61 protein-coding genes, 1 tRNA gene and 4 pseudogenes (1 of these 66 running past the window's edge) are annotated in these 54,146 nt (G+C 65.6%); 35 read left to right on the plus strand and 31 right to left on the minus strand.

Annotated elements, in window-relative coordinates; translation table 11 throughout:
- Positions 1-129: 129 nt before the first annotated feature.
- Positions 130-255, minus strand: a pseudogene (locus EA472_RS22845) (universal stress protein); the annotation flags it as partial.
- 283 nt (positions 256-538) lie between these two features.
- Between EA472_RS22845 and EA472_RS00010 the strand changes: the two are divergent.
- The 5 genes and pseudogenes from EA472_RS00010 to EA472_RS00030 all read left to right on the plus strand — a co-directional run.
- Positions 539-916, plus strand: a pseudogene (locus tag EA472_RS00010) (DUF7522 family protein); the annotation flags it as partial.
- A gap of 37 nt (positions 917-953) precedes the next feature.
- Positions 954-1,682, plus strand: coding sequence for an SDR family NAD(P)-dependent oxidoreductase (locus EA472_RS00015; RefSeq protein WP_124189471.1), 729 nt, complete (start codon positions 954-956; stop codon positions 1,680-1,682).
- 272 nt (positions 1,683-1,954) lie between these two features.
- Positions 1,955-2,809: an ABC transporter ATP-binding protein gene (locus EA472_RS00020; RefSeq protein ID WP_124189472.1), complete on the plus strand. Its 855-nt coding sequence runs from the start codon at positions 1,955-1,957 to the stop codon at positions 2,807-2,809.
- Between the two features lie 8 nt (positions 2,810-2,817).
- On the plus strand, positions 2,818-3,600 hold the full coding sequence (locus EA472_RS00025; RefSeq protein WP_124189473.1) for an ABC transporter permease subunit: 783 nt from the start codon (positions 2,818-2,820) through the stop codon (positions 3,598-3,600).
- A 2-nt stretch (positions 3,601-3,602) separates the two neighbouring features.
- Positions 3,603-4,409, plus strand: coding sequence for an ABC transporter permease subunit (locus EA472_RS00030; protein ID WP_124189474.1), 807 nt, complete (start codon positions 3,603-3,605; stop codon positions 4,407-4,409).
- A 71-nt stretch (positions 4,410-4,480) separates the two neighbouring features.
- On the opposite strand, the pseudogene EA472_RS00035 reads toward EA472_RS00030, so the two are convergent.
- The 5 genes and pseudogenes from EA472_RS00035 to EA472_RS22265 all read right to left on the minus strand — a co-directional run.
- Positions 4,481-4,693: pseudogene (locus EA472_RS00035) on the minus strand (universal stress protein); the annotation flags it as partial.
- Between the two features lie 406 nt (positions 4,694-5,099).
- Positions 5,100-6,437, minus strand: coding sequence for a tyrosine-type recombinase/integrase (locus tag EA472_RS00040; RefSeq protein WP_124189476.1), 1,338 nt, complete (start codon positions 6,435-6,437; stop codon positions 5,100-5,102).
- Positions 6,438-6,633: 196 nt separating this feature from the next.
- The gene (locus tag EA472_RS00045; protein WP_124189477.1) at positions 6,634-6,831 is read right to left on the minus strand and encodes a hypothetical protein; all 198 of its coding nucleotides are present in this window, start codon (positions 6,829-6,831) and stop codon (positions 6,634-6,636) included.
- A gap of 314 nt (positions 6,832-7,145) precedes the next feature.
- Positions 7,146-8,174, minus strand: coding sequence for a YeiH family protein (locus EA472_RS00050; protein WP_124189478.1), 1,029 nt, complete (start codon positions 8,172-8,174; stop codon positions 7,146-7,148).
- Between the two features lie 3 nt (positions 8,175-8,177).
- Positions 8,178-8,318, minus strand: coding sequence for a hypothetical protein (locus EA472_RS22265; RefSeq protein ID WP_165874777.1), 141 nt, complete (start codon positions 8,316-8,318; stop codon positions 8,178-8,180).
- A 448-nt stretch (positions 8,319-8,766) separates the two neighbouring features.
- On the opposite strand from EA472_RS22265, the gene EA472_RS00055 reads away from it, so the two are divergent.
- A complete protein-coding gene (locus tag EA472_RS00055) occupies positions 8,767-9,231 on the plus strand; it encodes an SPW repeat protein (RefSeq protein ID WP_124189479.1) in 465 nt (154 codons plus the stop codon).
- A 100-nt stretch (positions 9,232-9,331) separates the two neighbouring features.
- On the opposite strand, the gene EA472_RS00060 is transcribed toward EA472_RS00055, so the two are convergent.
- Positions 9,332-10,051 carry a hypothetical protein gene (locus tag EA472_RS00060; protein ID WP_124189480.1) on the minus strand — a complete coding sequence of 240 codons (720 nt, stop codon included), beginning with the start codon at positions 10,049-10,051 and terminating at the stop codon, positions 9,332-9,334.
- A 186-nt stretch (positions 10,052-10,237) separates the two neighbouring features.
- Here EA472_RS00060 and leuS point away from each other — a divergent pair, with 186 nt between their 5' ends.
- From leuS to EA472_RS00090, 6 genes are all read left to right on the plus strand, one after another.
- On the plus strand, positions 10,238-12,961 hold the full coding sequence (gene leuS, locus EA472_RS00065; protein ID WP_124189481.1) for a leucine--tRNA ligase: 2,724 nt from the start codon (positions 10,238-10,240) through the stop codon (positions 12,959-12,961).
- A gap of 95 nt (positions 12,962-13,056) precedes the next feature.
- Entirely contained in the window at positions 13,057-13,359 is a 303-nt protein-coding gene (locus EA472_RS00070) for a HalOD1 output domain-containing protein (RefSeq protein WP_124189482.1), read from the plus strand.
- Between the two features lie 113 nt (positions 13,360-13,472).
- On the plus strand, positions 13,473-14,069 hold the full coding sequence (locus EA472_RS00075) for a DUF420 domain-containing protein (protein ID WP_124189483.1): 597 nt from the start codon (positions 13,473-13,475) through the stop codon (positions 14,067-14,069).
- A 131-nt stretch (positions 14,070-14,200) separates the two neighbouring features.
- Positions 14,201-14,578, plus strand: a complete 378-nt coding sequence (locus EA472_RS00080) for a cupin domain-containing protein (protein ID WP_124189484.1) — start codon at positions 14,201-14,203, stop codon at positions 14,576-14,578.
- A gap of 93 nt (positions 14,579-14,671) precedes the next feature.
- Positions 14,672-15,136 (plus strand): hypothetical protein, encoded by a 465-nt coding sequence (locus EA472_RS00085; protein ID WP_124189485.1) that lies wholly within the window; start codon positions 14,672-14,674, stop codon positions 15,134-15,136.
- 198 nt (positions 15,137-15,334) lie between these two features.
- Positions 15,335-16,432 carry an AI-2E family transporter gene (locus EA472_RS00090; protein WP_124189486.1) on the plus strand — a complete coding sequence of 366 codons (1,098 nt, stop codon included), beginning with the start codon at positions 15,335-15,337 and terminating at the stop codon, positions 16,430-16,432.
- A gap of 71 nt (positions 16,433-16,503) precedes the next feature.
- Here the strand turns inward: EA472_RS00090 and EA472_RS00095 are convergent, their stop codons facing one another.
- A complete protein-coding gene (locus EA472_RS00095) occupies positions 16,504-16,761 on the minus strand; it encodes a hypothetical protein (protein WP_124189487.1) in 258 nt (85 codons plus the stop codon).
- A gap of 149 nt (positions 16,762-16,910) precedes the next feature.
- Entirely contained in the window at positions 16,911-18,248 is a 1,338-nt protein-coding gene (gene nreA, locus EA472_RS00100; protein ID WP_124189488.1) for a DNA repair protein NreA, read from the minus strand.
- Between the two features lie 509 nt (positions 18,249-18,757).
- Here nreA and EA472_RS00105 point away from each other — a divergent pair.
- Both EA472_RS00105 and EA472_RS00110 read left to right on the plus strand, forming a co-directional pair.
- Positions 18,758-18,937 carry an HVO_2753 family zinc finger protein gene (locus EA472_RS00105; RefSeq protein ID WP_124189489.1) on the plus strand — a complete coding sequence of 60 codons (180 nt, stop codon included), beginning with the start codon at positions 18,758-18,760 and terminating at the stop codon, positions 18,935-18,937.
- 8 nt (positions 18,938-18,945) lie between these two features.
- Positions 18,946-19,212 (plus strand): elongation factor 1-beta, encoded by a 267-nt coding sequence (locus tag EA472_RS00110; protein WP_124189490.1) that lies wholly within the window; start codon positions 18,946-18,948, stop codon positions 19,210-19,212.
- A 163-nt stretch (positions 19,213-19,375) separates the two neighbouring features.
- On the opposite strand, the gene EA472_RS00115 is transcribed toward EA472_RS00110, so the two are convergent.
- Positions 19,376-20,050, minus strand: coding sequence for an RNA ligase partner protein (locus tag EA472_RS00115; RefSeq protein WP_124189491.1), 675 nt, complete (start codon positions 20,048-20,050; stop codon positions 19,376-19,378).
- Positions 20,051-20,125: 75 nt separating this feature from the next.
- Positions 20,126-20,560, minus strand: coding sequence for a hypothetical protein (locus EA472_RS00120; protein WP_124189492.1), 435 nt, complete (start codon positions 20,558-20,560; stop codon positions 20,126-20,128).
- 212 nt (positions 20,561-20,772) lie between these two features.
- Here EA472_RS00120 and EA472_RS00125 point away from each other — a divergent pair, with 212 nt between their 5' ends.
- Positions 20,773-21,888: an RNA ligase gene (locus EA472_RS00125; RefSeq protein WP_124189493.1), complete on the plus strand. Its 1,116-nt coding sequence runs from the start codon at positions 20,773-20,775 to the stop codon at positions 21,886-21,888.
- Positions 21,889-22,027: 139 nt separating this feature from the next.
- On the opposite strand, the gene EA472_RS00130 is transcribed toward EA472_RS00125, so the two are convergent.
- Positions 22,028-23,203 (minus strand): cystathionine gamma-synthase, encoded by a 1,176-nt coding sequence (locus EA472_RS00130; protein ID WP_124189494.1) that lies wholly within the window; start codon positions 23,201-23,203, stop codon positions 22,028-22,030.
- A gap of 132 nt (positions 23,204-23,335) precedes the next feature.
- Here EA472_RS00130 and EA472_RS00135 point away from each other — a divergent pair, with 132 nt between their 5' ends.
- The 7 genes from EA472_RS00135 (at position 23,336) to EA472_RS00165 (ending at position 28,207) form a co-directional block, all read left to right on the plus strand.
- Positions 23,336-23,644 carry a 50S ribosomal protein L21e gene (locus EA472_RS00135; protein ID WP_124189495.1) on the plus strand — a complete coding sequence of 103 codons (309 nt, stop codon included), beginning with the start codon at positions 23,336-23,338 and terminating at the stop codon, positions 23,642-23,644.
- 13 nt (positions 23,645-23,657) lie between these two features.
- On the plus strand, positions 23,658-24,014 hold the full coding sequence (locus EA472_RS00140; protein WP_124189496.1) for an RNA polymerase Rpb4 family protein: 357 nt from the start codon (positions 23,658-23,660) through the stop codon (positions 24,012-24,014).
- A gap of 45 nt (positions 24,015-24,059) precedes the next feature.
- Positions 24,060-24,659 carry a DUF655 domain-containing protein gene (locus tag EA472_RS00145; protein WP_124189497.1) on the plus strand — a complete coding sequence of 200 codons (600 nt, stop codon included), beginning with the start codon at positions 24,060-24,062 and terminating at the stop codon, positions 24,657-24,659.
- A gap of 96 nt (positions 24,660-24,755) precedes the next feature.
- Positions 24,756-25,166, plus strand: coding sequence for a GNAT family N-acetyltransferase (locus EA472_RS00150; RefSeq protein WP_124189498.1), 411 nt, complete (start codon positions 24,756-24,758; stop codon positions 25,164-25,166).
- A gap of 197 nt (positions 25,167-25,363) precedes the next feature.
- Entirely contained in the window at positions 25,364-26,260 is an 897-nt protein-coding gene (locus EA472_RS00155; RefSeq protein WP_124189499.1) for a 16S ribosomal RNA methyltransferase A, read from the plus strand.
- Positions 26,261-26,415: 155 nt separating this feature from the next.
- The gene (locus EA472_RS00160; protein WP_124189500.1) at positions 26,416-27,579 is read left to right on the plus strand and encodes a mechanosensitive ion channel family protein; all 1,164 of its coding nucleotides are present in this window, start codon (positions 26,416-26,418) and stop codon (positions 27,577-27,579) included.
- On the plus strand, positions 27,572-28,207 hold the full coding sequence (locus EA472_RS00165) for a HemK2/MTQ2 family protein methyltransferase (protein ID WP_124189501.1): 636 nt from the start codon (positions 27,572-27,574) through the stop codon (positions 28,205-28,207). The genes EA472_RS00160 and EA472_RS00165 overlap by 8 nt, the downstream gene beginning before the upstream one ends.
- Positions 28,208-28,277: 70 nt before the next feature.
- On the opposite strand, the gene EA472_RS00170 is transcribed toward EA472_RS00165, so the two are convergent.
- Together EA472_RS00170 and EA472_RS22270 are read right to left on the minus strand one after the other, a co-directional pair.
- Entirely contained in the window at positions 28,278-29,345 is a 1,068-nt protein-coding gene (locus EA472_RS00170; protein ID WP_124189502.1) for a M42 family metallopeptidase, read from the minus strand.
- 57 nt (positions 29,346-29,402) lie between these two features.
- Entirely contained in the window at positions 29,403-29,540 is a 138-nt protein-coding gene (locus EA472_RS22270) for a hypothetical protein (protein ID WP_165874778.1), read from the minus strand.
- Between the two features lie 107 nt (positions 29,541-29,647).
- Here EA472_RS22270 and EA472_RS00175 point away from each other — a divergent pair, with 107 nt between their 5' ends.
- Together EA472_RS00175 and EA472_RS00180 are read left to right on the plus strand one after the other, a co-directional pair.
- On the plus strand, positions 29,648-30,202 hold the full coding sequence (locus EA472_RS00175) for a GMP synthase subunit A (protein WP_124189503.1): 555 nt from the start codon (positions 29,648-29,650) through the stop codon (positions 30,200-30,202).
- A gap of 386 nt (positions 30,203-30,588) precedes the next feature.
- Entirely contained in the window at positions 30,589-31,491 is a 903-nt protein-coding gene (locus EA472_RS00180; RefSeq protein ID WP_124189504.1) for an NmrA/HSCARG family protein, read from the plus strand.
- 166 nt (positions 31,492-31,657) lie between these two features.
- Here EA472_RS00180 and EA472_RS00185 read toward each other — a convergent pair whose 3' ends face one another.
- Both EA472_RS00185 and EA472_RS00190 read right to left on the minus strand, forming a co-directional pair.
- Positions 31,658-32,194 carry a hypothetical protein gene (locus EA472_RS00185; protein WP_124189505.1) on the minus strand — a complete coding sequence of 179 codons (537 nt, stop codon included), beginning with the start codon at positions 32,192-32,194 and terminating at the stop codon, positions 31,658-31,660.
- 117 nt (positions 32,195-32,311) lie between these two features.
- Positions 32,312-32,884, minus strand: coding sequence for a SprT family zinc-dependent metalloprotease (locus EA472_RS00190; RefSeq protein WP_124189506.1), 573 nt, complete (start codon positions 32,882-32,884; stop codon positions 32,312-32,314).
- Between the two features lie 60 nt (positions 32,885-32,944).
- Between EA472_RS00190 and EA472_RS00195 the strand changes: the two genes are divergently transcribed.
- On the plus strand, positions 32,945-33,988 hold the full coding sequence (locus tag EA472_RS00195; RefSeq protein ID WP_124189507.1) for a phosphorylase family protein: 1,044 nt from the start codon (positions 32,945-32,947) through the stop codon (positions 33,986-33,988).
- 125 nt (positions 33,989-34,113) lie between these two features.
- On the opposite strand, the gene EA472_RS00200 is transcribed toward EA472_RS00195, so the two are convergent.
- The 4 genes from EA472_RS00200 to trpC form a co-directional block, all read right to left on the minus strand.
- Positions 34,114-34,911 (minus strand): 2-amino-3,7-dideoxy-D-threo-hept-6-ulosonate synthase, encoded by a 798-nt coding sequence (locus tag EA472_RS00200; RefSeq protein ID WP_124189508.1) that lies wholly within the window; start codon positions 34,909-34,911, stop codon positions 34,114-34,116.
- A gap of 25 nt (positions 34,912-34,936) precedes the next feature.
- Positions 34,937-35,818, minus strand: coding sequence for a tryptophan synthase subunit alpha (trpA, locus tag EA472_RS00205; protein WP_394341333.1), 882 nt, complete (start codon positions 35,816-35,818; stop codon positions 34,937-34,939).
- Between the two features lie 308 nt (positions 35,819-36,126).
- Positions 36,127-37,398: a tryptophan synthase subunit beta gene (gene trpB, locus EA472_RS00210; RefSeq protein ID WP_124189510.1), complete on the minus strand. Its 1,272-nt coding sequence runs from the start codon at positions 37,396-37,398 to the stop codon at positions 36,127-36,129.
- Positions 37,395-38,225: an indole-3-glycerol phosphate synthase gene (trpC, locus tag EA472_RS00215; protein ID WP_124189511.1), complete on the minus strand. Its 831-nt coding sequence runs from the start codon at positions 38,223-38,225 to the stop codon at positions 37,395-37,397. Before trpC ends, trpB begins: the two co-directional genes overlap by 4 nt.
- Positions 38,226-38,329: 104 nt before the next feature.
- Here trpC and EA472_RS00220 point away from each other — a divergent pair, with 104 nt between their 5' ends.
- Positions 38,330-38,800, plus strand: a complete 471-nt coding sequence (locus tag EA472_RS00220) for an MGMT family protein (RefSeq protein WP_124189512.1) — start codon at positions 38,330-38,332, stop codon at positions 38,798-38,800.
- Between the two features lie 110 nt (positions 38,801-38,910).
- Here the strand turns inward: EA472_RS00220 and EA472_RS00225 are convergent.
- The 7 genes from EA472_RS00225 to EA472_RS00255 form a co-directional block, all read right to left on the minus strand.
- Positions 38,911-38,984: transfer RNA gene (locus tag EA472_RS00225), tRNA-Thr, on the minus strand.
- A 12-nt stretch (positions 38,985-38,996) separates the two neighbouring features.
- The gene (locus EA472_RS00230; protein WP_124189513.1) at positions 38,997-39,503 is read right to left on the minus strand and encodes a GNAT family N-acetyltransferase; all 507 of its coding nucleotides are present in this window, start codon (positions 39,501-39,503) and stop codon (positions 38,997-38,999) included.
- Between the two features lie 57 nt (positions 39,504-39,560).
- Positions 39,561-40,175: a CBS domain-containing protein gene (locus tag EA472_RS00235; protein ID WP_124189514.1), complete on the minus strand. Its 615-nt coding sequence runs from the start codon at positions 40,173-40,175 to the stop codon at positions 39,561-39,563.
- 85 nt (positions 40,176-40,260) lie between these two features.
- A complete protein-coding gene (locus tag EA472_RS00240; protein WP_124189515.1) occupies positions 40,261-41,022 on the minus strand; it encodes a GTP cyclohydrolase III in 762 nt (253 codons plus the stop codon).
- 180 nt (positions 41,023-41,202) lie between these two features.
- Positions 41,203-41,526 (minus strand): DUF5785 family protein, encoded by a 324-nt coding sequence (locus tag EA472_RS00245; protein WP_124189516.1) that lies wholly within the window; start codon positions 41,524-41,526, stop codon positions 41,203-41,205.
- A gap of 75 nt (positions 41,527-41,601) precedes the next feature.
- Positions 41,602-41,811 carry a helix-turn-helix transcriptional regulator gene (locus EA472_RS00250; protein ID WP_124189517.1) on the minus strand — a complete coding sequence of 70 codons (210 nt, stop codon included), beginning with the start codon at positions 41,809-41,811 and terminating at the stop codon, positions 41,602-41,604.
- Positions 41,808-42,248 (minus strand): hypothetical protein, encoded by a 441-nt coding sequence (locus EA472_RS00255; RefSeq protein ID WP_124189518.1) that lies wholly within the window; start codon positions 42,246-42,248, stop codon positions 41,808-41,810. The genes EA472_RS00250 and EA472_RS00255 overlap by 4 nt, the downstream gene beginning before the upstream one ends.
- 565 nt (positions 42,249-42,813) lie before the next feature.
- Between EA472_RS00255 and EA472_RS22275 the strand changes: the two genes are divergently transcribed.
- Positions 42,814-42,969, plus strand: a complete 156-nt coding sequence (locus tag EA472_RS22275; RefSeq protein ID WP_165874779.1) for a hypothetical protein — start codon at positions 42,814-42,816, stop codon at positions 42,967-42,969.
- A gap of 758 nt (positions 42,970-43,727) precedes the next feature.
- A pseudogene (locus tag EA472_RS22280) lies at positions 43,728-44,099 on the plus strand (ester cyclase); the annotation flags it as partial.
- A 94-nt stretch (positions 44,100-44,193) separates the two neighbouring features.
- Here the strand turns inward: EA472_RS22280 and EA472_RS00265 are convergent.
- The 3 genes from EA472_RS00265 to mct form a co-directional block, all read right to left on the minus strand.
- Positions 44,194-44,394 (minus strand): hypothetical protein, encoded by a 201-nt coding sequence (locus tag EA472_RS00265; protein ID WP_124189520.1) that lies wholly within the window; start codon positions 44,392-44,394, stop codon positions 44,194-44,196.
- A gap of 946 nt (positions 44,395-45,340) precedes the next feature.
- Positions 45,341-45,538, minus strand: a complete 198-nt coding sequence (locus EA472_RS00270; RefSeq protein ID WP_124189521.1) for a DUF7534 family protein — start codon at positions 45,536-45,538, stop codon at positions 45,341-45,343.
- Positions 45,539-45,897: 359 nt separating this feature from the next.
- Positions 45,898-47,070 (minus strand): succinyl-CoA:mesaconate CoA-transferase, encoded by a 1,173-nt coding sequence (gene mct / locus EA472_RS00275; RefSeq protein WP_124189522.1) that lies wholly within the window; start codon positions 47,068-47,070, stop codon positions 45,898-45,900.
- 151 nt (positions 47,071-47,221) lie between these two features.
- On the opposite strand from mct, the gene glmS reads away from it, so the two are divergent.
- The 6 genes from glmS (at position 47,222) to EA472_RS00305 (ending at position 53,301) form a co-directional block, all read left to right on the plus strand.
- Positions 47,222-47,662, plus strand: a complete 441-nt coding sequence (glmS, locus tag EA472_RS00280) for a methylaspartate mutase subunit S (protein ID WP_124189523.1) — start codon at positions 47,222-47,224, stop codon at positions 47,660-47,662.
- Complete coding sequence (locus EA472_RS00285) at positions 47,663-49,102, plus strand: methylaspartate mutase subunit E (protein ID WP_124189524.1); 1,440 nt, start codon at positions 47,663-47,665, stop codon at positions 49,100-49,102.
- Positions 49,103-50,386 carry a methylaspartate ammonia-lyase gene (locus EA472_RS00290; RefSeq protein WP_124189525.1) on the plus strand — a complete coding sequence of 428 codons (1,284 nt, stop codon included), beginning with the start codon at positions 49,103-49,105 and terminating at the stop codon, positions 50,384-50,386.
- Positions 50,379-51,587, plus strand: a complete 1,209-nt coding sequence (gene mch / locus EA472_RS00295) for a 2-methylfumaryl-CoA hydratase (RefSeq protein ID WP_124189526.1) — start codon at positions 50,379-50,381, stop codon at positions 51,585-51,587. The genes EA472_RS00290 and mch overlap by 8 nt, the downstream gene beginning before the upstream one ends.
- Positions 51,584-52,633 (plus strand): L-malyl-CoA/beta-methylmalyl-CoA lyase, encoded by a 1,050-nt coding sequence (citE, locus tag EA472_RS00300; protein ID WP_124189527.1) that lies wholly within the window; start codon positions 51,584-51,586, stop codon positions 52,631-52,633. The genes mch and citE overlap by 4 nt, the downstream gene beginning before the upstream one ends.
- Positions 52,634-52,716: 83 nt before the next feature.
- Positions 52,717-53,301 carry a GNAT family N-acetyltransferase gene (locus EA472_RS00305; RefSeq protein ID WP_124189528.1) on the plus strand — a complete coding sequence of 195 codons (585 nt, stop codon included), beginning with the start codon at positions 52,717-52,719 and terminating at the stop codon, positions 53,299-53,301.
- Between the two features lie 229 nt (positions 53,302-53,530).
- On the opposite strand, the gene EA472_RS00310 is transcribed toward EA472_RS00305, so the two are convergent.
- Positions 53,531-53,686 (minus strand): rubrerythrin-like domain-containing protein, encoded by a 156-nt coding sequence (locus EA472_RS00310; RefSeq protein WP_124189529.1) that lies wholly within the window; start codon positions 53,684-53,686, stop codon positions 53,531-53,533.
- Between the two features lie 344 nt (positions 53,687-54,030).
- Here EA472_RS00310 and EA472_RS00315 point away from each other — a divergent pair, with 344 nt between their 5' ends.
- Positions 54,031-54,146: the 5' portion of an SRPBCC domain-containing protein gene (locus EA472_RS00315; protein ID WP_124189530.1), read on the plus strand. It continues 331 nt past the right edge of the window; 116 of the gene's 447 nt are visible here — the first part of the coding sequence; the start codon lies at positions 54,031-54,033; its stop codon lies off the right edge, out of view.

The following is a 54,146-nucleotide window of genomic DNA, read 5'->3' on the forward strand; positions in this document are numbered from 1 at the left end:
TCGCCGCCACCGCTGCTCGACCGGTTGATCGACGACGCACAGAAGATCCACCAGCAACGGCCAGTGTTACAAGAGACGCTCGCTACCGCTACGCAACCGAGGTGTGAGTCTTAGCTAAAGACGAATATCGTCATGACTAGGGTCGACGACGTACAGCGCGGTGACGGAAGCGTCCGGGAACGACGCGAGACTGTACTCGAGGCCGGCGGTGGAGTGTTCGGTCCCGTCGGTCGGAACGAGAACGTGTGATGGCATTGTCTAATCCTCCGTTGTGGTGCGGGAACGCCGACCCCGACGTCCGGTTGCGGGAGCGGCGGCCGCGACGTCCGATACTGCGTTCTACGATGAAGGCAATAAAACGGAACCCCGCCGTACCGGTCACGTTCAGGCACGGGTCGTCTCGAACGGGGTCCAAACGGTCCTCGCTCAGCACGTAACTCGAGTCAACGGCCGAATTTCCGACTCCGCGGGGGTTCTGTCGTGCTCGGTGCCGATTTCGGGAACGCCCTATATGTGCCTTTTCGTCGTACGTCCACGCATGTCGATGCCCGATAACACCGATGAACTCGCATCGGAACTGGTCAGCGTCTGTCGAACCGCTATCGGCGACGAACTGCGCAGTATCACGTACTTCACCGCTGACGACTACGAGCAGCTGTACCTCCGGGACGATCTGGAACAGGACGCCGACCTCGATCGGTTCGTCGCGAACGAGCGACTCGGGTTCACTTCCCAGCAGACCTACGGTGGCTCCGAACTCGGCGAGTACGAGTTCACGATTCGCGTCTTCGAGTGGGGATACGTCACCCGGCTCATCGCGGACGAACGTGGGGTGTTCGTGACGACTGATCCGCTCAACATGAACGGATTCCACGAAGTGGCGACGGCCGTCAAAGCAGTCCTTGAGGAGAGAGACACCATGAATTATAGGCGCAATCGCCGTTCCTCACGGTATGCTAGACGGGAAGATCGCGATTATCACGGGTGGTTCGGCAGGCATTGGGAAGGCAATTGCAGCTGAGTACGTCGAGAAAGGAGCCGAGGTAGTAATCGCTAGCCGAGGTGAAGAGCGAGGGGTAGAAGTTGCCGAGGAGATCGGCTGCGAGTTCCGACAGTGTGACGTTTCAGAGTACGACCAGGTCGAGACGCTCGTCGAGGGCGTCGTCGACGAGTACGGTGGACTCGATATCGTGGTGAACAGTGCCGGTATCGGTAGCGAGGCGGCACTCGGAGAGATGTCCCTCGAAGAGTGGCGCAAAGTCATCGACGTCAACCTCGACGGCGTGATGCACACCTCGAAAGCAGCGTTGCCTCACCTCCTCGAATCCGAGGGGTGTATAATCAATATCGAATCGATTTACGGACTCCGGGGCGGGAAGGGCGCAGCCGCGTACTCCGCATCGAAAGGCGGTATCGTCAATTTCACACAGCAGGTCGCCGTCGATTACGCCACGGAGGGCGTCCGAGTCAACGGCATCTGTCCCGGGTTCGTCCGAACGCCGATGACCGAGGACCTGCTCGAAGACGAGCGGTTCTACGAATTCGTCCGGACGAGGACGCCAATGGATCGGGCCGCCGAACCGGAGGAGATCGCCCCGCTCGCGGCGTTTCTCGCCTCCGACGGAGCCTCGTACATCACCGGAGCGAACATTCCGGTCGACGGCGGGTGGACCGCTTTCTGAGTTCGTCACTCTTCAGTCGCGTCGATTAGCGCGAAGAGGGAGTCGTAGTCCTCCGGGAGCGCATTGCGAACCTTTCTACGGGGTATCGCCCACGGGTAATCCCGAGGCGGACCTGAAGTCCCACGTACACTTATTAGTCGGCCACCGTTCTATGAGCGCGAGGCGACTGTAGCGGCTCCCAAGGCGGTCTCCAGTGTCGAAGTATGTGTGCGCAAATCGAAGAACCCGCGATTTAATCGGACCAAGAACCGGCGGTTCTCAAGCTCGAGGACCTGACCAAACGGTACGGGGAGACCGTCGCGAACGACGACGTCAGCTTCGCGGTCGAGACCGGCGAGATTTTCGGCTACCTCGGCCCTAACGGGGCGGGAAAGACGACGACCATTCGACTGTTGCTCGGACTCATCAAGCCGACGTCGGGAACGGCGGAAGTACTCGGTGCTGACATCCGCGACCGGAGAGCGCTCACCGAAGTGAAGGCCGATATCGGATACCTTCCGGACACGCTCGGATTCGACGACCGACTAACCGGGAACGAGGCGCTCGATCACTTCGCCCGAATGCGCGGCGACGAGCGCCGGGAGGAGCTGCTGGAGCTGTTTCATCCGCCCCTCGAGAAGCCGATCGAGACCTACTCCTCCGGGAACAGACGGATGCTGGGAATCGTCCAGGCGTTCATGCACGATCCGGACCTCGTGATCATGGACGAGCCGACGTCGGGTCTGGACCCGCTCAAGCAGGACCGACTCCACAAGTTCCTCGAGGAGGAACGCGACGCGGGAACGACCGTGTTCTTCTCGTCGCACGTCCTCAGCGAAGTCCAGCGCGTCTGTGACCGCGTCGGCATCATACGGGACGGAGAACTCGTCGCCCTGGAGGATATCGAGTCGCTGCTCGAACGTAGCGGCAAGCAGGTGTGGGTCCACCTCGCGGAGCCTGTCGACGAAGCGGAGTTCCTCACCGACCAGATGATCGACGTCGAGGTCGTCGACAATTCGGTCCAGTTCACCTACACCGGCGACTACAACGCGCTGCTTGAACACCTCGTCCGGTACGACGTCCAGAACCTCGACATCGCCAACCCGCAACTGGACGACGTCTTCAAGCACTACTACGGCGAGGGCTGATCCGATCGATGACGGCCATCCTCCGACTCGAGTCGGCGAAGCACCTTCGCGGCGCGGTTGCCCTCACCGGCGCGTTCGCGCTGCTCGCCGCCTTCCTCCTCTCCGTGTTTCCCTCTCTGGCGGACGAGGCCGAGCTGCTCGAGGAGGCGTATCCGGAACTGATGGTGGTGATGTTCGGCTTCGAGGCGATCCACACGCTCGAGGGATTCCTGGCCTCGTACGTTTACGCCGTCCTGTGGGAGGTGTTCGTCGGAATCTACTTCGCGTACCTCGGGGCGGGAACGATCGCGAGAGACGTTCGCGAGCGCCGGATGGACCTCACGCTCTCGAACCCCGTCTCGCGGGAGTCAGTCGTCCTCCAGAAGATCGCCGCGCTCTGGGTCCCCCTCGTCGTCTTGAGCGTCGGGCTCTTCGCCGTCCTGTATGCCGGTTCGGTCGTTCTCGACGAGACGATTGACCCCCTCGTCCTGACGATGGCCCACGTGCTCTCGACCCCCTACCTGCTCGTCTGTGCCGGTATCGGGGTCGTGCTGTCGGTAGCGCTCGATCGACCCGAGAGCGCACAGACCGGCGCGATCGGCGCCGTCTTCCTCCTCTGGCTGGTGGACGGGCTCGCCGAGATGAACGAGGACCTCGAGTGGGTCGGCGCGCTGACCCCGAGTCGATACTTCGATCCGACGGCGATCTTCGTCCACGAGGAGTATACGCTCGTGGACGCGACGATCCTCCTGGTCACGTTCCTCGCCCTTCTCGCCGTCGCGACGATCGCGTTCGTTCGCAGGGGCATCTAACCATGATCGGAACAAACGACACCTCGAAGACGGCCATCCTGCGACTGGAGTCTCGAAAACTGGTCCGGAGCTCCCTCGTCCTGACGGGGGCGTTCGCCCTGCTGTCGGCATTTTACTACTCGATCTTCCCCGGATTCGCCGAGGACGCGGAGGAACTCGTGGAGGCGTTCCCGGAGTACATGTTCGAGTTCTTCGGGCTCGACGAACTGCACACGATCGAGGGGTTCATCGCCGCCGAAATCTACGCCTTCTTCTGGGTCGTCCTCCTTGGCGTCTACTTCGCGTACCTCGGGGCTGGAACGATCGCGAAGGACGTTCGCGAGCGCCGGATGGACCTCACACTTTCCAACCCGATCTCGCGCGAATCGGTGTTGCTCCAGAAGGTCGCCGCACTCTGGGTCCCCCTCGTCGTGCTGAACGTCGCCATTCCGGTGATCGTCTTCGTCGGTTCGGTTGCGATCGACGAGACGATGAATCCCGTCGCGATCACGATGGTACACGTCCTCTCGATCCCGTACTTGCTGGTCTGTGCCGGCATCGGGCTACTGTGTTCCGTCCTGCTCGATCGCGCACGGACCGCCAGACTCCTCGCGCTGGGCGCGGTCATCTTCCTCTGGCTGGTCGACAGTTTTTCCAGACTGGACGAGGATGTCGAGTGGATCGGCGCGCTGACTCCGAGTCGGTACTTCGACGAGACGGCGATCCTCGTCCATGAGGAGTACGCGTTCCTCGACGCCGGGGTTCTGCTGGCGGCCTTTATCGCTCTGGTGGCCGTCGCCACCGTCGTCTTCGTCCGCAGAGATATCTGAACGCCCGTCGCGGAATTAGACGGTCTGAACGGAGGCCGGCGGTTTTCGGGTCGGGACCCCCGGAAACCCAGTTATCGGACGATCGTCACCGAGACGGGCGACCGACGGGTCACCGTCTCCGCGACGCTTCCGAGAAGCACCCGACTCGCCCCGGACCGGCCGTGACTGTCCATCACGATGTGGTCGACGTCGAGGTCCTCGGCGTACACGACGATCGAGTTGGCGACCTGCCCGATGGTAACGTCCGTGTCGATCTCGACTCCCTGCTCCCCGGCCGCCTCCCGGGGCCGGGGGTGCGCTCTCGAAACAATCGAGGTTAACGACCATGCTTATGATTATACGCACATACCTTTATTCTTGGAATTAGTTGATTAGTATATGTCAGAACCAGCCACACTCCGGTTACACGATCGTCGAGCGTTCCGCCGCGCTCTCACTCGATTAGAGTTAGAACATGACGAACTTTGGGAAGCCCGTATGACCGATATCCATACGGCTATTATCCGGGTTGCGATTGAGAACCCGAATCTATTGCTCCAGAAGGTCGAGGAAGTGCAGCGGGAACAAGTTACTAGCTAACCACGGCGGGCACAGGATCTCTCTATTTGCCGTGCTCTCATCTGCGCCATCGTGGAGCACCCGGAGTTGCTGGTCAACGCGTACACGACACTGAGATCAGGTTATATAGAGTTACTTGTACATGGGTAGGACGACGTCTGTTGCCCATTCCTCGTCGGTTAATCCCCGCGCAATGTCGGTCTCTAATCTGATTGAGTCTTCATACATCGCGTTTTCTATCTCTTCTCGAACGGATTCCGGTAGCATGTCATAGTCGTCGTATATCAGGTGCGGTTGTTCTCGCAGATGGTGGATGATTGGGTCATCCGGCCCGAGTATTTCGATGCTGTATTCTAACCAGTGGGGTTCCCTGTAGAATTTTAGTTGGGCTTGACACCGGGGGCATTGCGACCATTGGAGCCAGTCGTCGATGGTGTAGTTGCACCGGGGACAGTTGTCTAACATTGGTTCGCGGAGTTCGGTATCCTCGACGTCGAGTCCCATTTTCTTCGCCATCTCCGCGTGCCGGTCTTCGTCGTCAGTGTGGTCGTAGATATCAAACTGCTCGCTGTTCGGCCCCCAGTTCATATGGTCTGCGATCTGCCGGTCGGAGTAGCCTTCGAGGCGCATCTGCGTGACGCGCGAGTGTCTGAAGTTGTGTGGGTTTGCTTTCTCCTCCGGGATGTTGCTGTCCGCGACGAGGCGTTTCAATCGGCGTCGGAAGAACGAAGGGATGAGGGAATTGTCGCCTCCCGCTTGGTAGTGGTCTCGCGTCACGCAGAAGAATGGTGCGTCGGGGTTTTCGGGGTCGGGATGCTCCCGGTTGATGTAATTCTCCAGAAACACCTCTGAGGGTTTGACGATGACTTCGTGATCGTGCGCACCTTTCAGCCCTTTCGCTTCTTCGTTGAATTTGATGAGTGTTGAACCGCCCGGCCCCTCACCGAATCGGACGTCTTTCACACGGAGTGATAGCACCGCACTGAGTCGGGCACCCGTCTCGTACAACAGGTATATCATCGCGCGGTCACGGTCCATCCGTGCGCATTCGGTGAGCAGTTCCTTGATTTCCTCGGCACTCAGGGTATCTTCCTTTTTGATTTTCTTCTGGTCCACTTTGGTGAATTCGATTTCGTCCGCGTCATTGTTGCGTCCGGAATGTCTGTAGAACTGCCGGACCGATTTCTCGTAATTTCGCTGGGTCCCATCGGACCATCCACGTTCATTTGAGATGTCGATAATGAGTTCGTCCATCTCGATTCCGTTATGTTCGAGGAGTGATTTCTCGGCGTGTTCCGATAGTATCCGGAGGCAGGATATGTGGTTGATGAGCGTGGAGGTTTGCTTGTTCTTCACCCGCTTAATGTAGTCTTCTATCGCGTCTATGTCGTCATTGCAGTCGAGTTCCTTCACCTTTTTACGCTGATTCCGGAGTTGGGCCTTGAAGTTCTGAGGGTCGTCGATTGGCATTTTCGTTGTCTGAAGTCCGCTCTAAAGTTTGGCGACTTACAATAGCGCCTTCACATATTCAGGATTCGATACCACTCACGTCAAATGGGATTCGATACTTGTGATATCTCATCCGCCCGGGACTATTCTGCGACGAACAGCTCCGTGAGTGCGAAATATGTTCTGCGGCGAACAGCTCCGTGAGTCCCAAATATCGTCACGGATCGACCTCTCTCCTCTCTGGAAGCTCCTCGAGTCGGCGGTGGTATTCCGCTCTCATCACCTGGACGGTGAGTAGTGCCGGGAAAAGCAGTAGCGGCCACGTCCAGGCGGGCATCGCGTACACGAGCAGCGTACACTGAACGGCAAAGAGCATGAGGAGAACGTCCTTGTCTCTCTCAGAACTCGCGGACATATTGCTGCCTTTTCACACGTACGCTATATAATTGTAGTATCTGAGTCAATACAGTACGGAAGGTACACACATTGCCGGACCCTCCGGCCGTGTGGGTCTGGTCGCCGGGAGGGGCAGTGTCGAACGCGACTCGCTGGACCGCACCAGTTCGACCGGGGGCAGTCGAAACTCGAGGGAGCGGACGCTGGATGACGGCTCGGTCGCGCGACATCCGCAATCGTCCCGTATTTCCCACTCGAGCACATCCGGAAAGGAGACAATATTGCCGAATCCTCGGACGTGGTTCGATAGTCGACGGGACGACGGGTCGCCGGTCACGACGATCCGAAGGCGACGAGAAGGACCGCGAGCGACAGCGAGCTAACCACGAGCAACGCGACCAACACGACGAGAGCGGGCGTGACGCCGGTTCGTCGCAGCTGGCCGAGTCGAATTTCGGTCCCGAGACCGACGAACGCGATTAGAAACAGCCAGTCGTAAGCGCTCTCGATCGAGGCCTGCTGCGCCGTCGAAAACGCGCCGAGACTCGACAGTCCGGCGAGCGCGAGGAAGCCGAGAACGAACTTCGGAAACTCGTTCCACAGCGTTCGAACGGTCGCACGCGCGCCGTCGACGGACGGGGCGTTCCGTCCGCCGTCTCCGCGATTCGCGTCGCGGGCGTAGTAGCCCGCGTACGCGAGGACGACGGCGCCGATCAGCGCGTTGCGCGCGAGTTTCGTGACCGTCGCCCACTGGCCCGCCGCGTCGGAGTGGGCGAAGCCGACTGCGACGACGGGTCCCGTCGAAAACATGCTGATTCCGGCCCAGATGCCGAACACCCGTCCCGGGAGACCGAGCAGTTCGCCGATTATCGGGTAGACGACGATCGTCAGCGCGTCGAACAGCAACACCGTCGCCGCGGCGTAGGCGACCTGTTCCTCTCGGGCGCGAATCGCGCCGGCGACGGCGACGACGGCCGAGACGCCGCAGATGCTACTTCCCGCCGCGAGCAACGAGCCGAGTCGATCGGCCAATCCGAAGACGAATCGCGAGAGGAGTTCGACCAGGAGCGCCGTCGTTCCGACCGCGACGAGGATCGCGAGTAGAACGACCGCGCCAGCCTCGCGGATCGCCTCGAGCGAGATCGACGCGCCCATGAGGACGATTCCGGCACCGAGCCAGAGGCCGTACGTCGAAACACCCGGCTCGAGTCGCGCCGGAACGCCGATCCCGTTGGCCAGAACGAACCCGAGGGCGATCGCCAGGAGCAGGTGGTTGAAACCGACGACCGGAGCGACGGCCCGTGCGAAAAACGCACCGAGACACAGCAGAGCGAGCCCCGGAAGCATCCGACGGACGACCATTCGTCACCAGGGAATCTGCAGTTCGAGCGCCCCGGTCGTGGCGACGATCGCCGTGGCGACGACCACGCTCTGCCAGTCGCGCTCGAGCCCCGCCCAGCGGGCTCGAACAGCGGCGACGCCTGACTTCCACCGATCGAGCGACATTCGTTCGGTGTCACCGGATCGGCGGACTTAACGCTTGGCAATCTCGTCGTCGATTCCGGTTACTATTGCGGCTTCCTGTGACGCGAGCGTGTCGGATGGGACGATTCGTGCCGATACCGGTTCGTTCGGAAGCCGTTTCCGCGCTTCGACCGCAAGATGGTCGAGACGAGTAAGCGCCGCGTCACGCTCACGCTCGCCCCGTTCTGGCTCGAGCGACGCGCCGAACCGGTGGGTCGAATCGCGGTCGCTGGAGTAATAGAGTCTTAACTCCGGCGCGACGGGGCCGAAAGCGATGGATTAGCGGTTCGTAAATGCCCTCTTGGTCGATGCAAATCTCGAGTCGGTGGACGGGCGTTCGCGTCGGTAGGTGGTCGTTTTCGACGCGACGGCTGGAACGGTCACGGCGCTTTTTGACCGGTCTCGGCGGACGCTCGAGTGGCGATCATCTATGAGCGAATCAACGACGACCGATCCGGAACGGACCGGAGACGCACAGACGCAAGGCCAGGGCGAACCGGGGGGACAGAAGTGGCTCAGCGGAATCGTCTCCCTGATCGGCCTGTGGATCGCCGTCTCTCCGTTCGTCTACGAGGCGGCGGCCGAACTGACCTGGAACAACGTGGTCGTCGGCGGGGCGATCTTCCTGCTCGCAGGGTACAACTACTATCGCATCGTGACGGCTCACCCGACCAGCACCGGCGTGATGTCGCTCGTCGCACTGCTCGCGCTGTGGACGCTCGTCGCTCCCTTCGCACTCGAGGGCCAGTTCGCGATGGAGGGACTCGAGATCGCCGCACAAGGGTTGATCTGGAGTAACGTCGTCACGGGAATCGTCGCCGCGTTGTTGGCCGCCTACATCGCCTACGCCGCCGGACGCGGCGTCCGAACTGGAACCCCGGCAGGGGCCCGGTGAGCCCGGCGTCGGACTCGACCACGACGCTCGACGGCGTCGGTCCGGGCTCCCAACGGTTGCGGTCCCGAGTACTCGCACTCGAGTCGCGCTCGAGAGCCGATCAGCCGCCGAACGGGCCGGCGTCGTCGGGGGGACCCTCCCCGGGGAGGTCGACGTCGTCTGGCGGACCGACGTCGTCTGGCGGACCGACGTCGATCGGCGGACCGTTCGATTCGGCTTCGTCCAGCGGTCCGTCCGTTTGCCCGAAGACGGAATCGTCGAACGTCCACGTGTCTCCGTCGGGGTCGGCCGCTTCATCGCCGGAACCGGCGTCGTCGGTCTGGACGGTGTCGTCCTCTGCGGTCGAGTCGGTTTCGCCGGAGGACGCGTCAGCACCGTCGGCCGGGTCGTCGCTCGGTGGATCGATTTCGTCGGCGAGCTCGTCGCTCGACTGGTCGGACTCCTCGTCCGAGGTGTCGGCTCCGTCTCCGGCTACGCCGTCGGGTTCGGCGTCTTCGTCGCCGCCGTCGTCGACGGGCTGGCTTTCCGCGTCGGTCTCGGCGGGATCGTCCTCCGTTGCGCCGATCGCGTCGTCGGTCGAGACGACGGACTCCGAGTCGTCGTCGGACACGGTCCCGTCGACTCCCTGGGACGATCCGTCGTCCGTCGTCCGTTCGCGATCGGCGGCCGGATCGTCGTCTTCGTCGACCGCCGTCGCGCCGTTCGACGCGACGTCGGGACCGACCGCGACGGCCACCGCGCCGAATGCGAGCAGAACGACCAGCGTCAACACGAGGATCATCCCGATCGAATCGGTCGGCTCCTCGAGGTGTGTGGACATCGAGTTCGACCACTCGATCCGTCGCCTTTGTTAATCTCGGCCCACAGCGGGATCGGGACCGCGTCTGATCGCGACTGGCGACCCGGATCGACGACTGGGCGCGTTTCGATTCAGCGGTCTCGCGACTCCGGAAGCGGCCGAACAATGATATAGCCGGCACGCCCAGTGGTGGACAACGGAGTCCCAATGTCGAGTCATTACGATCACGCGCAGGTGCAGGAGTTCTGGCAGTATGTCTGGGAACGCGACGACGTTTACGAACTGTCCGCGGACGCGTCGAACCCGACGTACGTCCTCGGAATGTTTCCGTACACCTCCGGGACGCTTCACATGGGACACGTCCGTAACTACGCGATCTCCGACGCGTACGCCCGCTACAGACGGATGCAAGGCGACGACGTCCTCCACCCGATGGGGTGGGACGCGTTCGGCCTCCCCGCGGAGAACGCCGCCCACGAGCGCGCGAGCGATCCGGAGTCCTGGACGCAGGCGTGCATCCGGCGCATGCGCGAGGAGCTCGAGACGATGGGGTTCGGCTACGACTGGTCGCGCGAGATCACGACCTGCGAGCCCGACTACTACCGCTGGAACCAGTGGCTGTTCAAGCGCCTCTACGAGGCCGGACTCGTCGAGTACGAGGCGGCGACCGTCAACTGGTGTCCCGACTGTGAGACGGTGCTCGCGGACGCGCAGGTCGAAGAACGCGAGGACTCCGAGTCCTCTGACCAGGTGGCCGGCGAAGCCGGGAGCCGCGACGGCGACCGCGTCTGCTGGCGCTGCGAGACGCCCGTCGGGCGACGAGAGCTCGACCAGTGGTTCTTCACGATCACTGACTACGCCGAGGAGCTGTACGACGGGCTCGACGACCTCGAGGGGTGGCCCGACGGCGTCCGGGAGATACAGCGCAACTGGATCGGCCGTCAGGAGGGTGCGCGAATCGAGTTCACGGTGTCGCTTCCGGAGACGGGTTCGGATCGATCCGACGGCGAGACGTCCGTGGCTGTCTTCAGCACCCGTCCCGAGACGATCTACGGGGCGACGTACCTCGCGGTTTCGCCGGGTCACGACCTGGCCCGATCGCTCGCCGACGCGGACGACGACGTGGCGGCCTACGTCGAGCGGGTCCGCGATCGAGGACCCGACGAGGTCGGCTTCTCGGGCGTCGAAACCGACGCGACGGCGACCCACCCGCTCACGGGTGAGGAGCTCCCGGTGTACGTCGCCGGCTACGTACTCGAGGACGTGGGAACGGGGGCGGTGATGGGCGTCCCGGCGCACAACGAGCGCGATCACGGCTTCGCCCTCGAGCACGATCTGCCGATCGAGGGCGTCGTCGCGCCGAAAGACGAGCCGGTCGACGTCGATCTCGAGGAAACGCCCTACACGAGTGGGGGAATCCTCGAGAGAAGCGGCGAATACGACGGCCTCGAGAGCGAGACGGCCCGACGGCGGCTGCTCGAAGAGAGCACAGCCATCGAGGAGGACGTCACCTACCGCCTCCGGGACTGGCTCATCTCCCGACAGCGCTACTGGGGGACGCCGATCCCCGTCGTCCACTGCGACGACTGCGGCCACGTCCTCGTCCCCGACGAGGAGCTCCCGGTGGAGCTGCCGGAGTTCGTCCGGACCACGGGGAACCCGCTCGAGGAGCACGACTCGTTTCGCCACACCGACTGTCCGGAGTGCGGTCGGCCGGCCAGACGCGAGACCGACACGATGGACACGTTCGTCGACTCGTCGTGGTATTTCCTGCGGTTTCTCTCGCCCGACCTCGCGGACGCTCCGTTCGACCGCGAGCGGGCGAACGAGTGGTTGCCGATCGACGTCTACGTCGGCGGCGACGAACACGCCATCCTACACCTGCTGTACATCAGGTTCATGACGCGGGCGCTTGCGGATCTCGGGTTGCTCGATCACCGCGAGCCGGTCGAGGAACTCGTCAGCCAGGGGACGGTGCTCTACGACGGCGAGAAGATGTCGACCTCCAAGGGCAACGTCGTCTCGCCGGACGAATACGGCGCTGAGACGACCAGACTGTTCGTCCTCTCTGCGGCACACCCCGAACAGGACTTCGAGTGGACGGCGAACAACGTCCGCGGTGCCTACGACCTCCAGCAGACGCTCTATCGGATGGCGACCGACTTCGTCGACGAGACGAACACCCGCGTCGAGGTCCGCAGTCACGACGAGTACCTGACGCGCGAGATCGATCGGACGATCGCCGTCGTCACCGAGGAGTACGACCGGTTCCGGTTCCACCGCGCCGCGACCGAGATCCGAGAGCTGGCGCGTCTCCTCCGACGGTACCGCGAGTACGACGCACCCCACGGCGAGATCTATCGTCGCGGGCTCCTGTCACTCGCGGCCATGATCTCGCCGATGGCACCCCACCTCGGCGAGGAACTGTGGAACAAGCTTCGGGGGGAGGGGCTGGTCGTCGAAGCCGACTGGCCCGTCCCCGAAACTGACGTCTCCGGGCGCGCCTTCGAGCGGAGACTCGTCGAGACGACGCTCGAGGACGTTCGCGACATCGTCGACGTCGCGGCGATCGACGAACCCGACCGGATCAAACTCGTCGTCGCCAGCGAGTGGAAGTACCGCCTGCGCGAGGTTCTCGACGAGTCGGGTGCCGACGGAGTATCCGCTGCGGTCGATCGGCTACTCGAGGCGTCCGTCGAGACGCCGGATCGGGAGACGGTGACGGCGTTCGCCGGCGAACTGCTCGAACGGAGCCGGCGAAACGGCATCGATCGCGCACTCACGGTCGACGAGGAGTACGCGCTGCTCGAGCGCGCACGGTGGCTCGTCGTCGACGAGTTCGACACCGACGTCGTCGTCCGGCGCGCATCCAGGGACGGAGCGCTTGCGACGAAAGCGCGGCCCGGAAAGCCGGCGATACGAATCGAGTAGACCTTCGATACCGAAGGTTTCGGCGGACGTCGCCGCTGAGGCGTCGGTTCGGAAGGACAGCTTTATTCGACCCGGTCCGAAACTGGAGAGATACGATGGAGGGTGGCGGCAATAGCGTTGACGAGACGGTCCAGAGATCACCGAGCAGAGCGGTCGTCGAGAGCGTCGCTCGCGCCGAAGGAGTACCGCCCGAGGAGTTGCGACCTCCCGAATACGAGCCGTTGCACGCGGTCGTCGATCCGGACGCGCTCGACTCGCTGTTCGGGACGCGCCCCGACGGGCGTCGACGATCCGGCGGCTCCGTCTCGTTTATCTACTGCGGATACGACGTCACGATCGAGGCGAACGGGTCGGTGACGCTCGAGTCCGACGGCGGTGTCGATCCGCTCGACGGGTAACCGTTCGAATCGCTCGACGAGTCGGGTGCGAATCGCTCGACTGCGGAGACCTGACGGTCGAGCGCTCGAGTCGAACAGCAAGACAGATACGGCCCCCGTTCGAACGTTCGCCAATGGCAACAGCGGGCGCGAGGCGGCGGCTTCGGGATCGACCGATCGGCGTGACGATCCTGCTGACGATCGTCGGCTACGCGCTGGTAATCGGGACGTTCGTCCTCGAGTTACCGATCTATCCGGATCTCACGAACGCCCAGATCAACGCGTTGACCCACGCTATCGCGGTGATTAACTCGGCGACCCTGGTACTGCTCGTTCTCGGCTGGCGCTGGATTCGGGCCGGCGAAATCGAGAAACACCGGCTCGCGATGACGGGTGCGTTCGCGCTGATCCTCCTGTTTCTGGTCGTCTATCTCGTCAGGGTCGGCGGCGGCGGCGAGAAACTGTTCGACGGCCCGGATCCGGTGTACTACGCGTACCTCGTCATGCTCGCGATCCACATCGTGCTCTCGATCGTCGCCGTCCCCGTCGTCCTCTACGCGCTGATCCTCGGGCTAACCCACACGCCGACCGAACTTCAGCACACTTCACACGCACGCGTCGGCCGAATCGCCGCCGGTTCGTGGATCCTCAGTCTCGTCCTCGGCATCGTCACCTACCTGCTGCTCAATCACGTCTACGACTACGAGTTCGCCGCGGCGCTCGCGTTCTGACACGGGTTGTTGTACGTCGTTACCGTGCAATCGCGATCGCCCTGTGGTTGTCCCGACGAATCGTTACAACGAACAGTACGAGGATGTCCCGGAACGCGTAGTTTTACTGTTATCCGAGCGAAGGGACGGGTATGACCTACCGGAAGGTGAACTACGAAGACGTCGACCAGGTCTCGAGCGCGATGCACTTTCTGAGCGATCCGCTCGAGACCGAACAGGTCGGCGTGACGGTGGCCCGGTGCGATCCGGGCTGGAAGAGCCGCCCGCACGACCACAGCGACAACGACCACGAGGAGGTGTACGTTCTCATCGAGGGCAGCGCGACCGTCGTCGTCGACGACGATCCCGTCGAGATGGAGACCGGCGACGCCCTCTGGATTCCGCCGGAGTCGACCCGACAGATCCGCAACGGGAACGACGAGAGCGCGTTCGTCCTCGTCAGCGCGCCGAGTATCGGCGACGACGACAGCGACAACGGCGAGTGGCTGTTGACCGGCTTCGCCGGGTGAGCGAGTTCGCCGTCCGCCGCGCTTCGATCCTCGAGCGGGCGTCGGCGGGACGGTTTTGTGCCTGGCACCTGTCCGTGAACGCAGAACCGTCAGATGCACTCGAAACACCACGCGCTCGTTTCGCTCGTCGTCGCCGCCGCGCTCGTCGTCGTTCTTCCGGCGGCGTCCGTCGCCGGTCGATCCGCTCCGGCCGCGGCCGTCGTCGCCTACGGGATCGCGCTGGGCGTCTTCGTCGACCTCGATCACTTCGTCATCGCGCGGTACAGAACGGGGAGCTGGGACGCGGTTCGATTCTGTCTCTCGAACCCGACCGCCGCCGTCGTCGATCAGACGCGCATCTTCGAGACGGGCGACGTCGGCGTGCTGTCGCGGCTGTTGAGCCACCTCGCGATACTCGGCGTCCTCGTTCCCCTCGTCGCAGTCGTCGACGTCACGCTCGCGATCGTAACCGGCGTCGTCCTCTACGCGCACGTCGTCAGCGACGTCGCCTGGGACATCCGTCGCCTTCCGCGCGACGTCGAGGGTGCGACCGACGACGTCCTCCGGGCGATCCGATAGGTGCGAGACGAGTCCGACGCTCACCGTTCACCGCCTCGAGCGACGGTCCGTCGCGACGGGGAGCGATTCGGCGCGCGCACTCGGCACCTTTCGGCACTCGAGGGCACTCGGGTGCGATTCAACGGGAGGGACGTTCGTACCCTCGTTTCGACGATCCGAAAGGTCAACGTTTACGTATCGACCGACGCATCGGATCGTATGGACGTTCGAACGGCGTTTTTCGTGCTACTGCTCGTCGTTCTCGGCGCGGTCGCGTCCCTGCTGATCGCGCCGCTCTTGCAGTACCTGATGGCCGCCGCGTTTCTCGCGTTCGTCCTCTACCCGGCGTACGAACGCCTCGAACCGCGACTCGGGTCGCAGCTCGCGGCGCTTTCGCTCACAGCGCTCGCGATCGTCGGCGTCGTCGTTCCGCTCTTGCTCGTCTCGCTGGTGGTTTTCCAGACCGTCGCCTCCTTTCTCGCGGCCGTCGACGGCGCGAGCCTCGTCGATCGGCTCCGGGAGATCGCGCGGACGGATCTCGGGCTCGCCGACGAACAGATCCGATCGATCGAAACCGCTCTCCTCACGGAGATCGACTCGGCGCTCTCGAACGCCCTCGAGCTCGCCGTGCTCGAGCTGGCCGGACTCGTCAACAGCAGCATCGAGATGGGGCTCGGATTGATCGTCTTCGTCTTCGTGCTGTACTACCTGCTCGCCGACGGGGAGACGTTTCTCGCGTGGCTTCGCGAGGTCGTTCCGCTCGAGGACGACGTCCGGACGGAACTGTTCGCGGAGATCGACGCCGTCACGTGGGCCGTGATCAAGAGCCACGTGCTCGTCGCCGTGATCGAGGGCGTGCTCGGCGGAATCGGCCTCTACCTCCTCGGCGTACCGAACGTCGCGTTCTGGACCGTCGTCATGATCGTCGTCGCCTTTCTCCCGGCGGTCGGCGTCTGGATCGTCTGGGCGCCCTCGGTCGGCTATCTCGTCCTCGAAAGCGGCCCGTTGCCCGCCGTCGCGTTGTTCCTGTACGGTATCACCGTCCTCTCGCTGGTGGACAACTACCTGCGGGCGTACTTCGTCGACCGGGACTCCGGCCTTCACCCGGCGGTCGTCATCGTGGGCGTCATCGGTGGCATCTACCTGCTGGGGATTATGGGACTGTTTCTCGGGCCCGTCCTCCTGGCGATGTTCAAAGCCGGTCTGAACGTCTTCACCAGGACGACGACCGTCACCGGCCCCGAGCACGGGGTGACGACCGCCGCGTCGGCGTCGCCGGAGCCGCCGCTCGAGGAGCTGCCGCCGGACGAGGCCTGAATTACCCGCCGCGAAAATCGTCGGCGTGCACTCACGCCAAGTCCGCATACGCGACTCGCATCGACGGCGCGCTACCGCTCGTCCGTCTCCGCCTCGAGGATCTCTCCGTCTTCGGCCTCGAGGGCCTCCCCGTCTTCGGCCTGGAGGACCTCCCCGTCTTCGGCCTGGAGGACCTCCCCGTCTTCGGCCTCGAGTTCCTCGAGGTAGCGCTCGGCGTCGTGTCGAACGTAGCCGGTGTAGAGGAAGATGATCGAAAACAGGATCAACGGGACGCCGAACAGCATGAACAGCGCGGCGAGCAGGGTGACGACGTCGCCGGGGAGTGCCATACGCCCGTTCGGGCGCGCGCGTACAAAAGCGATTCCCCCGCGATTTCGACCGCGCGTCACCGATCACGTCAGTCGATCGCCGAAGGATCAACGGCGGGGTGGGACGATCTGCGGTCGCACCGGTACACGGCGACGGCGGCCCGTCCGAATCACGACCGTCGCGAGCCGGCGAATGCGTCCAGGCTCGACTGCAATCCGGCGGCGAGTTCGGATTTGCGTTTGAGGCGCTCGAGCGAGACGGGGAGCCGGGTCGCGACCGTCGCCACAGCCTCGTGGAACGTCTCGGCCGCGCCGTACTCGCCGACCATCCCCTCCCCGCCGCCGGGCGGCGCGTCGAAGGCGTTGCGAACGCTCTCGCGGACCTGCCAGACGCCGACCGGAGCCCAGTAGTCGTCGGAGACCTCCCGGAGGACGAGACACTTCGCCTGGCGGCCGATCGACTCGAGGTACTCGAGGACGCCCAACCTGGCGGCGTAGTACGCGCCCGCGGTCTCCTCGACGTACCCCGAGCGGCCCTCGTAGCCCTCCGAGGCGCTCGCCATCCAGACGTCGTCGTGGGGGTCCGGATTCCAGATGCTGCCCGGCGCTTTCATCTCGACGAGTTCGAACTCCCAGCGGCCGGGCGCGAGGACGACCCAGTACCGGTTGCCGACGTACTCGTTCGACCACACCTGCACCTCGTCGACGCTCGGCGCGTTCCGGATGCGCCCGCGCAGGTACTGGCCGACGGTGTCGTCGACCGCGGTGATCGACCAGCGGGTCGGCACGAGCCGGCGCTGTTTCGCCTCCCCCAGCGCGCCGGCCGAGAGGATCGAGTTGATGTCGTAGACGTCGAACCCGCGCCGGTAGAGGTAGGTCATCGCGCCCTGGGCCTGCCAGTCGTCGTCCTCGAGGGTCTTTTTCACCGGTCGCGGAACGTACGGGTTCTCCCGGAGTTCCGCGCTGCGAGCGGTCGCGCGCGGGCCCCGCGGGGTTGCGACGTCGGTTCCGGCCTCCAGGCCGAGATCCGGCGTCCCGTCGAGACCGATCTCGAGGTCGACCGGCCTGCCGGCGATGGCGACTTCGCGCTGGACGCCGACGAAGCCGTCCCACGCGTCGTGGACCGAGGGTGCCAGTCTGCTCGCGACGCTCGGCGAGTCGACGTTCGCGCGCTTGCTCGAGTTCAACAGCCCGGTCCGCCGCTGTAACACGTCGTCGATGGCGTACCCCTGGCGGTACCAGTCGCCATCGGTGACGTACTCCGCTGCCGCGTCCTCGTCTCCGACGGGCGAGAGCACCCCGATCGGAATGTCGGGGTAGTTCGAGCGCCCGACGAAGATCGACGGCGAAGTCGAGCCGACGAGGGTGTCGCCCGAGAGCGCGTCGTCGAACCGACGCTCGAACTCCTCGATGTGGTCGGTGATCGCGTAGGACTTTTCCTTCGCGAGGCGACGTCGCTCGGCCTCCTCGTCGGGCTCGAGTTCCTCGATGTACTCGTCGAGGCGCATTCACCGGAGGTAGGGACGGGATCCGTTTGAATGTTGAGTTCCGCGCGCTCGAGTCGGCCATCACGACCGACGCTCGACGATCCGAGAGAACGAAGCCGTCGCCGTAACCCCGTTCGAGCGCGACGACGGAATCCCCCGCCGCGCGAGCGCAGGTCGTGACGGAGCCCGGCACTCGCCGGCGTGGAGGGACTGAAGTGTCAGAGGCACGGCCCTACCGGCGATCGAGTAGTGTTTCGATGCGGAAGGCCGCAATCGGTTCTTTCGCTGCAGTACGTATATAGTGTGAAGAGCGTTTTCTGACCCAGAAAACACCCTCGATCGGTGGTCTCGACGACCCTCGAGAACGCGTTCCGCCGACGGTCGGTCGGGGACGCGCGAGGTCGCGGACACGAGTCGACCGCGTCGGCCGCCGTGAGCCCGAATCGGCCGCCGGATCGGCGTCGCGTTCCGATCCAGCACCGAGCCGTCGAAAGACAACCGTTAAAAACGGCGGGCGGGAAAGAAGGGGTATGAGTACGACGGACGAACGTCGAACGCGGTCCTGCGTCTCCTGTGGGATCAACATTGCGGGAACGAACGCCGCCGCGTTCAAGTGTCCCGACTGCGGAGCCCAGATCTACCGCTGTGCCAAGTGTCGCAAACAGAGCAACCTCTATGAGTGTCCCGACTGCGGGTTCACCGGCCCCTGATTACTGCCATGGGAAAAGTCGCCGCCAAAATCAAAGTGATGCCGAACAGCCCCGAAATCGACCTCGACGCGCTCCAGGAGCGCCTCGAGAGCTCCCTCCCCGAGGGCGCGAAGATCAACGGCGTCGAGCGCGAGGAAGTCGCGTTCGGCCTCGTCGCGCTGTACCCGACCGTGATCGTTCCTGACGGCTCGGGCGGGACGGAGACCGTCGAGGAGAACTTCACCGAGGTCGACGGCGTCGAGAGCGTCGGCGTCGAGAACGTCGGTCGCATCTAGCGCGAAGCCGTTTTTCAACCGGTTCGACGTCGAATTCGTGAGCGACGGCGCTCGGTCGCCCTCGATTTCGTCGTCGCCGACCTCGTACGGCCCCGCGTAACGATTTACCGGTGCAACCGCGACCGTCCTGCGGTTGACCGATATTGACGGACAACCGTCCGTCTCACTCCACCGTCCGCTTCGAGTTCGGATCCACCGCCGTCAGGTACTGCTCGAGCAGGTCCGGAAACTCCCGACCGCGAATGTAGCGCAGGCCGAAGTCCTCCGTCCAGTCGATGATCCCGCCGTCTTCGGTGACGACGCCCGCCTCGAGTTCGCGCGCGAGGATCAGCAGGTCGAAGTCCTCGCGCGAGTCGAGGACGCCCCGTCGCATCGCGTCGCGGTACTTCTCGCGGAGGTCGGAGATCACCGCGTCCGTCTGGGTCATGTGCTCGTGGTCCTCGAGCGGTTCGCCGGCGGCGGCTTCGGCCCGACGGACGGCCTTCTCCGAGACGCGCAGTCCGCGGTCGACCCGACCGCTCATCTCGTCGACGAAGCTGTAAACGACGTTCGCGGGAATCGCCACCCCGTAGCGGTCGGGGTGTTTGCGGATCACCCACGTGTTCAGCTTCGAGTAGACCTCGTCGTCGACCTCCCTCGCCTCGAGCATCGTCGTCAGCTCGTCGTGAATCGTCGGCGGCACGTAACACGAGATCCCCAGGTTGAGCCTTGCGTTGGCGATCGACTCGAGCAGCCGGAGGATCGCGTCCTCGAGCGACTCGTCGTCGCGGCGGATCTCCTCGGTGAGAAACACCGACGTGTCGAGGACGAACCGCTGTTTGAACGCCTCGCTTGACATACGTCGCCTTGGTTCCGAACGACCAAATATGCTGGCGGAGCCTCGACGAACCCGCCCGCTCTCCCCGGCGGCGGTCTAGGGCTGTCGATCGCGATTCGCACCGAGGTTCGCCTGCGAGACGATCCGTGCACCGGGATCGGACAGCTCGACGGTGACGTCCTCGTGGACCGCCTTGCTGATCTCGTCGACGTTGCCCGCGAGCACCGTCAGGATGTCGTCGGGACTCGCGTACAGCAGCATGTTTCCGTCCTGGCCCTCGGCGACGAGTTGCGTGTCGTTGAGGACGATCTGGTCGTTCTGAATCGTGGCCGCCACGACCGGCAGCGCTTCGGGCTTGCCCGGTTCGTCGTCGCGAACCTTTCGGATGTGGACCGCATCGAGGTCGAGGACGTCCTTGTACTCCTCGATCCGTTCCGCGCAGTTGACCATATCTCGGAGGAGCGCCGTCTTCTCGTGGCCCGCGTGGTCGCCGTCGAGACAGTGTTGACAGACGCGGAGTTCGATTCGCATGGGACGACGGTTGTCGCTCGAGACCGATGAGAATTCCGCTTCGGGCGTCGGGTCCGAACGACGTGCGCCCCGAGACGACGGTGGCGACGTCGGGGACGAACGTCGGTACTTCGGACGCGAACGATCGCGGACGACGCCGGGTGCGAGTGACGGACGGACGACGTCGGACCGCGGGTACGCCTTCTTGCCGCTCGTCCCCGTAGCGTCCCTTCATGGGTGACACCGAGTACCACAGACTGCTCGGCATCGGCCGATCCGCGTTCCAGGGTCTCGAGGACCACCTCGAGCGCCGCGACTACGACGGGCTCGAGTACCGGCACGTGTCGGAGTACCGTCGCGGCGTCGAGCGCGGGACCGCCCTGATCGACGGGGACGTGGTTCGCGGCTTCCCGAAGGTCCCCCGAACGCTCGTCCTCGAGTCGGGGATTCCGACGGCGTTCGACGACGAGTTCGTCGTCGAGGAGAAGGTAAACGGCTACAATATCCGCGCCGTCCGGGTCGGCGGCGAGATCCTCGCGCTCTCGCGAAGCGGGATGATCTGTCCGTTCACGACGCGGATGCTCGAGCGGCTGGTCGACCTCGAGGCGCTGTTCGAGCGCCACCCGAGCGCGATGGTCTGCGGGGAGGTAATCGGTCCGGAGAACCCCTACACGGCCCACGACTATCCGGACGTCGACTCGCTCGCGTTTCGGGCGTTCGACTGGCGAGACCGACGATCCGGCGATCCCCTCGCCGTCCGCGAACGCCGATCCCGCTACGAGCGGTTCGACGTCCCGCAAACGCCGTCGTTCGGATTCTACGGGATCGACGAGGCGGACGCGGTTCGGACGATCGTCGACAGACTGGACGCCGACGGTCGCGAGGGGATCGTGATGCAGTCGTCCGACGGGACGATGCAACTGAAGTACACCACGGCCGCTTCCAACCGGGACGATCTCGCGTACGCCTTCTCGCTCCCGTTCGACTACGGTCAGCCGTTCATGTTCCGCCGCCTTATCCGCGAGGCGTTTCAGTCGGTCGAGTGGGCGGAGTCCGAGTCGGTCGCACGCGAGCGCGCTCACGACCTGGGTGAGGCCATCCTGTTGTCGATGCGGGAGTCTATTCTGACCGTCGAGGCGGGAGAGACGGTCGGCGAGCGACACACCGTCCGGGCGAGTCCCGAGGCGGTCGACGTCCTGTTCGAACACCTCCGCGGACAGGGTCTCCACCTCGAGATCGAAACGGACCGACGCGAGGACGACGACCGGGTCGTCACCTTCTGCAAGCAAACGCAGGCGACGAACGACAGGATCGGGAACTATCTCGCGGGACGGGTCGTCGAGGAGTGAGCCGGCCTGCCGTCCGCCGGTCCCGGTGGATCCGCCGGGCGGTCGCGATCGCCCCGATACGTCGGTTCGACAGGCGGTCCGAGCCGTCTTTCGGAAGGGGTCGGGAGGAGAACGCGCCTCGAGGAACCGGAGATCGCGATCAGGAAAGCGCCGCGTCGATCGCCCGCTCGAGGTCGCCGGTGAGGTCGTCGACGTGCTCGATGCCGACGGAGACGCGAATCAGGCCGTCGGTGAGGCCGGCCTCGAGGCGTTCATCGCGGGGGATCGCGGCGTGGGTCATCGGCGCCGGCTGTTCGATCAGACTCTCGACGCCGCCGAGGCTCTCCGCGAGGGTGAACACCTCCGTGTTCGAGACGACGGCGCTCGCCTCCTCGAGCGTGGCGTCGAGTTCGAAACTCAGCATGCCGCCGAAGTCGTCCATCTGCCGGCGCGCGATCTCGTGGCCGGGGTGGGACTCGAGTCCGGGGTAGTAGACGCGGTCGACGTCCGGGTGATCCTGCAGCCACGACGCGAGCGCGCGGGCGTTCTCACAGTGGCGGTCCATTCGGACGGGGAGGGTCTTGGTACCCCGGAGGACGAGAAAGCACTCGAAGGGGCCGGGCGTCGCGCCGACGGCGTTCTGGTGGAAGCCGAAGCGCTCGTCGAGCGTCTCGTCGTTGGTCACCAGCGCGCCCCCGACGACGTCGGAGTGGCCGCCGAGGTACTTCGTCAGCGAGTGGGAGACGACGTCCGCGCCGTGATCGAGCGGGCGCTGGAGGTACGGCGTCGCGAACGTGTTGTCGATCGCACAGAGCGCGTCGTTCGCGTGCGCGATTTCGGCCGCCCCCTCCACGTCGACGATGGACATGAGCGGGTTCGTCGGCGTCTCGAGCCACAGCAGCTCCGTTTCCGAACGAAACGCCGCCTCGATCGCCTCGGGATCTGTCATATCGACGAACGAGAACTCGAGGTCGTACTCCTCGTACACCTGCGTGAAGAGGCGGTGGGTGCCGCCGTAGACGTCGTTGCCCGTCACGACGTGGTCGCCGGCCGAGAGCAGATTCAAGACGGTGTTGATCGAGGCCATCCCGCTCGAGAACGCCCGTCCGTACTCGGCGTTTTCGAGGCTCGCGAGGTTCGCCTCGAGGTCGGTTCGAGTCGGGTTGCCGGTCCGGGAGTACTCGTAGCCGCGGTGCTCGCCCGGCGCGTCCTGTTCGTAGGTCGAGTTGGCGTGAATGGGCGTCATCAGCGCGCCGGTCTCCTCGTCGGGGTCCTGTCCGGCGTGAATCGAGCGCGTCTCGAACCGATACCCGTCGTCGTCGTCCGGGTCGTCCATACGCCGACGACGGCACCGACGCACGTTACGTTTGTCCCTCCGGCCGTCCGGTGATAGCAATCGGCCGGCCGATTCCGGCGAACCCGGAACGTGCGTTTTATAACCGTCACCAAGTAAGAGGGTCGTACGACTATGCCCAACTCCAGTGGACCTCGTCAGGGAACCCGGAAGAAGCTGTCGAACGATCCGCGAGATCGGGGATCCTCCCCGCCCCAGCGCGCGATCCAGCAGTACGAGAACGGCGAAAAAGTACACCTGAAGATCGACCCCAGCGTTCACAAGGGTCGGTTCCATCCCCGATTCGACGGTCGAACCGGCGAAGTCGTCGGGAAACAGGGGAAGGCGTTCAAAGTACAGATCAAAGACGGCGGCAAGGAGAAGACGCTGATCGTGACGGCCGCCCACCTGCGCGCACAGGACCGCTCCGAAGACCGCGTCTGAGACGGAGACTGGTATGACGATCTTCAAAGAGATCGTCGACGAGGAGTTTCTGACGGTTTCGGAAACCAAGGAACTCCTCGCCGACATCGAAGCCGAGCGCGCACTGGACGAGGATCGCGAGTTGCCGTACGAACTCGCGCGGGCGATCGAGCACGTCAACCGCTTTACGACCCTCGAGCCCGAGGAAGCACAGAGCCTCGTCGACGACCTTCGAGAACTCGAGAAGGTCGACGAGGCGACCGCGTACAAGATCGCGAACCTCATTCCCCGAAACCGGGACGAGCTCCGATCGGTGTACGCACAGCAGCGGTACTCGCTGTCCGGAGACGAACTCGACGAGATACTCAACGTCGTCGCACAGTACGCCTGAAAGCGGGCCGACTCTTTAAGTAGGCCGTCGCCGTATCGAGTGACAATGAGCGAAGCCGACAGCGACGGGACGGACGTTCGCCGCGCGGTCGTGTTGGATTACCTCGCACACGGGTTGTCGGACGACGGACGACCGCAGTACGAAAAGTCCCCCGCAGGGTACGCACTCGAGATCGACGACTTCCAGCTCTACCAGGTCGCCTTCGACGAAGACGAACGGCTCACGATCGGCAGCGAAGTCGTCGTCGAGCCGGCCGACGAGCGCGACGTCGTCACCGAGTGCAGCCGCGTCGAGTACGAGGACCTCTCTTCGGGTGCGAAATCGGAACTCGAGTACGTCGTCGCCGACGTCGTCGAGGAGAACGAAGAGCGGTTCGTCGACTTCTACAACGACGCCCAGCCGATCACCCTGCGTCTACATCAGCTGAATCTCCTGCCGGGAATCGGGAAGAAGCTCCGAAACGGCATCCTCGACGAGCGAAAGCGAAAGCCGTTCGAGAGCTTCGAGGAGCTGTCGGAGCGCGTCTCCGGGCTGCACGATCCCGACGACATTCTCGTCGAACGCATCCTGGAGGAACTGCGCGACGACGACCTGAAGTACCAGACGTTCGTCGGCCGCCACGAAGAGCAGGGTCGAACGCAGTGAAGTAGCCGACCGGAGTCGAGTTCTCCGACCGAGCCATCCGGTAGCACATTCCGTAGCGGTGTAATCTATTTCCGCCGTCGGTCTCCACGTCGTGGTATGGACGTTCGACTGCTTTCGACCGACGCCGACCGGGAGGCGGCGGTCCCGATCATGCAACAGCTCTGGAGCGACGCCGACGCCGAGGAGATCCTCGAGTGGACGGGCGAGGACGACTACCGGCTGTTCGGCCGGTTCGACGACGGCGAGCTCGTCGGCGTCGCGGGCGTTCTCGTCCGAGACGTGCTCCACCACGCTCGCCACGCCTGGCTCTACGACCTCGTCGTCGCCGAGTCCCGTCGGGGCGAGGGCCACGGGAGCGCACTCGTCTCGTTCGTCGAGAGCTGGGCCGACGAACACGACTGCGAACACGTCGCGCTCGCGTCGCCGCTCGAGAAGACCGACGTACACCGCTACTACGAGGATCGAGGCTACGAGCGGTGGGGGTACGTGATCGAGAAATCGCTGTAAGCGATGCGAGAGCGACGGTGACCGGGCATCGGTGCAGCGACGGTCGAGCGGACGCGAGCGCGGAGCCGACGTCGAACGGGCGTGAGAGCGGGGCCGACGTCGAACGAGAAACGGCGTGATCGACCGTCGAACGGACGGATCGCCGCGGTCGTCCGCGAGACGGTGCGTTTACACGCGGCGCACTCGAACCACCGACGATGAACCCGAGAGATCCCGACGCGCTGATCGCCCGTGCCGGCGTTCGCGGCGATCCGGATCGCGACCAGCACTTTCTCGTCGACGATCGGGTGCTGGACCGGCTCCCGACCTACCTCGAGGAGATCGACGCCGACGCCTCGCACGTCCTCGAGATCGGCGGCGGGACGGGGGCGCTGACCGATCGGCTGCTCTCGATGGGACGCGACGCAGGTACCGACGCCGGCGACGGCGCAGCTGCCGAGACGAACGGCGGCCACGTGACCGTCGTCGAGCGCGATCGCGAGCTGGCCGCGTTCCTTCGCGAGGAGTTCGCACGCGAGATCGAGGCCGATCGCTTGTCGGTGATAGAGGGGGACGCACTCTCCGTCGACCTGCCGGCGTTTACCGCCTCCGTCTCGAACCTCCCCTACGGCGTCTCGAGCGAGATCGCGTTCCGGTTGCTCCCCGAGGGGCGGCCGCTCGTGTTGATGTTCCAACGGGAGTTCGCCGAACGGATGGTCGCCGGGCCGGGAACGTCCGAGTACGGCAGGCTCTCGGTGTCCACCCAGCACTACGCGGACGTGGAGATCGTCGAATCGGTGCCGAAAGAAGCGTTCTCGCCGCCGCCGGCGGTCCAGAGCGCGGTGATTCGCGCGGTTCCCCGCGAGCCCGACTACGAAGTCGACGACGAGGAGTTCTTCCTGCGATTCGTCAAGGCGCTGTTCACCCAGCGACGAAAGACGATCCGCAACGCGATCAGAAACACGGCTCACATCTCCGGGCTGTCGGAGCCCGACGCGGTCGTCGACGCCGCCGACGCCGACGTCCTGCGAAAGCGAGCCGACGCGATGTCGCCCGCGGCGTTCGCGGAACTCGCACAGCTCGCACTCGAGGTCGGCGCGCCGGACCGCGAGTGACCGGTCGTCGCTCGGTGTCGACGGGACGTCCGTGAGATCCCGGTGAGCGACCGACTCGAGGTGCGAACGCGACCCTCGCGGCGGTCGACCGGGGATCGACGCCGACCGACGAATACTCAAAGCTGCGCGGACGAGGGGCCGAGAGACGAAGCGATATGTCCGAACTCCTGGCGGGACTCGACTGGCTTGCGGAGTCCGTCCAGCGGACGGAACTCCGGATCGCGGTGACGGTGGCCGCGGCCGGATTGTTGATCGCCGTGCTCCTCTCGTATCGGTCGGTTCAGGCGCGGGTGGGCGAGCGCACCAAGCCGCTGTACGGGGACGTCCTCTCCACGGTGCTTCTCACCGGGACGTTCGTGTTCACGCTCGCCGTCGTCGTCGGCGTCTGGGAACAGACCGACACGATCCGGCAGGGGTACGACGAACTCGACGTCGGCGGCGAGATCGTCGCCCGTGCGATCGTCACGTTCGTCCTCGTCGTGGGGACGCTGATCTTCCGACGGTTCGTCAAGCGGCTGCTCGACGAACTGCTGGGCTCGTCGTCGGCCGTGACGGATCACCAGCGCGAAATCACACACCGCGTGACGCAGGTCGTCATCTGGTCGGTCGCGCTCGTCGTCGTTCTGGGCGTCTGGATCGACGATCTCAGCGGACTGCTCGTCGGGGCCGGCTTCCTCGGCATCGTCGTCGGCATGGCCGCCAGACAGACGCTCGGAACGGTGCTGGCGGGATTCGTCCTGATGTTCGATCGGCCGTTCGAGATCGGCGACTGGATCGAAGTCGAAGGCGAGGAGGGGATCGTCACCGACATCTCGATCGTCAACACGCGGATCCGGTCGTTCGACGGCGAGTACGTCATGGTGCCGAACGACCTCGTCTCGGCGAGCATGGTGACCAACCGATCGAAACGCGGCCGGCTCCGCATCGAGATCGAGGTCGGCGTCGACTACGACAGCGACGTCGAACGGGCAGCCGAGCTCGCGGCCGAGACGGTCTCCGACCTCGAGCACTCGCTGTCGGCACCCGGCGCCCAGGTCGTCACCAAGCGCTTCGACGATTCGGCCGTCGTCCTCGGCGTCCGCTTCTGGATCGACAGACCGAGTTCGAAGCGCCGGTGGGAGGCTCGAACCGCCGCGATCAACGCGATCAAACGGCGGTTCCGGGACGAGGGGATCGCCATCCCGTTCCCGCAGCGACAGCTCTCGAGTCGCGCTGGAACGGACGTTCGACTCGAAAGCGGCGTCGACGCCGACGGTCCCGACGAGGACGAACCGACCGGCCGCGAGTACCGGATGACCCAGCCGGAGGACAATGACTGATCTCGCGACGCGACGCGGCCTCGAAACCGACGTCTACCAGCCGGCGGAGGATTCGGAACTGCTCGCACGGGTCGCCTGCGAGCGGCTGTCCCACCGAGACGGAGAGAGGGACGAACTCGAAGACGACCGCGGACGCGGTCCCGCTGCGGACGACGGACCGACCGTTCTCGAGGTCGGTACCGGCTCCGGCTACGTCGCCGCCCGCGTCGCAGACGGGACGGACGCGCGCGTGATCGCGTCCGATCTCAACCCCCACGCGGTTCGACAGGCGAGCGCGAAGGGGCTCGAGGCGGTGCGGGCGGACCTCGTGTCGCCGTTCGTCGACGGCGCGTTCGACGCCGTCCTGTTCAATCCGCCGTACCTGCCGACCGACCCCGACGCGGAGTGGGACGACTGGATGGAGCGGGCGCTGTCGGGCGGCGAGGACGGCCGGGCCGTCATCGACCCGTTTCTCGAGACCGTCGGTCGGGTGCTCGCGCCGGGCGGCGTCGTCTACCTACTCGTCAGCAGCCTCACCGGCGTCGAAAGCGTGGTCGAACGCGCCGGCCGGGAGGGATTTAGCGCCGCCGCGGTCGCCGACGAGTCGTTCCCCTTCGAGACGCTGACGGTGCTCGAGTTGTTCCGGTGACCGGTCGCTCGTTCGGTGACGGACGCCGTCCCCCCGTCCGGAACGCTCCGACGTTCGCGCCGGGAGGCTGTCAGAGGGTGTAGTCGTGATCGCCGGTTTCGGTCTCCAGAACCGCCTCGAGTAAGTCGATCGTCGCCGCCACGTCGTCGACGTGGGCGGTTTCGGTCACGGTGTGGAGATAGCGCGTCGGTACCGAGATCGCGCCGACCGGTTTCGCGCCCGCGGCGTGCTGGAAGCCGGCCGTATCGGTGCCGCCGGCGGGCAACACCTCGAGCTGGTAGTCGATGCCTTCCTCCTCGGCGACGGCTTTCATTCGGCGGTGGACCTTCGGGTTCGTGATGACGCTCGAGTCCTTGAGCTTGATCGCCGTCCCCTCGCCGAGGTCGGTGACGTGCTCGCCGCTTTTGAAGCCGGGAACGTCGTTGGCGACGGTGACGTCGAGGGCGATCGCGAGGTCGGGGTCGACGTCGACGCCGAGTGCCCGAGCGCCCCGCAGACCGACTTCCTCCTGGACCGTCGCACAGAAGTGGATCGTCACCGCGGGATCGTCGATCCGACGGGCCGCCTCGAGCATCGCGAACAGGCAGATCCGATCGTCGAGGGCCTTGCCGGTGATCGTCTCGCCGACGCGCTCGGTCGTCTGGTCCATCGTGACGAGGTCACCCGGCGAAACGCGCTCTTCGAGTTCCGCGTAGGGGAGGCCGGGGTCGACGAAGACGTCCTCGACGTCGGGTGTCTTCTCGCGCTCGTCTTCGTCCAGGGTGTGTGGCGGCGGCGAGCCGATGACGCCGGGGACGTCGCCGTCTTCGGCGTGGATCGTCACGCGCTGGGCTTTCAGGACGCGGGCGTCCCACCCGCCCAGCGCGTCGAGTTCGACGAAGCCGAAGCCGTCCTCGTCGCCGCGGACGTGACGAACCATGAAACCGATCTCGTCCATGTGGGCCGCGACGGCGACCGAGTAGTCGGAGTCGCCTTCGATCGTCCCCACGACGTTTCCCATCGCGTCGGTTCGAACGTCGTCGACGGTTCCCTCGAACTCCCGGACGACGATCTCGCGGATGCGATCCTCGTAGCCGGGGACGCCGCTCGTCTCCGTCAGCTCCCCGAGAAGGTCGAAGTCGATGGCGGACGCTGTCATGTACGAACGTCTCACGGCCTCGAGCAAAGATTGTGTCGGTGGACCCGAGAACGGCCCCTACAGCGTCGCGAAGACGAGCCAGGGGACGATAAACAGCGCGACCGTCAGCAGCGCGAGGATCAGGAGGTAGCCGACGATCGTCCCCGCTGCGGTGGTCCACGACGGATGCTCGAACGTAGCGAGATCGACTGCCATACGTGGTCGTTCGTCAGCGACCGCATAAACGTACCGGAGCCGGCGACCCGGTTTGCCGTCACCGCCGATCGGGCGGTTTTTACCGGATCGATGGCTAGAGGCCGCCAATGACGAAGATCGTCGTGGTCGACAACCACGGGCAGTTCACGCATCTCGAGCGGCGAGCGCTCCGGGATCTCGGCGTCGAGACGGAGTTGATCGACAACGAGACGCCGCCGTCGGAGGTCGACGCCGACGGCGTCGTTCTCTCGGGCGGCCCCGACATGGACCGGATCGGCAACTCCCCAGATTACCTCGAGGCCGACGTCCCCGTCCTCGGCATCTGTCTCGGGATGCAACTGATCGCGCGCGAACTCGGCGGCAGCGTCGGGGGCGGCGAGTACGGCGGCTACGCCGACGTCACCGTCGACGTCGTCGACGAGGACGACCCCCTCACCGGATCGCTTCACCCACAGACCAGGGTCTGGGCGAGCCACGCCGACGAGGTCAAGACGCTCCCGGACGGATTCGAGTTGACCGCGAAAAGCGACGTCTGCGACGTCGAGGCCATGAGCGACACCGATCGGGACATCTACGGCGTCCAGTGGCACCCCGAGGTCGCCCACACGGAGGAGGGTGACGAGATCTTCGAGAACTTCCTCGCGATCTGCGAGTCGCGCTGAGTCGCCGACGCTCGATCGCTCTCCCGCTCGAGCCGGTCGATTTGTTTCGTCGTTTATGAACCTGCCCGCCGAGAGACGGGACGGTCCGTTCGATTCTGCAATTTTCGCGACCGGCTTTGTGCGCCGACGTGTCCACGTCGAAAGCGTCTCCACGCGACGGATTCTCGCGGCCGGCACCTGCAAACGGCACACTCACTGCAACCGGTCCGCGACGACCGGTAACACCGACGTTAGGTGGTGTCGTCGCCGTCGCCGAGCGACTTTATAGTTCGATAACGAACCAGGTAACGTAATGAAACCAGCTGACGACGCCAGTCCGATCGACGCCAGCTCGCGCGACGACTCGTCCCCGAACACCGCCCCGTCCGTCGAGGGGGTGAACTGACGTGACGACGAGCGTCCTCGTCACCGGCGCGACCGGCAACCAGGGCGGTAGCGTCGTCGATCACCTGCTCGCGGCGGAGACCGAGTTCGACGTCTACGGTCTCACGCGCGACGCCTCGAGCGAGGCGGCCGAATCACTCGCCGACCGCGGGGTGACGATGGTCGAGGGCGACCTGAACGACAGGGATTCGCTCTCGCCGCACGTCGCCGACGTCGACGCCGTCTTCGCGGTCACCAACTTCTGGACGCATGGGTACGACGCGCAGGTAGAACAGGGCAAAACCATCGCGGCGGTCGCGAGCGAGGAGGGCGTCGAGCAGTTCGTCTTCAGCGGCGTCGGCAGCCACGAGCGCGACACCGGCGTCCCGCACTTCGACTCCGCGTGGGAGATCGACCGGTACGCCCAGGAGCTCGATCTGCCGCTGACCGTCCTCCAGCCCGTCTTCTTCTTCCAGAACTTCGAGGCGTTCGCCGAGGACGTCGTCGAGGAGGGCACGCTCGCGCTGCCCCTCGAGGAGGGCGTTCCCCTGCAGATGATCGACACGGACGACCTCGGGCGGGCCGCGGCCGTCGCCTTCGAACGGCCCGAGGAGTTCGTCGGCGAGCGGATCGAACTCGCCGGCGACGAGAAGACGCTCGCGGAGACGGCGGACGTCCTCTCGGACGTGACCGGCGTCGACGTCGATCCCGTCCACGTCCCGATCGAGGACGCCTACGACTCCTTCGGCGAGGAGTTCACCGTCATGTGCGAGTGGTTCAACGACGTCGGCTACAGCGCCGACGTCGACGCACTCGAGGCGCAGTTCGGCTTCGAGTGTACTGATCTCGAGGCGTACCTCCGCGGGCACGGCTGGGAGGACAAAGAGGGAATGGCGTCCGTTCCGGGGTGGGTCAAAGCGCTCTGAGAGGATTTGGGCTACAACAGTAATGGAACGTAAGCGAACATATATGTTCGATAATCACTATGATCGCACGGAACAAATAATTGACACCAGAACGATTTAATCCCGAGAGAATACCGGATGGCTCGTGCAAGCGCCGGTATCCGGCCGCTCCCGATCGAGAATTGCACTACGATTCGGACTCGAGGAGATCGGTGTGAACCACGGCGCGGTACTGGTCGTCCGACACCTCGTCGAGTCGGGCGAGCAGGGCGGCCGCGTCCGGAAACGACTCCGGCAGCTCGAACGGATCGTCGGTGTCCTCGTCGCGTCGCTTGCAGCGTTTGACGAACGCGAGTAGCGACGGATACGTGCCCGGACGGGCGTAGACGACGCCGAGGTCTCCCGAGAGCCGTTCGTCCCAGTGTTGGATCACGGGTTCGGTCTCGAGGCGCGGCTTTCGTCCGCGTTCGGCGAGCTCCTCGGCGTCGACCGCGTCGTCGTCGAGGACGGTGTCGAGCGCGTCCTGGAGTTCGTCGACGTTCTCCTCGAACGACGGCGCGTCGGCTTCGGCCTCGAGCAACCGGACGAACGCGTCGATCTCCTCGCGTCTGACCGCGACGGGGTAGACGAAGTCGTGGGTCTCCTTCGGCAGCGTGTACGACCGTCCCTCGACGCCCTGCTCGCCGGGTCCCGACTTCCCTAGCATCAGCTCGAGTATCCCCATGGGTAACACAGGTCGGCTGAGCGGAATAAGTGTTCCGCGGAGCCGGTCGGCCTGAGAACCCGATCGCGTCTCCGGATCGATCCGTCGGTCGAGGACGGAGACCCGAGCGGCAGTCGGTCACCAGCGCTCTCCGAGCGCCGACTTCGCGCCGCCGTAGCCGCTTGCGGTCGTCCACGTCCGGCCGCTTTCGGCGTGTTCGACCTCGTAGCGGTCGCCACAGGAGCCACACCGGTACCGCTCCGGCGACTTCACCGGCCTCGAGGCGCGGTGGCGCGTTGCGCTCCAGTCGCAGCCGTCCGCGAGACACCGGAGCACGTACCGCGGTTCGGAGAACCGCCGACAGTGTCGCGGCGCGTCGAGTTCGGCCGCCCGTTCGAGAAACCTCCTCCCGTGCCCGGAGGTTCCGAACTGCTGGTACTCCCAGGCGTGGACGAGCTCGTGTCTGACGACGCTCGCGAACTCCGGCCACCTGTAGCGTTCGTACGCCTTTCGCGCGAGGACGATGGTCGCCACTTCACGGCGCGCGTTCCACCGACAGACCCCCGCCCGCCGCCTGGCGCGGGCCGACGTCTCCCACTCGAGCGCGCCCAGGTCGACCGGGAGGTCGTACTCGTCGACGACCTCGCGGGCGTGGATCCGCGCCCGGGCGACGATCTCGTCGTCGATCGTGAGCGACTCGCCGTCCGTCACGGGCGTTCCGACGGAGGGGGAGGCGGAAATTCTTTCGATCGCGGCGACCACGACTCCGACGTGACAGACGACGATCCGCTCGCGGACATCGATCCGGGCCCGCCCGAACCGGACGATCCCGTTCGACCGGCCGCGCTCGTGCTGCCCGCCGTCTCGGAGCCGCCGCTGAACGAGCTCGGCCCCTGGCTCGAGCGCGCCGAGGTCGTCGACGCCGTCGCGGTCCCCGGCACCGACGCGCCGCTGGCGCTGACCGCCGACGGACGCGCGATCACGACGACCGGAATCGGCAAGAGCGACGCCGCGACGACCGTCGCCGCACTCCTCGCGACTCCCGGCGTCGACCTCGAGTCGGCGTACGTCGTCTCGTGTGGGATCGCGGGTTCGTCGCCGGAGACGGCCCCGCTCGGGTCGGTCGTGGTGGCCGACGCGGTCGTCGACTGGGATCGAAAGCACCGATGGGACCGAAGCGAAGAGCGCGACGAAGGGTTCGATCGGGACGAACCCGATGGACGAGGCGATTCGAGCGCTCGAGGCCGGAGCGGCGACCGGGCCGGCCCGAGCGCTCGAGGTCGACCGGACGATCCGGATCGAGCGATCGACCTCCTCGCGTACCGGCCGCGGGACTACGTCCACCGGCTCGAGGAGCGCGTCGTCGAGACGGCGCTCGAGGCTGCCCACCGGGTCGACCTCGACGCCGATTCCGACGCGATCGCGTACCAGAAGCGGTATCCGGACGCGCCCGAGGACGGGCCGACCGTCGAGACTGGGACGACCGTCTGCGGCGACGAGTTCTGGCACGGCCCGCGGTACGCCCGCGAGGTCGAGCACCTCTGTGCGCGCTACGGCGTCGGCCCGTACGCGACGACGCAGATGGAAGACGCGGCGACGGCGAGGGCGCTCGAGCGCTTCGGCCGACGCGATCGGTACCTGAGCGTCCGCGCGGTGGCGAACTACGATCGATCCGCGCCGGGCGAGAGCGTCGAGGAGAGCTTCGACGGAACCGACGCGAGCCTCGCGCTCGCGATCGAGAACGCCGCCCGGGTGGGGTCGGCGGTCGTCGACGAACTGGTGGCGGTCGATCCGCTCGGCCTTCGACGCGACTGAGAGCGCCCCGTCTCGCCGTCGAGACGGGTATCACGATCGTCCGGAGAAGTCACACCGCCGACCGGCGATCCGGAACGCCGCGGCCGCGTCGCTGTGTGCGTCTTCGAGAAGGGAGATAGAGCCGCTCAGACTTCGAGTGCGAGTCCGGCCGTCTCGAGGGCTTCGTCTGCCGCGAGGTCGTCGTGAACGACGCCGGAGACGGCTCGCGCGATCGCCTCGGGGTCGTCGTGCTGGAAGATCGATCGCCCCATCGAGACGCCCGCGCCGCCGGCGTCCATGACGCCGCGGACCATCTCGACCGTCTCGCGGTCGGTTCCCTTCGAGCCGCCGGCAATGACCACCGGCAGGCGGGTCGACTCGACGACGTGCTGAAAGCTGTCGGCGTCGCCGCTGTAGCCGGTCTTGACGACGTCGGCCCCGAGTTCCTCCGCGAGGCGGACGGCGTGGCCGAGCGCCTCTGGGTCCGTGGAGTCGACGCCGGGGCCGCGTGCGTACGCCATCGCGAGGACGGGCATACCGAACCGGTCGGCCTCCTCGGTCACCTCGGCGAGCTGGGTGAGCTGGTTCGGTTCGTGATCGGAGCCGACGTTGATGTGAAAGGAGACGGCGTCGGCTCCCGCGCGGATCGCTTCCTCGACGGTGCCGGTGAGGCGCTTGTCGTTCTCGTCGGGCCCGATCGTCGTCGAACCGTTGAGGTGGACGATGTACCCCTGACCGTTTTTGTTGTCGTGGACGCGCGGGGCGATCCCCTTCTGCGTGAGGACGGCGTCCGCGCCGCCGCGGGTGACGCCGTCGATCGTCGATTCGATGTCTTTCAGTCCCCGGACGGCACCCATCGTGATGCCGTGATCCATCGGGACGATCACGTACGATCCGTCTGTACCGATTCGCTCGAGTCGTGCCTGTGTTCCAGTGGTCGTCATTTGCGGGAGAGTAGCAAGCTTGCGGTTATGGGTGTTCTGGTTCGGGCGCTCGGTCGCCGTCCGCGTCGCCGCGGACCGCGCCGTCTTTCAGTTCGCGGGCTTTCGCCTCGAGAGCGTCCGCCGCGGGAGCGTCGCCGTCCGCGCCGTGCTCGGCGACGATGTCGACGAGCGCGCTGCCGACGATGACGCCGTCCGCGCCGGCCTCGACGATCTCTGCGGCGTGATCGCCCTCGCTGACGCCGAATCCGACCGCTCTGGGTATGTCGTCGTACGCCGCGAGGCGGGCGAGGCCGTCGTGGGTCGCACTCGAGACGTCGGCGCGCGCGCCGGTCGTGCCGAGGCGAGCCTGGACGTAGACGAAGCCCGACGCCTGGCTCATGATCGCCTCGAGGCGGTCGCCTTCGGTCGTCGGCGCGACGATGAAGACGAGATCGAGCCCGTGCGCGTCGCAGGCGTCGCGCAGCGGATCGGCCTCCTCGGCGGGCAGGTCGGGGACGATGATCCCCGAGAGGCCGACCTCGGCGGCGCGTTCGACGAACGGCCTGACGTCCGCTGCCGGACCGTACTGGAGAACCATGTTGTAGTAGGTCATCACCAGCAGCGGCGCATCGGTCTCGAGGCGATCGACCAACTCGAAAAAGCCCTCGGGCGTCGTCCCGGCAGCCAGCGCGCGGTTGATCGAAGCCTGAATCGTCGGTCCCTCCGCGATGGGTTCCGAGAAGGGGAGACCGAGTTCGATCAGATCGGCGCCGCCGCGGTCGAGCGCTTCGACGTACTCCTTCGTGGCCTCGAGCGACGGATCGCCCGCGCAGACGTAGGTGATGAGCGCGGGGTGGTTCTCGCGGATGGCCGCCTCGACGTCGCTGTCCGTGGACCCGCGCTCGTCGCCATTGCCGTCGGCGCGCACGGATCGCTCCCGACCGTCGCTCCCCGTTTGGGGTTCTCGAGGCTCTCCTCCCTTCGGTCGTCGATCCTCGCCACTCACGGATCGCTTCCGATCGTCGCTCCCCGTTTGGGGTTCTCGAGGCTCTCCTCCCTTCGGTCGTCGATCCTCGCCACTCACGGATCGCTTCCGATCGTCGCTCCCCGTTTGGGGTTCTCGAGGCTCTCCTCCCTTCGGTCGTCGATCCTCGCCACTCACGGATCGCTTCCGATCGTCGCTCCCCGTTTGGGGTTCTCGAGGCTCTCCTCCCTTCGGTCGTCGATCCTCGCCACTCACGAGTCGAACACCTCCACGTCCGGCGCGGCCTCGAGGTCGCGCGTTTCGGTCTCCTCGAGCACCGTCTCGAGGTCCTTGTCGCCTCGACCGGAGACGTTGACGACGACGAGGTCGCCAAGTTCCTCGTGCGCCCGCTCCAGATACCCCAGCGCGTGTGAGGACTCGAGCGCCGGGATGATCCCCTCGAGTCGCGAGAGCCGGTGGAACGCCTCGAGGGCGTCCTCGTCGTCGACGGTGACGGGCGTCACGCGGCCGGTTTCGACGAGGTGGGCGAGTTCGGGACCGACGCCGGCGTAGTCGAGTCCCGCGCTGACGCTGTGAGATTCCATGATCTGGCCGTCCTCGCTCTGGAGCAGCTTCGTCATCGCGCCGTGGAGGACGCCGTCGGTCCCCGTCGACAGCGTCGCGGAGTTGGGCGCGACGCCCGCCTCGACGTCGATCTCGAGGCTCGAGCCGCCCGCTTCGACGGCCACGAGGTCGACCGAGTCGTCCGGAACGAACGCGTGAAACGCGCCCATCGTGTTCGAGCCGCCGCCGGCGCAGGCGACGACGGCGTCCGGCAGTCGTCCGGCCTGCGATCGAATCTGCTCGCGGGCTTCCTCGCTGATGACCGCCTGGAAGTCCCTGACCATCTTCGGGAACGGGTGAGGGCCGACGATCGAACCGATCACGTAGTGGGTCGTCTCGACGGTCGTCGCCCAGTCGCGCATCGTCTCGTTGATCGCTTCCTTCAGCGTTCCGCGGCCGGCTTCGACCGGGTTCACCTCGGCGCCGTTCATCCGCATCCGGTAGACGTTCGGTCGCTGGCGGTTGACGTCGGTCCGGCCCATGTAGATCTCACACGGCATCTCGAGGTGGGCGGCGGCCATCGCGGTCGCGGTGCCGTGCTGGCCGGCGCCGGTCTCCGCGATTATCCGCTCTTTGCCCATGTACTTCGCGAGCAACACCTGGCCGAGCGCGTTGTTCAGTTTGTGCGCGCCGCCGTGGACGAGATCCTCGCGCTTGAGGTAGATATCGCGGTCGTAGCGTTCGCTCAGTCGATCCGCGCGCTGAAGCGGCGTCGGCCGCCCGCCGAACTCGCGCAGACGCTCGCGAAACTCGTCCACGAAGCCGTCCTCGTTCTCCAGAACGTAGCGTTCGTAGGCGTCCTCGAGTTCGAGCACCGCGGGCATCAGCGCCTCCGGGACGTACTGCCCGCCGTACTCGCCGAACGTCCGTTCCTCGTCGATCGATTTCTCCGCCTCGTCCGTTTGCTCGCTCGTACTCATGAGTCGTCCTCGTTGGTGGTCGTCTCCGGCCGCCGGCTGGCGTCTCCGTCGTCGGCTCGCGTCAGCCGACGCGTGTTCTCGGTCACGTTCGTTTCGCGCTCGCCGTGGTCCATGATGGCGCTGCCGACCAGCAGGGCGTCCGCGCCGGCCTGGCGCATGCGCCGGACGTCCGCGGGCGTCGAGATGCCGCTTTCGGCGATCAGCGTGACGTCCTCCGGTACCGCGGGCGCGACGGACTCGAACGTTTCGAGGTCGACCTCGAGTCGCGCCAGATCGCGGTTGTTCACGCCGACGATCGTCGCGCCGGCATCGATCGCCGTCTCGAGTTCGTGGCGGTCGTGTACCTCGACGAGCGGCTGGAAGCCGCGGTCCCGGGCCGCCTCGACGAGCGACTCGAGGTCGTCGACGAACCTGACGATCAACAGTAAGAGATCCGCCTCGACGAGGTCCATGCCGGCCTCCTCGAGTACGAAGTCCTTGCGGAGGACGGGAACGTCGACGGCCTCCCGGACGCGCGCCAGCGCCTCTGGCGAGCCGCCGAAGTGCGTCGGCTCGGTCAGGACGGAAATCGCCGCCGCCCCGCCCTCGACCATTCGTTTCGCCAGTTCGACCGGGTCGTCGTCCCGCGTGCCGTCGGCCGTCGGGCTCGTCGGTTTGACCTCCGCGATCAGCGGAACGCGACCGTTCACCGTTGCTCGCTCGACAGCGTCCGAAAACGAACGCGCGTCGACGGAGATCGGATCGTCACCGCTCGCCTCGGCCGACCGCTCCCGCGTCGCCGCGAGTATCGACTCGACCGCGGGAGCGAGGTCGGTTTCAGAGTTCATTGTTGTACATCGACGTACTCATATGTACAAAAGTCTTGCGCCATCGCGGCACTTCGCACGCCCGACCGGCGAATATTCAAGTCGCGTGCGCCTAGGTACTACCCATGGAGGACGTGACGGACGCCGGCATCTACACGCGGGAATCGTCGTACCTCGGACGATACGTACAGCTCGGTGCGGCCAGCGGCCGCGTCATCAGCGTCTCGTTCCCGGAGCTTCCCGACGAGGACGCCGAGGAGGACCACCCCGCTCTCGACCGGATCTTCGAGTACCTCGACGGGATCGAGCCGGTCTCGTTCGACGACGTGCAGGTCGCGCTGACGGTACCGACGGATCAACGAGCCGTCCTCGAACAGGTTCGCGGGGTCCCGTACGGCGATCAGGTCGACGTCGAGACGCTCGCCCGGATGACGCCGGACCTCGATCCGGAGGACGACGACGACGTCATCCTGGTCCGAACCGCCCTCGACGAGAACCCCGCGCCGCTTTTGATCCCCGATCATCGGGTCCGCGACGGCCCGAGCGCGGCTCCGCCGGCCGTCGAGCAGAAGCTCCGCTCGATCGAAGAGCTGTAACGTGGCGCGTAGCACCGTTCGGAACACCCGCGGCTGGAGACTCGAAACGCTGGTGGCACGAGAATCGGAGCACGGCGAGCCGCGACGACGGCCTGGGGGATACCGAACAGAGCCAGGAGTGGGATTTGAACCCACGAAGTCTCGATTACAAGTCGAGTGCATGCACCGCCCATGCTCTCCTGGCGCTATCGGTCGATTAGCGACCCTCCTTTGAGTGTGTGTCGTTTTCCGACCGGTTCTCGAGGTCGCGGTGCATCGCGACGCGAAACGTCTCGTACCCCCGTCGCCGGTAAAATCGTCGAGCCGCGTCGTTGTCGGCCATCACCTCGAGCGTCAGGACGTCGATCCCGCGGCCCGCGAGCGATTCCTCGACGGCCTCGAGCAGGGTCGCGCCGATCCCCCGATCCCTGTACGACGGTTCGACGTACAGATTCGAGAGCGTCGCGCGCGTCCCGTCGAGTTCGAGCGCGCCGCGTTCGACCGAAAACGAGGCGAACCCCGCGATCGAACCGTCGGCGCGCGCGACGAGGAGGCCGTCCTCGAGTCGGTACGCCGCGAGGGTCTCGCGCATCGTCGCCCGGTTTTCCTCGGCGAGGACGTAGGAGTCGTAGGCGCGCTGGTCTCGAGCGAGCCGGACCCACAGCCGTGCGACCGCGTCGACGTCGTCGGCCGTGGCGCGTTCGATCGTCACCTCGGAGTCCATCGGAATCGTTCGCCGCCAACTCGCGCGTGGCGTCCGAAAGCTCTTTTCATCGGTCCCTCAGACCGTTCGACAATCCGAACAGACCAGCTGTCCGTTGGCGTCCCACAGCGAGTCCGCGAGCGATCCGCAGGCCTCACAGACGCCCTGCGTGGAGAACTCGTCGCCGCCGTTGGGGAGCGCGCGATCGTCGGTCGTCTCGCTGACCGACTGGGCGATCGGCTCGTCATCACCGGGGGATCGCTCGATCGTCTCGGCTCCGGGGCTCGCACGCGGAGGTGTCGCGGTCGCCTGGAACGATCCCGCCGCGGTGATGACGTCGCGCTGGGTGACCAGACCCAGCACCTCCTCGTCGTCCTCGACGACGACGTTGCGGATGTTCTCGCGTCCCATCGTGGTCGCCGCGTCCGCGAGCGACCGGTCCGGCGGGAGCGAGATGACCGGCGTGGTCATCACGTCGCCGACGATCGTCTCGGCCGGCTCGGCCTCGTCGGCGACGACGCCGAGTACGTCCCACTCCGTGACGATGCCGACGGGGTCCGAGCCGCGGACGACGAGCACGCAGGAAGCGCGCTCCTCGCGCATGAGCTGGACCACGCCGAGGACGGTGTCTGACTCGCTGACACCGACGTATTCGGTCGTCAGGACGTCCCTGACAGACAGTTCCGATTCCATATGCGAACAATACCCTCGGGCGGGCTAAAAGCTACTCCCGCCACACTTAAGCGCTCATACGGCGAATGTCAAGGGTTATCAAAACTCACCACTCGAGTTCGACGCGCGTTCCGTCGGCACGGCAGGTCTCGAGCGCGTGTTTCGCGGCGTACCCCGCATCGTGGGCACTCGCTCCCCTGCCGACGCCGACCTGAAGTTCGACGTCGACGGCCTCTTCGACGTGTCCGATCGCCTCCTCGTACTCGGCGACCCCGAGGTCCGGACAGACGACGATGACGTTGTCGCCGCCGACGAAAAACGAGAGGCTGTCGTGGACGTATCGCATGTGTCGCATTAGCTCCGCGTACCCCTGTTCGATGTGGATGAAACTGTCGAAGGCGTTGAGTTCGTCCGTGTACTGGCCGGTGGCGTCGACGACGTCGAAGTGTGCGATCTGGACGTCCTCGCCGGTCCGGTGGACGTCGTCGATCGTCCGTCCCTCGAGGCACTCGCGACGGTTTTTATCCTGTGCGCTGCCGGCGTCCTGGACGAGTGCCGTCGCGTCGGAGAGCGCCTGCACGGGAGTGGTGCCGGTCGCGACGCCGAGACTGAGCGTCACGGGGTACCGGTTGCCGACCGACTCCTGGAGGAGTTCGTGATCGGCCATCGTCAGGCCGTTCGTGACGGCGATCATGTTGTCGAAGCGGGTGAAAAAGACGTACCCCTCGCGGTTGCCGACGAACTGCGAGATGTCGGCGTAGAGTCGAGATTGCAGGGTCTGGAGGTCGGCTTCCCGCCTCGGCTCGGGCGTGACGGTCCACGGGCCGTAGTTGTCGATCTGAACGAGCGTAACCTGCGTATTAGTCACGGTAGACGCCCCTTCCGAGCGCCGTCGTATAAGTGATACGTAATCCAGATTCGTGATGCAAACGCCTCGCGAGAACCCGCGCCGTCGACGCCGGTGCGGACGGCCTGGCGTGACTGCAACCCGGTGCAATGCAACCGCAGCCGTTCGCGGTTGATCGGAATCGGCGGAAAGCAGCCCTTATTAGGCGTGTTTCTTCTCGGGGTCCGCACCCTGCGGGTGGTAGTCCCAGAAGTTCCCCTCGCGCATCGCCGCGCCGACGGCCTTGTGCATGTCGGTGATCGTCTCGAACTCCTCGGGTTCGACGTACTCGAAGATATCGGCCATTGAGACGACCGTCTCGTAGTTGATCCGGATCGGATCGTCGCCGTGGGCGTCGACGAACTCATCGCGCTCGAGGGGGAAGTCCTCCTCCTCGTCGACCTTCTTGGCGATGATCGCCATGTCGTACTTGCGCATTCCCTCGCTGCCCTCCTCGCCGTCGGGATCGTGCGGCCAGTTGCTCATACCCGGACGTGTGCAGGGGTCCCGCAAAAGGGTTACTCTCCGTCGTCGAACCGTGACGATGGACGACGTCGACTCTCACTCGTCCGTTCCGTCTGGCTCGGGATCGAACAGGTCCGCGATGCGGCAATCGAAGTGGTCGGCCAGCTTGAACGCGAGCTCGAGCGACGGATCGTAGCGCTCGCGCTCGATCGCGTTGATCGTCTGGCGCGAGACTCCCACGGTCGCGGCGAGGTCCGCCTGGCTGAGATTCTCGGCCTCCCGATACGTACGGACGTCGTTTTTCATGAGTGGGTGTGCTGGACGTAGGTGTAAGCGACGCCGAAGACGGCGAACAGCCCGAGGTAGGCAACGAGCGCGTGCCTGATCGGACTCGGCACCGTGTACGTGCCCGTCACCGACAGCGCGACCATCGCCGGTACGCCGAAGACGACGACGTAGGCGAACGCGCCGATGGTCAATCCGCACGCTTTCAGTTCGATCTCCGTCTCGCGTTCGTCGAACAGCGGCGTCGACGTCGCCTTCCGGACGCCGACGTAGCCCAGAAATCCGAGCCAGTAGACGACGACCCCGGCGAAGACGACGATCGATTCCGGAACGACGGTCCAGAGCGCCGTGGCGAGAACCAGCCCAACCATTCCGATCGCCAGCGAGTAGTTCATCAGCCGCCGGTAGCGCTTGCGTTTCTCCTGTCGCTGCCGTCCGGCGGATATCGCGTCTGTCATGGTCGGTTTCGAGAGGTCGTAAAGTTTCCTTTACAGTAAAGCGTACTTTACACACCCACTTAATTCTGCCGCAGCAGGCGGCTCGAGGGACCGCCGCGGGCGTTCAACCGATCCTGACGAGACGATCGCTCCAGCATTCCTCGCACGCGCTCTCGGTCGAATCGTACGTACAGCCACAGACCGGACACTGAAAAATGCGGTCCTCGTCCGAACTCGAGTCAGAATTGTTTAGGAATTGTACCATTGATATCACGTTTATTGATAGCTTGCTAGCTACGAGAGCTAAGAACAACTGATCCACTATAAAAATTCTGTTACTTCTTATCTCACAGACAGTACGTCGAACGGGAGAGTCGACGCAACGACGCACGCGTTCCCTCGGTCGGTCTCTGCGGTTGACGGTTCGCCAGCATCTCGAGCGGAGTGGTTCGCTGTCGAGTAACTGGAACCGGTGGCGGTCGTCGCCGACGATCGGCTGCTCGTTCGCGCCGTCGGTCGAAAGATCCGACAGTCATTCTCTGCCGTGGTGTTGCTCAAGTAGCTCGATCCCTTCCTTTCACTCGAGATGGTCAGCCTCGAGCAGATGCCGACGGTCGCCGGAGCCTGTGACGAGTGCGGAAACAGATGTACGGTCCGCGTCTGGCCGGACGACGAACTGCGCGCGGTGGATACGGGAGGTGCGTGCGTCTGCGGGAGTCTCTCGTTCCATCACCTGGAGTGATCGTCGACGCTGCGACGAACGCGATCTCGATCGTCGAGACCGCACGCGAGGTACTGGCCGCCACGATCGACGACTCGAGGGCCGGCATCGCCGGTACTGATGGGGGAGCGATCTCTCTTCTCGAGGCGAAAGAACCCCGCCGTTCGCGGCGAGGAGGTCACACCGTTCGCCCAGCCTGTGCAGAATGTGACGTCGATACAACGCGTGATTTGACCCACGAGTCGGAGGCGATCGATAGGAGGAGTGGGCGCTCAGTATAGCGCGGGCAGTGTACGCTCACCGCGAGTGAACGAAGTGAGCGAGCGGACCGACGACCGACCCGGAGGGGAGGGAGGAGTGCTTTTCATCAACGTTTTGCCGAGTGCGGTCGCTCTGCGACCGCACGCAGAGCAAAAGGTTGGTCCCTGTCGTTGCCACGCTGGTCGCTCGCCAGGAGGCGAATCCAGCCAACGAGCGTACGCGACAGGCGCGCACGTGCCGCCGAACGTTCCACCAGTTGCAGGAGACGCGCTCGCTGGAGTGCGATGAAACAGGACGCGCGTGCAACAGGGTCGGTTTCACCCTCCAGACGAAACCGTCTGGTTCGAAGAGAGCGGACTACCCGGCAGTGCAAATAGTTATCACTCCCCATACCGTACGAGATCCGAGCGTTCTTCGGTACCGGTCGGTAGGCACGCGCGTGCCGTGTCGACGAATTCTCACCACCGGAGACAACCAGCTATGGCAGAAGCAACGACGCGAGACGTAGAACGGCTCATGAACGACTACTTCGCCCTGCGGCGTGGAGACTATTCGAAACTGGACGTGCTCGCCGAATCGTTCACATTCCACTGGCCACCGACGAGATTCACGGACCGGACGGACTCGTCGCGCTGCAAGAAGAGATCGACGTGGCGTTTCCGGATGGCAATCTGGACGTCCACGATATGCTCGTCGGCGACGACGTCGCGTTCTGGGAATGGACGATGACGGGCACCCACGAAGGGGAGTACAACGGCATCGAACCAACCGGACGTACCGTTGACCTCCCCGGCGTATCGAAAACGGTGATCGCGGACGGGAAAATCACGGAAAACTGGGCGTATTTCGACTCACAGGATCTACTCGCCCAGCTCGGGGGTACCGAGTAGGGTTCGTTCCCCCGAACGCGTTCGCCACCCCATCCGAATCGGTACATTCGCCCTCGAGTCGTCTCCCGATTGCCGAGTACTCACGCGGTGTCGATCACCCGACGAATTCGAGCAGCGAGGCGACGACCTCGAGGTATCCGATCGTTGCGAGGACGACGAAGGCGAGGGCGAGCACGAACGGAACGAGGACCCGAACGCGCTCACGAAGCCGACCGATCGTTCGACCCCCGACCGGCTGGAGCAGTCGAAAAATCGCCACCACGATCGGTATTCCGATCGTCATCGACGTCGTCATCGCGTCGTCCTCCGCGCGTTCGTCACACGCTGCTGGTGTGGCTGTCGTTTGCGATCACGAGCGGACGCTTCGAGTACCATACCGACGACGGCCACCCCGATACCCGTAAATCTCAGTCAGACACTCGTCAGCTGAAACTCCGTCAGACGTCCGTCTAACGCCCGTCAGCCGCCGATCCTTCGAACGCCAGGCTGGTGGAATTCCCGCCGTCGCTGTCCTCCCGGCCGCATCTCGGTCCCGAACTGCCGGTCGAAGACGTCGGCTGTGATTCCACCGGTTCCCACCGCGGACGCTGAAAACGACTCGAGCCCGACTTCTCGAGTCCGTAGCGATGCGACGATCGAAGCGCACTCGCGTCGCCGTCCAGCGCCGCCGTTCCCTCGCGACCCACCTAATTCCCGACGACAATCAGTAGTTATAAGTCGATACAGCCAGACAATTAATCTGGAAGCTGGGCTCCCAGGGGGCACGAAACGCCCCGGGTGTAGGAGCACCCGAGGCCGGCTTCCAACCCCTTCGGGTTGTCAGCATGATTCCAAAGATACTCGCGAGATATAAACCCCTCGCAAGCCGATCGAATCGTTCGCCGCGGCCAGCCACGGCTGCGGACGCGAGAGTTAGCACCAGAGCGCGGACGCGCCGCGAGCACGAGCGCTGGCGGAACCGCCAGCACGCCCACGTGCGTCAGGCGACGCTCTGACTCCCCGCCCGTGTTCGTTTCTCGGTGTTCGATCGGACGCGACGCCACGACGTTCCGATCGGCCGCCTAGACTGGAGGGCCCGTCCTCGAGTGACGGCGGTTTGCCGACGGCTCGACCGGCCGACAGTCCTGTCCCCCAAACTCGGAACCACCCACGCCGGTCGGGCCGTCGGCCCGCAGACGGGACTCGAGGGCGTCGCGCTTCGATCGATCGTGCGGTCGATTTCTTCGGCGACGGTTCGCGACTCAGCGCCGCCGCTCGAGATACTCGAGGCCGCCCCGGTAGACGAGGAGATACGAGACCAGCGCCGCGGCCACCACCAGGGGAACGACGGCGAGAACCAGCGTGTACGGGTCGGGCGGGAGGACCGTGGCGGCGACCGTGATCGCGAGGCCGCTCAGGATCAGGAACGCCCCGACGAACCGCCCGGATGACGAACTCATGTTCCGTTAGTCGTCGCTTGAACGTTTTCGTCCGGATCGGCTACGCACTCGTCGAGAACGGACCCGAGCGCGAGATTCGAGGTCGAGTGCGAACGATCCGGCGGTCTCAGCTGGCTCATGGTGTGCATCATCTCGAATCGTCAGGGCAAGAAACCTCTGGTAGGGAGGATCGACTGAACGAGGGCTCCGAGACGGGATTACGCGGACGCTGTCTTCAGTCACGGACCGATCGCGTCCAGTTCGGTGGTCGACGGAACACAGTGCCAGCAGATCGTCTCATACGGATTGCTGTAACGATGTACCGGCGCACCCGCCGCCCGGGTCGCAGGTGCGCCGGTAATGACTTACAGTAAACCGTCTCAGTCGTCGGCCGCGGTCTCCGCCCGCTCGCCCAGCACCTCCTCGCGGTGTTCGTCGAGCAGCGGCGCGCGACCGCGGGGGTCGGGCGGCGTCTCGGTCATCTTGATCGGATTGCCCGCGATTTCGACGTCGGCGTCGGCACCGGGCTGGTCGACGGCAACCAGCATTCCTCGTGTGTGAACGTGAGGATCGTCGAAGATGTCGTCGGTCGTCTGGACCGGGGCGGCCGGGACGCGACCTTCGAGCGCGTCGACCAGTTCCTCGGTCGTCCGGCGTGCGGCCCAGTCGGCGATCTCGGCGCGAAGGGGCTCGCGGTGCTCGAGGCGGTCCGCGGCGGTGGGGTAATCGGCGGCGAGGTCGTCGCGGTCCATCGCAGCGCAGAGTTCGGTCCAGTGGTTGGTCCCGAAGGCGGCGATCACGGCGTGGCCGTCGGCGGTCTCGAACGCGTCGTAGGGAAACAGCGTCGGGTGGGCGTTGCCGCGACGAGTCGGGGCCTCGCCGGTGTAGGAGTGCTGGTAGATCGCCCGCTCGGTGAGGCTGATCATCGCGTCGTACATGCCGGTGTCGACGTACTGTCCCTCGCCCGTCCGCTCGCGGTGGTTGATCGCCGCGAGGATGCCGACGCAGTTCAGCGTGGCCGTAAAGAGGTCGCCGATGCCGGGGCCGACCTTCGTCGGCGGGCCGTCCGCCTGGCCGGTGATCTCCATGACGCCGCCGAGCGCCTGCGCGATGAGGTCGAACGACGGCTGGCCCTGTCGGTGCGTCTCGCCCGTGCGCGGGTCGCCGAAGCCGCGGATCGACGAGTAGACGAGCGCCGGATTGCGCTCGGCGAGCGTCTCGTAGCCGAGGTCGTACTTCTCCATCGTCCCCGCGCGGTAGTTCTCGACGACGACGTCGGCGGTCTCGACGAGCGAGAGGAAGTCTTCGCGGTCGTCCTCGTCGCCGAAGTCGAGCTCGAGGCTTCGCTTGCCCCGGTTGACGCTCTGGAAGTAGCCCCCGTAGGCTTCGGCCTCGGCGTCGTCGACGAACGGCGGGTTCGATCGGATGAGGTCGCCGCCCGGGCGCTCGACCTTTACCACGTCCGCGCCCATGTCCGCGAGCAACATCGTACAGTACGGTCCGGCGAGCACCTGCGTCAGATCCAGCACGCGCAGGTTCGACAGCGCACCCATGCGCCGACCAATCCGGTACAGTCGCAAAAACCTTTGCTAATAATCATTATGTTTGTGGTCGTATGTCACACGCACTGTCTAACCCTCATTAAGGAATATTATCATGGAAGATCATTAACTTTATCACCCGGTTCCTCATGGTTCTGCATGCATGACGCAAACGGTCGTTCTCGGCGTGATCGGATCCGACGCCCACGTCGTCGGAATCACGATCCTCGAGCAGGCGTTCAGTGCAGCCGGATTCGACGTGATCAACCTCGGTGTGCAGACCTCCCAGGAGGAGTTCGCCGAGGCGGCGGTAGCACACGACGCCGAAGCCGTACTGGTCTCGTCGCTGTACGGCCACGCCGAGCAGGACTGTCGGGGGTTCCACGACGTCCTCGAGTCGGCGGGCGTCGACGCGCTGACGTACATCGGCGGCAACCTCGCCGTCGGACAGGACGACTGGGAGCGAACCCGGGAGACCTTTCGGGAGCTCGGCTTCGACCGCGTCTTCGACTCCGAGACCGACCCGGAGGACGCGATCGCCGCCCTCCGACAGGACCTCCAGATCACTCCGACCGAAGCGGAACGGCTCACCATCAGTTCGTAGATGATACGCGACGAGCGAATTCCGTCCGACGAGCTACGGCGTATCGACGAGGCGGTCCGGGACGACTGGCCGACGGGCGACGACGTCGACTTCGAGGAGGCCGTCGCCTACCACGAGTCGCTGCCGGCGCACAAGCGCTTCGCCGACGTCCTCGAGTCGGCCGACGCCCCGCTCTTGCAGCCGCGAGCGGGCGTCCCGCGCCTCGAGGACCAGATCGAACTCCTCGCGTACCTCCACGAGGCTGGCGAGGCCGACCTCCTGCCGACGACGATCGACTCTTACACGCGCGACAACGCCTACGAGAAGGCCCGCGAGGGACTCGAGACGGCCCGCGAGACCGGTGAAGACGCGCTCAACGGCTTCCCCGCCGTCAACCACGGCGTCTCGGGCTGTCGCGAACTGATCGAGGCGGTCGACGCCCCGGTCGAGGTGCGCCACGGCACGCCCGACGCCCGACTGCTCGCGGCGATCACCTTCGCCGGTGGATTCCAGAGCTTCGAGGGCGGGCCGATCTCCTACAACATCCCCTACACGAACCGCCACGGTCTCGCGGAGACGATCGAGAACTGGCAGTTCGTCGATCGGCTGGCCGGCGCGTACACCGAACGGGGCGTACGGATCAACCGCGAGCCGTTCGGTCCTCTCACCGGAACCCTCGTGCCGCCGTCGATCGCGATCGCGGTCATGCTGATCGAGGGGCTGCTCGCGGCGACCCAGGGCGTGCGCTCGCTCACGCTCGGTTACGGCCAGGTCGGCAACGTCGTCCAGGACGTCGCCGCCCTGCGGGCGCTGCGGGAACTCGGCGAGGAGTACCTCCCCGACGAGGTCGTCGTCACGACCGTCTTTCACGAGTGGATGGGCGGCTTTCCGCCGGACGAGGCCCGCGCGAACGGCGTCATCGGTCTCGGCGGGATGACCGCCGCCATCGCCCGGCCGGACAAGGTCATTACCAAATCGCCCCAGGAGTTCCAGGGCGTGCCGACCCGGGAAGCCAACGCCGCCGGACTTCGGACGACGCGCCAGGTCATCGACATGGCGATCGAGCAGGCGATCGACATCGACGGCGTCGAGGAGGAACGCGAACTGATCGAGCGCGAGACCCGATGTCTGATGGACGCCGTCTTCGACCGCGGCGACGGCGACGTCGTCCGGGGAACGCTCGAGGCGTTCGACGCGGGCGCACTCGACGTTCCGTTCTCGCCGAGCGACAGCGCCGAAGGTGCCGTCCTGCCGGCGCGCGACGACGACGGCAGGGTGCGCATCCTCGAGTGGGGCGACCTCGCGATGGACGACGAGATCAAGGAGATCCACGGGGCGCGACTCTCCCAGCGGGCGGACGCCGAGGGTCGCGATCAGTCGTTCCGGATGGTCGCCGACGACGTCGACGCGATCAGCGAGGGAAAGCTCATCGGCCGACCGCGTGACCGGGGTGACGCGTAGATGGAGATCGAATCGGTCCACGCGACGCCGGGCTACGCCGGCTTCTTCTTCGACGACCAGCGCGCGATCAAACGCGGAGCCGGTCGGGACGGGTTCGGCTACGAGGGCGAGCCGGTCACCGACGGCTTCGACGAGATCAGACAGGCCGGCGAGTCGCTCGTCGTCGACCTCGAGCTGGCGGACGGAACCGTCGTCAGGGGCGACTGCGCCGCCGTCCAGTACTCGGGTGCCGGCGGGCGCGACCCCCTGTTCCGCGCCGGGGAGTACGCCCCCGTCGTCGAGGGTCCTGTCGCCGCGGAACTCGTCGGCCGCGACGCGACCGACTTCCTCGAGAACGCGGCCGCGCTCGAGGAGCTCCGTCTCGACGGCGATCGCCTTCACACCGCGATCCGGTACGGCGTCTCCCAGGCGCTGCTCGCGGCGGCCGCGGCCGCCCGACGGACGACGCGGACGGACGTGCTGGCCGATGCCCTCGGCACCGAGCCGGCGACGGAGCCGATTCCCGTCTTCGGCCAGTCGGGTGACGACCGGTACGTAAACGCCGAGAAGATGCTGATCAAGGGGGTTCCGGTGCTTCCACACGCGCTGATCAACAGCCCCGAGAAACTCGGCGACGACGGCGAGCGATTGCTCGAGTACCTCGAGTGGCTCGCCGACAGGGCGCGGGAACTCGGCCGCGACGGCTACGAGCCGCGCTTTCACGTCGACGTCTACGGGACGATCGGCGAGCGCTTCGGTCCGCCGTACGACCGGACCGCGGTCGTCGACTACTTCGACGCGCTCGCGGACGCCGCCGATCCGTTCGCGCTGCAGATCGAGGGACCGATGGACGAAGGCGGACGCGCGGCCCAGATCGAGGCGATGGCGGAGTTGCGCGACGGGCTCGCGGACGCCGGCGTCGCCGTCGACGTCGTCGCCGACGAGTGGTGCAACACCCTCGAGGACGTCCGCGCGTTCGTCGACGCGGAGGCGGCGGACCTCGTCCAGATCAAGACGCCCGACCTGGGCGGCCTCCAGCGCAGCGCCCGCGCGGTGGGCTACTGTGAGGGAACCGACGCGCGGGCGTATCTCGGCGGGACGTGCAACGAGACGGCGACGTCAGCCCGCGCCTGCGCCCACGTCGCGCTCGCGACGAACGCCGCGCAGGTGCTCGCGAAACCGGGAATGGGATTCGATGAAGGATTCATGATCGTCGAAAACGAACAGCGACGAACGATCGCACGGCGCAACCGAACGACGGGACGAACCGAGACCGAACCGACGGACGTGATCTCGCATGACTGACGGACCGAACTGGACCGAGCCGGAGACGTTCGCTCGCGCGCTCGAGCGCGCTGACACGATGGCCAAGGGCAACTGTTTCGAGGACTTCGCGGCGGGCGACGTCATCGAGCACGACCCCGGCCTCACGCTCACGCGGTGGGGTAACGAGGCCTGGATGAGCCAGACCCTGAACCACGACCCCGCGTACTGGCGGACCGACGCGGCCCGCGAGCGCGGCTTCGACGGGCCGCCGATCCACCCCGATTACCTCACGGCGGCCACCCTCGGGATCACCGTCGAGGACCTGAGCGAGAAGGGCGGCTACTTCCTCGGCCGCACCGACGTCCGCTTTCCCGGCGCGCCCGTCTCCCCGGGGACCGAACTCCGCGTCGAGAGCGAGGTCGTCGACGCGACGGCCTCGAACTCCCGGCCGCAGTACGGAATCGTGACCTGGCGCACGCGCGGGAGGGACGCCGAAACCGACGAGGTGCTGTGTTCCTACGAGCGGACGAACATGATTCCGCGCCGCGAGTCGCCCGAGACCGACGGCGGCGAAGCCGGGACCCGCGAGGACGGCGAAGCCGGAATGGACGGGAACGCCGGAGCGGGGACGGACGGAGAGCGATCGGACGACGACACCCCGGCGCTTCCCGAGGAGTTCGTCTCGCCGGACGGCGGCTACTTCGAGGACTTCGTCGCCGCGCTCGAGGCGGCCGAGGGCCGCGACGCCGCCGTCGCCTACCGCCACGAGCGCGGTCGAACGCAGGACGACGTCACCGTCGCCTCGCTCCCGCTTTCGACGCTCAACACGGCGAAACAGCACCACAACGCAGACGCGATGGCCGACTCCCCCTCCGGCGGAATCGTCGCCTACGGCGACGTCACCCGGTCGACGGCGCTCGGCCACGCCAGATCCGACGAACGGACCTGGCGCGAACTCGGCTTCGACGACGAGCGGTTCCACGCCTTCGTCGGTCCCGGCGACACCGTCTACGCCTTCACGCGCGTTCTCGAGGCCGACGCCGACGGTACGACTTTGCTCGAGAGCGACGCTCGCCTGCCAGCGAACGTGGCCGATCGACTCTCGAGCGAGAACGCGGGGCTCGTCCGATTCGAGCACGTCGCGTTCAACCAGCGCGACGAACCCGTTTACTCGGGCACCAGAACCGCAGCGATCCGAACGCGACCCCGAGAAGACGACGCGACGACACGACACCGATGACATCACCGACCGATACACGACTCTGTCGAACGTTCCAGACCGCACCGGCCGCCGTTCCGAAGGAGGATTCGGCGAAGTACCTCGTCTCCGGCCTCGAGGCCGAGGGGTTCGAAGCCCCCGACTGGCTCGTCCCCGACCTCGAAGACGGCACCGCACCCGACATGAAAGCCGAGGGCCTCGAGAACGCGATCGACCGGATTCCGAAGGCGGCGTTCCCCGGCGAGATCTGGCCGCGCGTCGAGTGGAGCTACGAGGACGAGCGCGCCCGCGAGCGGGGCCGGTCCCAGATCGAGCGCCTCGTCGGCGAGATCGGCGACGAGATCGACGGCGTCGTCGTCCCGAAGGTCGGCAGGCTCGAGGACGTCGAGCGAGCCGCTGCCGTCGTCGCGGCGGCCGAATCGTCGTACGGCTACGACGACGGCTCGATCGGCCTCGCCGTGATCGTCGAGACGGGACGCGCGCGCTCCGACCTGCGCGAGATCGCGCGGTTCGGCGAGCGGTCTCGCCTCGCCGCGCTCGTGTTCGGCCCCGTCGACTACACGGCCGAACTCGGCGGTCGCGACCTCGGCGACGGCCGGCCCCGGTGGGACGGACTGCTCGAGGCGCTCTCGAACGAGGCGAGCGCGGCCGGGCTGCTCGCGATCGGCGGGCCGTTCGACGATCTGTTCAAAGAGCGCGCCGGCCTCACCTACTACAACGCCGACGAGTACGCGGACCAGATCGAACGCGAGGCCAGGGTCGGCCTCGACGGCTCCTGGTCGCTGTACCCCAAGCAGACGATCCAGGCCAACACCGTCCACATGCCCACCCCGGACGAACTCGAGCGCGACGTCGAGAAGATCGAGCGGTTCAACGAGGCCAAGCGCGCCGGCACCGGCGCGGTCACCATCGACGGCCAGATGGTCGACGAGGCCACGTTCAAGAACTTCCGGAACACGGTCGAAACCGTGCGCGCGATCCACGACACCCGCCGGGAGCAGACCGCGGCGTACTACGACGAAGAGCTGCTCGAGCGCGCGCTGACGCTCGAGGTGTCCTACGAGTAGCGTTCGGCCCTCGGGAGCGGTCGGATGGAACGAGAATCGTTCCAGCGCGTACACTTTTGCCCGACTCCCTCGAACCGTTCGGTATGTACCCCGAACGCCTCGAGACGGACGCGCTCGTCCTCGAGCAGTTCTGCGAGGAACGGGTCGACGTCTTCGAACTGTACGCCCGCTTCGCCCGAGGCGGCGAGGGGGTCGACGACGTGTTCGAGTACGTCCCGCAGGAGCCGTACGCGTCGGTCAAGGAGGCCCGCGACCAGCTCGTCGAGGCGCAAGCGTCGTGGGACGAGGCCGAATCCGCACAGTATGTGGTCTACACGGCCGACGGTTCGCTTGCGGGGTACACGGGGCTATTCCCGGAGTGGGACCGCCGGGCGGCGCGGATCGGTTTCACCCTCGGCACGGAGTACTGGGGCAACGGCTACGCCGGCGAGTGCGCGACGGCGCTGGCCGACCTCGCATTCGGTCGCCTCGATCTCGAGGTGGTGGCGCTCGACCACGCGGACGGGAACGAACGGTCGAAACGGGCCATCGAGACGGTCGTCGATACCGCGGGCGGGCAGTACGACGGCCGCTTGCGAAACTGGCGACCGATCGGCGACGAGGTCGCGGACCACCACCGTTACACGATCACGCGGGAGCAATACCGCCAGAGCCGACGCGACGCGTGAACCGCCTCGGGGTTGGGTGGGTCGAGAATCGAAGCGCCTCGCCGTCCCGCGAAGCCGACGGTTTCGCGTCTCTCGTGGGGGCCTGCCGGACGACGTTCCGCTGACCTCCGGGAATGTCGTCCCGGTTCACCTCGCCTGTTCGGTCGTGGAAGACGCCGTCGTCCGGACGACCTGGAGGCGCTCATCCCGGAGGACGCGTTCCGAGGCAGCGCCGGAACGTATCGGAACGCTACTCGACCGACTTCGCCCGATTCTGGAAGTCGCCGCCACACTCCTCGCACTCGCCGGGGTTCGTCTCGGCTCTGACTATTCGTCCGCACTGGAGACACTCGTACTCGGACGACAGTTCGGAGGTGTCGTCTTCGACGTCTTGTCCGTGTGGCATACGATGGTATTCGAGTTCGGGACGGAAATAGAAACCGCACGGTGTCTCCGACGGGATGACGACGCAATCCGACTCGAGGGCGGTGCGTGTCGCGTTTCGCCGGTGTTCGTCCGGTCTCGCGCGACGAATTCCCGGCGAAGCCGCGCCCGATCGTCGTTTCGCCGCAATACCGTACAGTCGAAATGGACGAAACAAAACCGCGATCGGACGCCGAGCCCCGCCAACCGGCGTCGTTCGCGGCCGAACGCCGAGTCGACTCGAGTCGGGTTTCGGACGAGCCGGACCGCGCTCGACGGACCCGACCACCGATAGAAGCATACGACGCGACTGCGTGGCTAGCTAGCATGAAGCAGGTCGAGGTGTTCGAAGAGATCGACGCGCCGCCGGACGTCGTCTGGGACGTCCTCCTCGAGTTCGAGAGCTACCCGGAGTGGAACCCGTTCGTCCGGGCGATCGAGGG

It is taken from the genome of Natrarchaeobius oligotrophus (assembly GCF_003841465.1).
GTDB lineage: Archaea > Halobacteriota > Halobacteria > Halobacteriales > Natrialbaceae > Natrarchaeobius > Natrarchaeobius oligotrophus.

Excerpts from the sequence above, each read along its gene's own strand:
- EA472_RS00040 (WP_124189476.1), bottom strand. The coding sequence starts at position 6,437 with ATGCCAATCGACGACCCTCAGAACTTCAAGGCCCAACTCCGGAATCAG.
- EA472_RS00110 (WP_124189490.1), top strand. The coding sequence starts at position 18,946 with ATGGGAAAAGTCGCCGCCAAAATCAAAGTGATGCCGAACAGCCCCGAA.
- EA472_RS00155 (WP_124189499.1), top strand. The coding sequence starts at position 25,364 with ATGAACCCGAGAGATCCCGACGCGCTGATCGCCCGTGCCGGCGTTCGC.
- EA472_RS00125 (WP_124189493.1), top strand. The coding sequence starts at position 20,773 with ATGGGTGACACCGAGTACCACAGACTGCTCGGCATCGGCCGATCCGCG.
- EA472_RS00095 (WP_124189487.1), bottom strand. The coding sequence starts at position 16,761 with ATGGCACTCCCCGGCGACGTCGTCACCCTGCTCGCCGCGCTGTTCATG.
- EA472_RS00185 (WP_124189505.1), bottom strand. The coding sequence starts at position 32,194 with ATGGGGATACTCGAGCTGATGCTAGGGAAGTCGGGACCCGGCGAGCAG.
- mct (WP_124189522.1), bottom strand. The coding sequence starts at position 47,070 with ATGGGTGCGCTGTCGAACCTGCGCGTGCTGGATCTGACGCAGGTGCTC.
- EA472_RS00105 (WP_124189489.1), top strand. The coding sequence starts at position 18,758 with ATGAGTACGACGGACGAACGTCGAACGCGGTCCTGCGTCTCCTGTGGG.
- EA472_RS00245 (WP_124189516.1), bottom strand. The coding sequence starts at position 41,526 with ATGAGCAACTGGCCGCACGATCCCGACGGCGAGGAGGGCAGCGAGGGA.
- EA472_RS00140 (WP_124189496.1), top strand. The coding sequence starts at position 23,658 with ATGACGATCTTCAAAGAGATCGTCGACGAGGAGTTTCTGACGGTTTCG.
- EA472_RS00235 (WP_124189514.1), bottom strand. The coding sequence starts at position 40,175 with ATGGAATCGGAACTGTCTGTCAGGGACGTCCTGACGACCGAATACGTC.
- EA472_RS00305 (WP_124189528.1), top strand. The coding sequence starts at position 52,717 with ATGTACCCCGAACGCCTCGAGACGGACGCGCTCGTCCTCGAGCAGTTC.
- EA472_RS00165 (WP_124189501.1), top strand. The coding sequence starts at position 27,572 with ATGACTGATCTCGCGACGCGACGCGGCCTCGAAACCGACGTCTACCAG.
- EA472_RS00075 (WP_124189483.1), top strand. The coding sequence starts at position 13,473 with ATGGCAACAGCGGGCGCGAGGCGGCGGCTTCGGGATCGACCGATCGGC.
- citE (WP_124189527.1), top strand. The coding sequence starts at position 51,584 with ATGACATCACCGACCGATACACGACTCTGTCGAACGTTCCAGACCGCA.
- nreA (WP_124189488.1), bottom strand. The coding sequence starts at position 18,248 with ATGCGCCTCGACGAGTACATCGAGGAACTCGAGCCCGACGAGGAGGCC.
- EA472_RS00055 (WP_124189479.1), top strand. The coding sequence starts at position 8,767 with ATGAGCGAATCAACGACGACCGATCCGGAACGGACCGGAGACGCACAG.
- EA472_RS00015 (WP_124189471.1), top strand. The coding sequence starts at position 954 with ATGCTAGACGGGAAGATCGCGATTATCACGGGTGGTTCGGCAGGCATT.
- EA472_RS00310 (WP_124189529.1), bottom strand. The coding sequence starts at position 53,686 with ATGCCACACGGACAAGACGTCGAAGACGACACCTCCGAACTGTCGTCC.
- EA472_RS00170 (WP_124189502.1), bottom strand. The coding sequence starts at position 29,345 with ATGACAGCGTCCGCCATCGACTTCGACCTTCTCGGGGAGCTGACGGAG.
- trpC (WP_124189511.1), bottom strand. The coding sequence starts at position 38,225 with ATGAACTCTGAAACCGACCTCGCTCCCGCGGTCGAGTCGATACTCGCG.
- EA472_RS00120 (WP_124189492.1), bottom strand. The coding sequence starts at position 20,560 with ATGCGAATCGAACTCCGCGTCTGTCAACACTGTCTCGACGGCGACCAC.
- EA472_RS00160 (WP_124189500.1), top strand. The coding sequence starts at position 26,416 with ATGTCCGAACTCCTGGCGGGACTCGACTGGCTTGCGGAGTCCGTCCAG.
- EA472_RS00060 (WP_124189480.1), bottom strand. The coding sequence starts at position 10,051 with ATGTCCACACACCTCGAGGAGCCGACCGATTCGATCGGGATGATCCTC.
- EA472_RS00130 (WP_124189494.1), bottom strand. The coding sequence starts at position 23,203 with ATGGACGACCCGGACGACGACGACGGGTATCGGTTCGAGACGCGCTCG.
- EA472_RS00150 (WP_124189498.1), top strand. The coding sequence starts at position 24,756 with ATGGACGTTCGACTGCTTTCGACCGACGCCGACCGGGAGGCGGCGGTC.
- EA472_RS00085 (WP_124189485.1), top strand. The coding sequence starts at position 14,672 with ATGCACTCGAAACACCACGCGCTCGTTTCGCTCGTCGTCGCCGCCGCG.
- EA472_RS22265 (WP_165874777.1), bottom strand. The coding sequence starts at position 8,318 with ATGTCGCTCGATCGGTGGAAGTCAGGCGTCGCCGCTGTTCGAGCCCGC.
- EA472_RS00220 (WP_124189512.1), top strand. The coding sequence starts at position 38,330 with ATGGAGGACGTGACGGACGCCGGCATCTACACGCGGGAATCGTCGTAC.
- glmS (WP_124189523.1), top strand. The coding sequence starts at position 47,222 with ATGACGCAAACGGTCGTTCTCGGCGTGATCGGATCCGACGCCCACGTC.
- EA472_RS00250 (WP_124189517.1), bottom strand. The coding sequence starts at position 41,811 with ATGAAAAACGACGTCCGTACGTATCGGGAGGCCGAGAATCTCAGCCAG.
- EA472_RS00265 (WP_124189520.1), bottom strand. The coding sequence starts at position 44,394 with ATGACGACGTCGATGACGATCGGAATACCGATCGTGGTGGCGATTTTT.
- EA472_RS00030 (WP_124189474.1), top strand. The coding sequence starts at position 3,603 with ATGATCGGAACAAACGACACCTCGAAGACGGCCATCCTGCGACTGGAG.
- EA472_RS00145 (WP_124189497.1), top strand. The coding sequence starts at position 24,060 with ATGAGCGAAGCCGACAGCGACGGGACGGACGTTCGCCGCGCGGTCGTG.
- EA472_RS00175 (WP_124189503.1), top strand. The coding sequence starts at position 29,648 with ATGACGAAGATCGTCGTGGTCGACAACCACGGGCAGTTCACGCATCTC.
- EA472_RS00050 (WP_124189478.1), bottom strand. The coding sequence starts at position 8,174 with ATGGTCGTCCGTCGGATGCTTCCGGGGCTCGCTCTGCTGTGTCTCGGT.
- EA472_RS00285 (WP_124189524.1), top strand. The coding sequence starts at position 47,663 with ATGATACGCGACGAGCGAATTCCGTCCGACGAGCTACGGCGTATCGAC.
- EA472_RS00230 (WP_124189513.1), bottom strand. The coding sequence starts at position 39,503 with ATGGACTCCGAGGTGACGATCGAACGCGCCACGGCCGACGACGTCGAC.
- EA472_RS22275 (WP_165874779.1), top strand. The coding sequence starts at position 42,814 with ATGGTCAGCCTCGAGCAGATGCCGACGGTCGCCGGAGCCTGTGACGAG.
- EA472_RS00255 (WP_124189518.1), bottom strand. The coding sequence starts at position 42,248 with ATGACAGACGCGATATCCGCCGGACGGCAGCGACAGGAGAAACGCAAG.
- EA472_RS00025 (WP_124189473.1), top strand. The coding sequence starts at position 2,818 with ATGACGGCCATCCTCCGACTCGAGTCGGCGAAGCACCTTCGCGGCGCG.
- mch (WP_124189526.1), top strand. The coding sequence starts at position 50,379 with ATGACTGACGGACCGAACTGGACCGAGCCGGAGACGTTCGCTCGCGCG.
- EA472_RS00135 (WP_124189495.1), top strand. The coding sequence starts at position 23,336 with ATGCCCAACTCCAGTGGACCTCGTCAGGGAACCCGGAAGAAGCTGTCG.
- EA472_RS00070 (WP_124189482.1), top strand. The coding sequence starts at position 13,057 with ATGGAGGGTGGCGGCAATAGCGTTGACGAGACGGTCCAGAGATCACCG.
- EA472_RS00270 (WP_124189521.1), bottom strand. The coding sequence starts at position 45,538 with ATGAGTTCGTCATCCGGGCGGTTCGTCGGGGCGTTCCTGATCCTGAGC.
- EA472_RS00200 (WP_124189508.1), bottom strand. The coding sequence starts at position 34,911 with ATGACGACCACTGGAACACAGGCACGACTCGAGCGAATCGGTACAGAC.
- EA472_RS00080 (WP_124189484.1), top strand. The coding sequence starts at position 14,201 with ATGACCTACCGGAAGGTGAACTACGAAGACGTCGACCAGGTCTCGAGC.
- EA472_RS22270 (WP_165874778.1), bottom strand. The coding sequence starts at position 29,540 with ATGGCAGTCGATCTCGCTACGTTCGAGCATCCGTCGTGGACCACCGCA.
- EA472_RS00045 (WP_124189477.1), bottom strand. The coding sequence starts at position 6,831 with ATGTCCGCGAGTTCTGAGAGAGACAAGGACGTTCTCCTCATGCTCTTT.
- leuS (WP_124189481.1), top strand. The coding sequence starts at position 10,238 with ATGTCGAGTCATTACGATCACGCGCAGGTGCAGGAGTTCTGGCAGTAT.
- EA472_RS00290 (WP_124189525.1), top strand. The coding sequence starts at position 49,103 with ATGGAGATCGAATCGGTCCACGCGACGCCGGGCTACGCCGGCTTCTTC.
- trpB (WP_124189510.1), bottom strand. The coding sequence starts at position 37,398 with ATGAGTACGAGCGAGCAAACGGACGAGGCGGAGAAATCGATCGACGAG.
- EA472_RS00090 (WP_124189486.1), top strand. The coding sequence starts at position 15,335 with ATGGACGTTCGAACGGCGTTTTTCGTGCTACTGCTCGTCGTTCTCGGC.
- EA472_RS00115 (WP_124189491.1), bottom strand. The coding sequence starts at position 20,050 with ATGTCAAGCGAGGCGTTCAAACAGCGGTTCGTCCTCGACACGTCGGTG.